This window comes from Leptospira sp. WS58.C1 (assembly GCF_040833995.1).
Lineage (GTDB): Bacteria > Spirochaetota > Leptospiria > Leptospirales > Leptospiraceae > Leptospira_B > Leptospira_B cinconiae.
In genome coordinates this window covers 3110686-3168356 of sequence record NZ_CP162137.1, presented here as the reverse complement: position 1 = coordinate 3168356, position 57671 = coordinate 3110686, and the positions used below count along the sequence as shown (strand labels likewise).

Annotated in this window: 50 protein-coding genes and 1 pseudogene (2 of these 51 only partly in view); 18 read left to right on the top strand and 33 right to left on the bottom strand. The window is 41.1% G+C overall.

The annotated features are described in order from the left end of the window. Positions 1-1943, top strand: the 3' portion of a protein-coding gene (locus AB3N61_RS14550; protein ID WP_367897930.1) for a SulP family inorganic anion transporter. It extends 289 nt beyond the left edge of the window; 1943 of the gene's 2232 nt are visible here — the last part of the coding sequence; the start codon falls outside the window, past its left edge; its stop codon occupies positions 1941-1943. On the opposite strand, the gene AB3N61_RS14545 is transcribed toward AB3N61_RS14550, so the two are convergent. Then, positions 1936-2343, bottom strand: coding sequence for a GreA/GreB family elongation factor (locus tag AB3N61_RS14545; protein ID WP_020770412.1), 408 nt, complete (start codon positions 2341-2343; stop codon positions 1936-1938). The two genes, AB3N61_RS14550 and AB3N61_RS14545, sit on opposite strands and share 8 nt — an antisense overlap. 182 nt (positions 2344-2525) lie before the next feature. Between AB3N61_RS14545 and AB3N61_RS14540 the strand changes: the two genes are divergently transcribed. Together AB3N61_RS14540 and AB3N61_RS14535 are read left to right on the top strand one after the other, a co-directional pair. After that, a complete protein-coding gene (locus AB3N61_RS14540) occupies positions 2526-3107 on the top strand; it encodes a hypothetical protein (protein ID WP_367897929.1) in 582 nt (193 codons plus the stop codon). A gap of 158 nt (positions 3108-3265) precedes the next feature. Continuing rightward, the gene (locus tag AB3N61_RS14535; RefSeq protein WP_020770497.1) at positions 3266-3796 is read left to right on the top strand and encodes an SET domain-containing protein; all 531 of its coding nucleotides are present in this window, start codon (positions 3266-3268) and stop codon (positions 3794-3796) included. 27 nt (positions 3797-3823) lie between these two features. Here the strand turns inward: AB3N61_RS14535 and AB3N61_RS14530 are convergent, their stop codons facing one another. From AB3N61_RS14530 to AB3N61_RS14490, 9 genes are all read right to left on the bottom strand, one after another. Next, positions 3824-4414, bottom strand: a complete 591-nt coding sequence (locus AB3N61_RS14530; RefSeq protein WP_367897928.1) for a DUF2179 domain-containing protein — start codon at positions 4412-4414, stop codon at positions 3824-3826. Between the two features lie 39 nt (positions 4415-4453). Further along, entirely contained in the window at positions 4454-4768 is a 315-nt protein-coding gene (locus AB3N61_RS14525; protein ID WP_367897927.1) for an LIC_10461 domain-containing protein, read from the bottom strand. Continuing rightward, the gene (locus AB3N61_RS14520; RefSeq protein WP_020770510.1) at positions 4756-5136 is read right to left on the bottom strand and encodes a Bor/Iss family lipoprotein; all 381 of its coding nucleotides are present in this window, start codon (positions 5134-5136) and stop codon (positions 4756-4758) included. Before AB3N61_RS14520 ends, AB3N61_RS14525 begins: the two co-directional genes overlap by 13 nt. Continuing rightward, complete coding sequence (locus AB3N61_RS14515) at positions 5123-5608, bottom strand: LIC_10463 family lipoprotein (protein WP_367897926.1); 486 nt, start codon at positions 5606-5608, stop codon at positions 5123-5125. The genes AB3N61_RS14520 and AB3N61_RS14515 overlap by 14 nt, the downstream gene beginning before the upstream one ends. Next, positions 5605-11394 carry a beta strand repeat-containing protein gene (locus AB3N61_RS14510; protein WP_367897925.1) on the bottom strand — a complete coding sequence of 1930 codons (5790 nt, stop codon included), beginning with the start codon at positions 11392-11394 and terminating at the stop codon, positions 5605-5607. Before AB3N61_RS14510 ends, AB3N61_RS14515 begins: the two co-directional genes overlap by 4 nt. A 476-nt stretch (positions 11395-11870) precedes the next feature. Further along, positions 11871-13361: an HTTM domain-containing protein gene (locus AB3N61_RS14505; RefSeq protein ID WP_020770436.1), complete on the bottom strand. Its 1491-nt coding sequence runs from the start codon at positions 13359-13361 to the stop codon at positions 11871-11873. A 19-nt stretch (positions 13362-13380) separates the two neighbouring features. Next, positions 13381-14337 (bottom strand): DNA-processing protein DprA, encoded by a 957-nt coding sequence (locus AB3N61_RS14500; protein WP_367897924.1) that lies wholly within the window; start codon positions 14335-14337, stop codon positions 13381-13383. A gap of 15 nt (positions 14338-14352) precedes the next feature. Next, entirely contained in the window at positions 14353-15213 is an 861-nt protein-coding gene (locus AB3N61_RS14495; RefSeq protein WP_020770509.1) for a tetratricopeptide repeat protein, read from the bottom strand. A gap of 157 nt (positions 15214-15370) precedes the next feature. After that, a complete protein-coding gene (locus tag AB3N61_RS14490; RefSeq protein WP_020770517.1) occupies positions 15371-15718 on the bottom strand; it encodes a hypothetical protein in 348 nt (115 codons plus the stop codon). A gap of 94 nt (positions 15719-15812) precedes the next feature. Here AB3N61_RS14490 and AB3N61_RS14485 point away from each other — a divergent pair, with 94 nt between their 5' ends. Further along, on the top strand, positions 15813-16244 hold the full coding sequence (locus AB3N61_RS14485) for a GNAT family N-acetyltransferase (protein ID WP_367897923.1): 432 nt from the start codon (positions 15813-15815) through the stop codon (positions 16242-16244). On the opposite strand, the gene AB3N61_RS14480 is transcribed toward AB3N61_RS14485, so the two are convergent. Genes AB3N61_RS14480 through nadA form a run of 3 tightly spaced genes read right to left on the bottom strand, consistent with a single transcriptional unit; the run spans position 16241 to position 18163 of the window. After that, on the bottom strand, positions 16241-16732 hold the full coding sequence (locus tag AB3N61_RS14480; RefSeq protein WP_367897922.1) for a hypothetical protein: 492 nt from the start codon (positions 16730-16732) through the stop codon (positions 16241-16243). The genes AB3N61_RS14485 and AB3N61_RS14480 overlap by 4 nt on opposite strands. After that, positions 16705-17187, bottom strand: coding sequence for a 2-C-methyl-D-erythritol 2,4-cyclodiphosphate synthase (gene ispF, locus AB3N61_RS14475; protein WP_020770496.1), 483 nt, complete (start codon positions 17185-17187; stop codon positions 16705-16707). Before ispF ends, AB3N61_RS14480 begins: the two co-directional genes overlap by 28 nt. A gap of 4 nt (positions 17188-17191) precedes the next feature. Next, positions 17192-18163 (bottom strand): quinolinate synthase NadA, encoded by a 972-nt coding sequence (nadA, locus tag AB3N61_RS14470; RefSeq protein ID WP_020770445.1) that lies wholly within the window; start codon positions 18161-18163, stop codon positions 17192-17194. A 276-nt stretch (positions 18164-18439) separates the two neighbouring features. Between nadA and AB3N61_RS14465 the strand changes: the two genes are divergently transcribed. Further along, positions 18440-19504, top strand: coding sequence for a lipoprotein LipL41 (locus AB3N61_RS14465; protein WP_020770427.1), 1065 nt, complete (start codon positions 18440-18442; stop codon positions 19502-19504). Then, positions 19488-19859, top strand: coding sequence for a LipL41-expression chaperone Lep (gene lep, locus AB3N61_RS14460; RefSeq protein ID WP_020770331.1), 372 nt, complete (start codon positions 19488-19490; stop codon positions 19857-19859). Before AB3N61_RS14465 ends, lep begins: the two co-directional genes overlap by 17 nt. Positions 19860-20265: 406 nt before the next feature. Here lep and AB3N61_RS14455 read toward each other — a convergent pair whose 3' ends face one another. Genes AB3N61_RS14455 through AB3N61_RS14435 form a run of 5 tightly spaced genes read right to left on the bottom strand, consistent with a single transcriptional unit; the run spans position 20266 to position 24772 of the window. After that, positions 20266-20892, bottom strand: a complete 627-nt coding sequence (locus AB3N61_RS14455) for a hypothetical protein (RefSeq protein WP_367897921.1) — start codon at positions 20890-20892, stop codon at positions 20266-20268. A 1-nt stretch (position 20893) separates the two neighbouring features. After that, positions 20894-21520 (bottom strand): tetratricopeptide repeat protein, encoded by a 627-nt coding sequence (locus AB3N61_RS14450; RefSeq protein ID WP_367897920.1) that lies wholly within the window; start codon positions 21518-21520, stop codon positions 20894-20896. A gap of 6 nt (positions 21521-21526) precedes the next feature. Further along, entirely contained in the window at positions 21527-22912 is a 1386-nt protein-coding gene (locus AB3N61_RS14445; RefSeq protein WP_367897919.1) for a kelch repeat-containing protein, read from the bottom strand. After that, positions 22909-23781 (bottom strand): LA_3334 family protein, encoded by an 873-nt coding sequence (locus AB3N61_RS14440; RefSeq protein ID WP_020770289.1) that lies wholly within the window; start codon positions 23779-23781, stop codon positions 22909-22911. The genes AB3N61_RS14445 and AB3N61_RS14440 overlap by 4 nt, the downstream gene beginning before the upstream one ends. A 13-nt stretch (positions 23782-23794) precedes the next feature. Then, complete coding sequence (locus AB3N61_RS14435) at positions 23795-24772, bottom strand: hypothetical protein (RefSeq protein WP_367897918.1); 978 nt, start codon at positions 24770-24772, stop codon at positions 23795-23797. A 129-nt stretch (positions 24773-24901) separates the two neighbouring features. On the opposite strand from AB3N61_RS14435, the gene AB3N61_RS14430 reads away from it, so the two are divergent. From AB3N61_RS14430 to AB3N61_RS14405, 6 genes and pseudogenes are all read left to right on the top strand, one after another. Continuing rightward, positions 24902-31507, top strand: coding sequence for an RHS repeat-associated core domain-containing protein (locus AB3N61_RS14430; RefSeq protein ID WP_367897917.1), 6606 nt, complete (start codon positions 24902-24904; stop codon positions 31505-31507). 38 nt (positions 31508-31545) lie between these two features. Then, complete coding sequence (locus tag AB3N61_RS14425) at positions 31546-32226, top strand: hypothetical protein (RefSeq protein WP_367897916.1); 681 nt, start codon at positions 31546-31548, stop codon at positions 32224-32226. Between the two features lie 342 nt (positions 32227-32568). Then, the gene (locus AB3N61_RS14420; RefSeq protein ID WP_367897915.1) at positions 32569-34482 is read left to right on the top strand and encodes a B12-binding domain-containing radical SAM protein; all 1914 of its coding nucleotides are present in this window, start codon (positions 32569-32571) and stop codon (positions 34480-34482) included. Between the two features lie 134 nt (positions 34483-34616). Then, entirely contained in the window at positions 34617-35192 is a 576-nt protein-coding gene (locus AB3N61_RS14415; RefSeq protein ID WP_367897914.1) for a hemerythrin domain-containing protein, read from the top strand. Positions 35193-35264: 72 nt separating this feature from the next. Next, positions 35265-35399 (top strand): annotated as a pseudogene (locus AB3N61_RS14410) (helix-hairpin-helix domain-containing protein); the annotation flags it as partial. Between the two features lie 28 nt (positions 35400-35427). Next, the gene (locus AB3N61_RS14405; RefSeq protein ID WP_367897912.1) at positions 35428-36186 is read left to right on the top strand and encodes a helix-turn-helix domain-containing protein; all 759 of its coding nucleotides are present in this window, start codon (positions 35428-35430) and stop codon (positions 36184-36186) included. On the opposite strand, the gene AB3N61_RS14400 is transcribed toward AB3N61_RS14405, so the two are convergent. The 3 genes from AB3N61_RS14400 to galK form a co-directional block, all read right to left on the bottom strand. Continuing rightward, positions 36158-36796, bottom strand: coding sequence for a uracil-DNA glycosylase family protein (locus tag AB3N61_RS14400; RefSeq protein WP_020770292.1), 639 nt, complete (start codon positions 36794-36796; stop codon positions 36158-36160). The two genes, AB3N61_RS14405 and AB3N61_RS14400, sit on opposite strands and share 29 nt — an antisense overlap. A gap of 10 nt (positions 36797-36806) precedes the next feature. Then, a complete protein-coding gene (locus AB3N61_RS14395; RefSeq protein ID WP_367897911.1) occupies positions 36807-37226 on the bottom strand; it encodes an STAS domain-containing protein in 420 nt (139 codons plus the stop codon). Positions 37227-37428: 202 nt separating this feature from the next. Next, entirely contained in the window at positions 37429-38607 is a 1179-nt protein-coding gene (gene galK, locus AB3N61_RS14390) for a galactokinase (protein ID WP_367897910.1), read from the bottom strand. Positions 38608-38742: 135 nt separating this feature from the next. On the opposite strand from galK, the gene AB3N61_RS14385 reads away from it, so the two are divergent. Beyond that, positions 38743-40083: a glucose-6-phosphate isomerase gene (locus AB3N61_RS14385; protein WP_367897909.1), complete on the top strand. Its 1341-nt coding sequence runs from the start codon at positions 38743-38745 to the stop codon at positions 40081-40083. Positions 40084-40752: 669 nt separating this feature from the next. Further along, the gene (locus tag AB3N61_RS14380) at positions 40753-41652 is read left to right on the top strand and encodes a hypothetical protein (RefSeq protein ID WP_367897908.1); all 900 of its coding nucleotides are present in this window, start codon (positions 40753-40755) and stop codon (positions 41650-41652) included. A gap of 3 nt (positions 41653-41655) precedes the next feature. On the opposite strand, the gene AB3N61_RS14375 is transcribed toward AB3N61_RS14380, so the two are convergent. The 6 genes from AB3N61_RS14375 to AB3N61_RS14350 all read right to left on the bottom strand — a co-directional run bounded on the left by AB3N61_RS14375 (position 41656) and on the right by AB3N61_RS14350 (position 48818). Beyond that, the gene (locus tag AB3N61_RS14375; RefSeq protein ID WP_020770366.1) at positions 41656-42234 is read right to left on the bottom strand and encodes a ClpP family protease; all 579 of its coding nucleotides are present in this window, start codon (positions 42232-42234) and stop codon (positions 41656-41658) included. Between the two features lie 12 nt (positions 42235-42246). Next, the gene (locus tag AB3N61_RS14370) at positions 42247-42813 is read right to left on the bottom strand and encodes an RNA polymerase sigma factor (protein ID WP_020770498.1); all 567 of its coding nucleotides are present in this window, start codon (positions 42811-42813) and stop codon (positions 42247-42249) included. 393 nt (positions 42814-43206) lie between these two features. Further along, on the bottom strand, positions 43207-43932 hold the full coding sequence (locus AB3N61_RS14365; protein WP_367897907.1) for an NTP transferase domain-containing protein: 726 nt from the start codon (positions 43930-43932) through the stop codon (positions 43207-43209). A gap of 1 nt (position 43933) precedes the next feature. After that, positions 43934-44923: a phosphotransferase gene (locus AB3N61_RS14360; RefSeq protein ID WP_367897906.1), complete on the bottom strand. Its 990-nt coding sequence runs from the start codon at positions 44921-44923 to the stop codon at positions 43934-43936. Between the two features lie 18 nt (positions 44924-44941). Next, a complete protein-coding gene (locus AB3N61_RS14355; protein WP_367897905.1) occupies positions 44942-46453 on the bottom strand; it encodes a response regulator in 1512 nt (503 codons plus the stop codon). A 22-nt stretch (positions 46454-46475) separates the two neighbouring features. Then, complete coding sequence (locus AB3N61_RS14350) at positions 46476-48818, bottom strand: ATP-binding protein (RefSeq protein WP_367897904.1); 2343 nt, start codon at positions 48816-48818, stop codon at positions 46476-46478. Between the two features lie 90 nt (positions 48819-48908). Here AB3N61_RS14350 and AB3N61_RS14345 point away from each other — a divergent pair, with 90 nt between their 5' ends. From AB3N61_RS14345 to AB3N61_RS14335, 3 genes are all read left to right on the top strand, one after another. Continuing rightward, on the top strand, positions 48909-49781 hold the full coding sequence (locus AB3N61_RS14345) for an alpha/beta fold hydrolase (RefSeq protein WP_036090099.1): 873 nt from the start codon (positions 48909-48911) through the stop codon (positions 49779-49781). Between the two features lie 342 nt (positions 49782-50123). Beyond that, entirely contained in the window at positions 50124-50741 is a 618-nt protein-coding gene (locus AB3N61_RS14340; protein ID WP_020770395.1) for a response regulator, read from the top strand. Between the two features lie 164 nt (positions 50742-50905). Beyond that, complete coding sequence (locus AB3N61_RS14335; protein WP_036090161.1) at positions 50906-51538, top strand: hypothetical protein; 633 nt, start codon at positions 50906-50908, stop codon at positions 51536-51538. 16 nt (positions 51539-51554) lie between these two features. Here AB3N61_RS14335 and AB3N61_RS14330 read toward each other — a convergent pair whose 3' ends face one another. The 6 genes from AB3N61_RS14330 to AB3N61_RS14305 form a co-directional block, all read right to left on the bottom strand. Beyond that, complete coding sequence (locus AB3N61_RS14330; protein WP_367897903.1) at positions 51555-52265, bottom strand: lysophospholipid acyltransferase family protein; 711 nt, start codon at positions 52263-52265, stop codon at positions 51555-51557. Then, a complete protein-coding gene (locus AB3N61_RS14325) occupies positions 52262-52618 on the bottom strand; it encodes a hypothetical protein (protein ID WP_020770322.1) in 357 nt (118 codons plus the stop codon). The genes AB3N61_RS14330 and AB3N61_RS14325 overlap by 4 nt, the downstream gene beginning before the upstream one ends. Before the next feature lie 5 nt (positions 52619-52623). Beyond that, positions 52624-54042: an FAD-binding oxidoreductase gene (locus tag AB3N61_RS14320; RefSeq protein ID WP_020770454.1), complete on the bottom strand. Its 1419-nt coding sequence runs from the start codon at positions 54040-54042 to the stop codon at positions 52624-52626. 2 nt (positions 54043-54044) lie between these two features. Then, a complete protein-coding gene (ppk1, locus tag AB3N61_RS14315) occupies positions 54045-56162 on the bottom strand; it encodes a polyphosphate kinase 1 (protein ID WP_232421024.1) in 2118 nt (705 codons plus the stop codon). A 126-nt stretch (positions 56163-56288) separates the two neighbouring features. Further along, entirely contained in the window at positions 56289-56726 is a 438-nt protein-coding gene (locus AB3N61_RS14310; RefSeq protein ID WP_367897902.1) for an LIC13259/LIC11441 family protein, read from the bottom strand. Between the two features lie 45 nt (positions 56727-56771). After that, positions 56772-57092 carry a hypothetical protein gene (locus tag AB3N61_RS14305; protein ID WP_020770384.1) on the bottom strand — a complete coding sequence of 107 codons (321 nt, stop codon included), beginning with the start codon at positions 57090-57092 and terminating at the stop codon, positions 56772-56774. 116 nt (positions 57093-57208) lie between these two features. Between AB3N61_RS14305 and AB3N61_RS14300 the strand changes: the two genes are divergently transcribed. After that, positions 57209-57671, top strand: partial view of a DinB family protein gene (locus AB3N61_RS14300; RefSeq protein WP_020770470.1) — the 5' portion only. 47 nt of this gene lie beyond the right edge of the window; only the first 463 of its 510 coding nucleotides appear in the window; the start codon lies at positions 57209-57211; its stop codon lies beyond the right edge, outside the window.

Here is a 57671-nt window from a genome sequence, read left to right as displayed (position 1 = left end):
GAATGATCCAAGCTTTGCTTGGGTTCTTAAAAAGTGGAGCATTAGCCGCTTATCTCCCTTCGGCTACCGTTGTAGGAATGTCGGTCGCGATCGGTTTACTTCTGATCATCAAACAATTGCCTCACTTGATCGGTTACGACGTAGAAGAGTTCGGAGTAGAGGAATTCGATATCACTAAAGAGGATATCAACGAAACCTACCACGATCCTCATGAATCAAAGGAAACAAACTCTTTGACGCTGCTCATGCATGCTTTTCGGAATTTACAAACCAATGTCTTGGTGATCGGAGTGATATCCCTCTTATCTTTCTGGATTTGGGATAGATACTTCGCTAAAAAATTCAAATATGTGCCTGCTTCGTTGGTCGCGATCATAATCGGAACGAGCATGAATTTATTTTTAGGGCATCTGCTTCCTGGCGGAGCTCTTAGCCAGGACCATTTGGTCACTCTTCCTATTTTTAAGAATTCTTCCGAACTGTTTGCTCATTTGGATTTTCCGAACTTCTCCTATTGGGACCAGAGCCCCGTATGGATCTTAGCATTAACCATCGCGTTTGCTTCTTCTTTAGAGTCCTTACTTTCCGTGGAAGTGGTGGATAAACTGGACGAGGAGAATCGAAAAACTCCCATGTCCCGGGAGTTGATTGCCCAAGGGTTGGGAAATATGGCCTGTGGACTCGCAGGTGGTATTCCTATTACTAGTGTGGTGGTCAGAGGTACCGTAAACGCTTCTTCCGGTGCAAAGACCAAGTTTTCGGCAATATTCCATGGAGTTTGGATAGGGATAAGTGTATTACTTTTTCCTAAATTTATGAATAACATTCCGTTAGCATCTCTTGCTGCGATATTGACTTTTACAGGTCTCAAACTCGCAAAACCGGAGATTGTCCGCCTAATGTTCCAAAAGGGATATTCCCAGTTCTTACCTTTTTTGGTGACCGTAGTCGTTACGTTCTTCACGAACGTTCTGATCGGGACATTCTGCGGGATCTTGGTGGCTTTGGGCTTTGCTTTATATAGGGATAACCAAGGTGCTATCATCATGGTCGAAAACCATGGCAGATTTCGAAGGATCATGCTAGGGGAAATTCTCGGATTTTTGCATAAGGCCCGTATTAAAGCCGTCTTAGAGGAGCAACCTTCCGGGATCACCTTGGAGATAGACGGAACTAGAACACTTCATATGGATCAGGATATTCGAGAACTGATCCACGACTTTAGAAAAAATGCCCACCGTAAAGGAATAACGGTGATTTTAGGAGGGATACCGAATATGGAAAATGATATCGAATCCTTGAAAAAAGAGATGAGCGAGTCTTATCAAAAATTATTGAGAAATAACCAAGAATGGGTTGAGGAGAAGACTGCGGAAGACCCCGAGTTTTTCTCCAGGCATGCGGAAGGACAAAGGCCTCAAACATTGTTTATCGGCTGTAGCGACTCACGTGTACCGGTAAATGTGATCACTAAGACGAATCCCGGAGAAATTTTCGTAACCAGAAATATCGCCAATGTGGTTTCGGTCGACGATATGTCCCTATTCAGCGTGGTCCAGTACGCGATCGATGCATTGAACGTAAAACATATCATTGTTTGCGGTCATATCGGTTGTGGTGGGGTTAGGGCAGCTCTTCAAGGAAAGTCCACCGGTCTTATAGATAATTGGATCACTCATATTAAGGATGTGTATCTTAAACACAGGGACGAATTGGATGCTCTTCCGGAAGATAAAAGAGAAGAAAGGCTGATTCATCTGAATGTTGCGGAACAGGTAGTAAACTTATATAAGACAGGAATGATCCAGACGGCTTTGGCTAAGTATGGTTTTCCGGAAATACACGGTTGGGTGTACGATATCCGTAACGGGCAGATCAGCGAGGTGGATTATAAGGATATTCTACACAAGGAGCTGAGCGGACTGTACGGTTATCCTAAATAGCCGCCGGTTGGTAGAGTAGTTCTTGGACTCTGAGATATTTGTCCATTCCGTTTATCTCCCAACGGACTACTTCTCCCACTCTTGCACCGAGTACTGCGGAACCATGAGCGGAAAAAACGGAAAGTTTTCCGTGAGAAGCGGCATTCTCAGTATATTCGTCAGGATATACTAAGGTAAATTGGAATGCCTCCGCGTTACCCAAATCTTTGAGCACGAATTTGGAATTCATAGTGATCAGGTCTTGGGGAACTTGGTTCTGATCGATCTTTTTGGCTTTAGATAAAGTCTTACGTATAATTTCTAAGATGCTCGGTTGGACTACTTTGGATTGGGCGGAAACCTCAAGAGTGGAGAGAATCTTTTGATGATCAATCTTAGAAAGAAATCTTTTACCACTCATAACGGACGGTGCCTCCCTTATAAAACAAATCCGAAACTTACATATCCGCAAAATGTACTCAAGCCTTTTTCCTTTTCTTGAATTTTACGAAAATTGCATTCGTTTATGCGACATAGAATTCCATTCTTTAGAATAAATTATACTAAACGAAAGATAAGTTTTGTTCGACATAAGAAGAAGACATGTTCCTGACTTTGTTCCAGCCGACTAGAAATAAATCCTTCGCTTTAGTTAAATACCTGTTTCGTCTGGTCCGGAAAGACGTTAGACCCATACTAATCCTTCCCAAAGGAAGTTTGGGTCTCGAAGACGGACTCAGTTTCGGAAGAATGATCTCCAGAATTTCCAATAACCACTCTTCGGCCGTGTTGGGCTTCGCGGAAAATTTTTCCCAAGCAGTTCACTTCTGCAAAGAGATCCGATCCGGTACTCTCGGTCATGCGGGGAGAGAAATTCCTATCTTTGTGGATGTTACTAGACTAACTCTAGGTTCGGGGTCCGATGATCTAGAAAAGGCCATCCTAGGTTTGGGGGAAAATTGGAGCAGGATTTTTCCTCTGACTTGTTTTCTAGAAATTGGGAGGGATAGTTCTAGACTAGAAGAGGCAAGTGGGCGTACTTCTCTCTTCAGAATTTCTTCTTTAGTCATGGAAAGAAAGGGAAAGGACTGGAGGTCTCTCAAGAGTGAGAAGAGGGAAGAAGATCCGTACGGGGATTGGACTTACGAACTGATTTCTGATCTTCTTCCTGACAGAGGCGTTTGAAATTTTTTTCCAAGTATGAATCGGGACCGGTTGGGACGGGTCTTTTTTTTTGGGGGCCCAGCTAGGGGGTATTTCATATTTTTAATTGAAGTTTTTTCGATCTCGGTCTTGACTGATAAAAATTTTGCCCCTAATGGGGAAGAGCAGGTTTATCTTGCATGATCGAAAGACGCACGAACAAGTTCGGGGAAAACGGAATCTTCGCCTCTCAACCAATCGCTAAGGGAACATTATTGTTCAGCTACAGTGAATGGATCGAAGATGAGGAATTCGGATGGAAAGTACTCTCCGTCTCGGAAGCCGATGAACTTCCGGAAGAGGAGAAGGAAATCTTCATGAAATACGGCTATGATGTAGACTTTGGCCTAGTCACCGGCCCCTCCGGACCTGAATTTGTTATCAATCACTCCAACTTTATGAACCATTCCTGCGATCCGAATATGTGGTACGATCAAACGGATAATATTATAGCCAAAAGGGATATAGAAGTTGGGGAAGAACTTACCATAGACTACGGTAACTTTGTAGTGAACTTTGACCAGACTTTCGAATGTGCTTGTGGTGCGACCAACTGCCGCAAATTCATCCGTAAGGATGATTGGAGACTATTACTACCTCAGTATAATCTCAATTTTCCTACCTTCATGCATAAGGAAATTAAGAAGATCTTGGTAAAAGTCCCTGCTTAAGGGACTTTCTTGTTTCTAGATCCGGGATCATTTTCTGATCCTGGATTGCCTTCTCCATAGGATGCGGGCAAAACTTTCTCCTTCCTGCCCGGACGTTTTCCACAGCTCCGGATCGCTTGTCTTACGGGCATTTTCTATCGTATAAAAGGCTCCAGGAGCCGTTTCTTTCAGTATTCCAAGCACTACGGGTATATCCTTTCTCCTTAATAAGGATAGAATGACTTTAACAGGTCCTCTCACTCCTTGGGCTTCCACGGTTGTTGTGCGGTAACCTGCTTGGGCCAGGTTCTGGACGATCTCTTCTCCTTTTTCCGGAACGATGATACGGATGAGTGAATGTCCTAGGGCTAGTTTTTCTTCGACTACCATTCCTAAAAAAGTGCCGGTAGCAAATCCACCCGCATAAGCTATATAGCAGAATACATTGCTTAGGTTTCTCATGATCTGCGTGATTACGATCAACCAGAGAAGCACTTCTACAAAACCAAGAAGGGCCGCCAGGATCTTTCTTTCCCTGGAGATGAGTATGATGCGGACAGTACCGATGCTTACATCCGTCATTCTGGCAAAATAAATTCCGAGGGGTAAAATTAGATAATCGAAGACCCAGTCAGGCATTCGATTATACTGGAGGAACCTTAGCGCTTGACCAGCAATTTACGGTTTGCAGTACACCTCGACGGTTTTGGTTGTATAGAAGGGGCCGATCAGTGTATGAATGACTAGGTCCACAAATCCTGTCTTGATGATCACTTCAGGATGGTTCCTGTCGCAGTTCGCTTCCATCGGTGCAGTAGTGGAATAGATCCCGAAAACGGTACTTCCTTGTTTAGCTTTTTTATCCGGACCCGGGGTTTCTTTTGCCAATGCGTATGGAGTATCTTCTCCCTTATGTACCACTGTGGTTGTGTGGCAGGTTACGGAAAATCCAAGGGCCAAAAGTAATATTAGAATTTTGGTTATCTGTAACATTCTATCTCCAATGTCTGCGGGGAATAGATCGCGAGAGTCAATTGCTCCCAAAACCCGTTCCAAAAACTGGTGTACTGATGAACAGATCTAGGTCCTTCTGCGCAGTATTTAGAAGTGTCTAAGACCAGGTTTCCCGGATACAGTCCGAAGAAGTAGTAAGTATGTTGGACCTTATGGACTTCTCCCCCTTGTTCCGCCTGGGCCGACCTTAGATCCAAAGCACGTTTACATTCTCTGGAAGTAGGATAGATCCTACATGCTTCCGGAGGACTTTGAGGATAACGGACCATTGCATGTCTGCAAGATTCTCCGAATCCCAAACTTAAGAGTACGATCCCGAGTATTGGTAGAATTTTATCTGCGCGCAACTTCTTCCTCCCAAATTACCGAGGCATACCCTGGGCCATGCACGGCGGCGAATATTCTATAAGAAAGAACTTCCGATGGATCGGTAGAAAGGTGGTTTAATACCAAGGAATAATCTCCTTTTTCGGGATTATTTATTTCGAGTTTGCAAGGAGAAAGTTGGCTGATCTTATCCCCACATTGTATCTTAGAATCGAATAAGATCCCTTTTCTGGACAAGGACACTCCCAGGTCCGGTTTATCCGTTAATACTTCAATGGTTAAGGAAACCCGATCCGCTTGTTTGATCCTAAATCTATATTCCCAAGAGCCGGATAGAATCGTCCCGTCCACCTGAGCTTGGAAAGCGGAAGTTTCCGCTTTGGCGACTTTTTCAAAACGTAACGGCTCGTATCTTTGGTCTTCCCTACAATTATTGAGAAGTACCAAAGAGAATAAGCCGCATACGAAACTGATGCCTAATATCTTTTTCATAAGTTTTGCTGTCTATATACTCTGACGGGTGTATTGTTCTTTCCAACACTCACATAGAGATAATAGACTCCGCCGGTGTATACGGAAACAGCCGAAAATATCTGCTGCACATTGGTAGCATCCGTAAGTCCGCCATTTGCCACCTGAGTCCATACGTTAGAAGCGGATCCAGGGTTGGCCGTATTCGTGCGATAGATACGGATACCGTTCGGGTTATCGAATCCTACATAAAGATAAGATCCGTTTTTAGCCACCATTGTGATCGTCTTGTTCGTGGAATCTCCGAAGTTGGTGATACCGTTTCCGTCATCTCCCACTACCGTCCAGTCCCCGGCATCACATTCAGTGCTGCCCCCGGTGGCGGTAGGATCACATTTCCAAAGTTGAGCTCTTCGGTTCGTATCCGTTCCGTCGGTACATCCTGCTACGGTTCCGGCAGATGTGCGGATCCCGGTTGCCTGCGTTCCTTGGATACAGATGGTTCGAGTAACATACAGTCTATCGTTGTATTCCGCAAATTGAGCGAATGCTCTATCTGCTGGGATCAGATCGTAGAATTTTGCAAGTTCCAAAGAGAACCAATTATTCGTGGTGCTGTTATGCCATTTTTGGTTGGATCTTGGTCCTACTTCTGTCCAATCCGCACAAGTGTTCTTAGTGGAACAAGCGGTTGTCGGGTTTGCCGAATTGGAACGAATGATCGAACCGTTGTGGCCAACCGCATGAAGGCCGCCATTTGCAGCATAGATCCTATTCTTAAAGACTATGGAAGAATCTACTCCGATATAATATCCCCAGTTCGGACTGCTGTTTACGTTACCGTTTCCTCCGTTGGAAGGGCCCCCGAAATACGGCATATAATCGATACGTATTCTTCTACCGTTACTACCATCATACGCATCGCAGTTGGAGCCCGCAGTACAGTTTCCTGTTCCTGTGTCTGCCGTATTAAAGGTGATAAATCCGAAGTCAGGGGCATTCAATCCCCCGCCGGTTCCACTTCCATCATTACTTGGTTTAGCAAAACCGGGGAATACTCGATCGTTCAGAACGCTGATAGAAGAAGTACCTGCAGTTACAGTTCCGGTGATAGAGCCCATATCTATGTATTTGTAATTTAGGTTCGTGGAAGTATCGTTCGAATAGTAGATATAATCGAAGTTGTAATTCGACCCACTCGGAACAGTTCTTGCTGCCGCGATGAAGATATAAGGGTTACTTGCCAAAGAACCGGTGGTAAAAATTCCTCTTCCACTTTCATTGTCCGGACCACAACCGTTTGCCAAAGTTGCATCATTTTGGGTACAGCCTGAGTGTCCTAAGGTCACATAAGGTGGAACTGCGATACTATTCTCGCGAGTGGTCGCGGAGTTGGAACTAACGTTGGAAGAATCGGAATTCTGACCATTCGTATCTTTTACAAAGGAGAATTGGACCGATTCTGGGTTGGAACCGTCGTAAGCAAAACGTAATGCTCCGTTTCCTGCGTTGTTTGGTCCCGTATAGATCTTACTATTGAAGTCCGCCAGATATCCGAATGTAGAACCGTTCGGGTCGATAGAGATCGGACCGTCCTCAAAGTTTACAGGAGAAGTTCCACAACCTAAGAAGGAAGCCCGGTCTCTCGGAGAAGATTGGATGTTTTCAGAATCTCCGGAATCACGGATAGATCCCCAAGAAGTATTGTCGAACCCATCACCGTTTACGTTATTCGCGGCTATGATCGTATATTGTGCGCCGGTCTGCAATAGGCTATGAGTCACACAAACTTTTGCGGAATCCGCTGCCGCTCCACCGCAAACTATACCATCTAGTATCTTAGCGGAACTGATGGTGCCTAGATCCGTGGTTCCGACAAAAGCGTAACGGTTCGAACATTCCGAAGTACTGCTACATTCTGCGGAGCCGTTCACATTGTTTCCGGATTTGATCGGTTTGGAGAAGTTGATGATCACGGTTCCAGTGCTTGCGCAAGAAGCGGAGCTGACTTTCAACTGCTCCTGTCCCACGAAGTCTCCGTAGTTCGCACAACCTAAATTGTTCGGACTTGCGGAAAGGTCTTGGATGCCGCTCTTATTCACGATTACGGTATAGTTGGTTCCGGAATTTTGTGAAGAAGCCAAAGTCAAAGTATAGATCGCGCCGCTTCCGCTTACGGAAGAAACCGAAATATTGGAAGTCGAGGAGAAGTTACTATTATCCGAACATGAACCGCTTACCGCAGAGGTCAGGGCCAATTTATAATTCGAAGCGGTGGTTGCTTGAGTGGAGTCCACCGACTCGGAGAATGTTACCCTCACGGTCGTCGGGCTCAAAGAAACCACATTAGACACTATTGGAGCTGTGGTATCCAAGAATACCACGGTCAATTGAGTATTTCCACTGACTGAACCGCTGGTCGCAGAAATAGTGATCGTTCCTGCCGCCACACCAGTAGCTCTACCTTCCGTTCCGGAAGCATTGCTGATGGTAGCCTTACTCGTATCGGAAGAAGCCCAGGTAACGGATGTTGTCAAATTCTGGGTTGTGGAATCCGAGTAAGTTCCGGTCGCAGTGTAATCCTTGGTTTGAGTCGTATATACGTTACTATTCGTAGGAGACACCGCAATAGATACTAATACCGCAGCAGTCACAGTAAAGTTGGTAGAAGAAGATACGGAACCTAAAGTCGCAGAGATCGTACTTGTCCCAACCGCAACCGCAGTGGCCACACCTTCGTTGCCGTTCGAATTGCTGATCGTAGAAGAAGAAGTATTGGAAGAAGCCCAGGTAACCTGAGTGGTAATATCCAATGTGGTCGCATCGGAATAAACACCATTTGCCGTAAACGGAGTCGTATATCCTTTCGCCAAACTAGAGTTAGTTGGTGTAATGGTGATACTATCCAGGACTGCAGCAGTCACTGTAACTGCCGTATCCGTACTAGTCACGGAGTTATAAGTTGCGGAAATTTGGGTGCTTCCTTCCTGTAGAGCGGTTAATCTACCGTTTGACCCCGAAGTATTGCTAACGGTTGCCTTAGTTTGGTCGAAAGAACTCCAGGTCACCTGAGTAGTCAGATCCGAAGTAGTACTATCGGTATAATGACCGGTAGCAGTGAAATCTTGAGTGCGTCCTTTCGCGATGTTTAACGTCGGAGAAGGAGCTATCGTAATACTCGTAAGCGCGGCAGCAGTTACCGTCAACACACTTGCAGGAGAAGTGACCGATCCCAAAGTAGCAGTGATATTAGTGGTTCCTGTCGAGAGTGTTGTAGCAAGACCTTGACTTCCTCCCGCGTTGCTAATAGTAGCCCTGCTTGTATTGGAAGAAGCCCAGGTGACGGAAGTAGTCAGATCCTGAGTACTTGTATCCGTGTAAGTACCGGTAGCAGTAAAGTTTTGAGTGAGTCCTTTGGCAACGTTTGGATTTGTAGGATCCACTTGGATAGAGACTAAAGTGGCCGCAGTCACGGTCAAATTTGTATTACCGCTAATACTTCCCAAGGTTGCGGAAATATTGGATGTTCCTAAAGAACCATTATTAGGAGAAGTTAATGTCTTTTTAGGAGCGGCTGTCAAAACTCCCAATTGGATGATGGATGTCTGAGAACTTCCCCAGACTACCTGGTCGGTGATATCCGCAGTAGTCCCATCCGAATAAGTGCCCGTAGCTTCCGCAAGGGTAGAAGTTCCTTTCGCGATGGAAGAATCGGTTATATGCACTTCGATGGAATCCAGCACCGCAGAAGTTACCGTAAACGTGATCGAATTGGAGACGGAACCTAAGGTTGCAGTGACTGTCGCAGATCCGACGGAAACGCCTGTACCCCTTCCTTCCGTTCCGATTGCGTTACTAACTCCAACAGTCGAATTGCTGGAACTAGACCAGGTCACCTGAGTGGTCAGATCCTGAGTAGTGCTATCCGAGTAAGTTCCTGTAGCGCTTAAATTTTCGGATCTACCTTTTGCAACGCTCGGATTGGAAGGAGTGATCGTAATCGACTGTAAAACCGCAGCGGTTACCGTCAGAGTGGTAGAAGGGGAAGTGATCGATCCCAAAGTTGCCGTGATATTCGACGATCCAACCGCCACACCAGTAGCTCTACCTTCCGTTCCGGAAGCATTACTGATAGTCGCCTTACTCGTATCGGAAGAAGCCCATGTAACGGATGTTGTCAAGTTCTGCGTGGAACTATCTGTGTATGTTCCGGTTGCCGTAAAGTCCCTGGTCAGCCCTTTTGCCACACTTGGATTCGTGGGGGTCACCGCTATGGAGACCAAGCTTGCAGCAGTAACGGTGATATTCACAGTTCCACTGATACTTCCTGAAGTTGCGGTGATGGTTGATGTTCCTAAGGATCCATTATTAGGAGAATGTACCTGCTTTTTAGGGGTAGCCGTTAAACTTCCCAATTGCAGAACGGAAGTCTGAGAGCTGCTCCAAGAAACGGAACCGGTGATATTTTGAGAAGTTCCGTCAGAGTAAACTCCTGTTGCTAAGATTGTGGTGCTTGTTCCTTTTGCGATGGAAGAATCATCTGCAGTCAGTTGGATAGAATCTAGAACTGCTGCTGTTACGGAGAAGGAAACGGTTTCCGAAATCCCACCTATTTCCGCGGTGATATCCACTGTTCCTACATTAATACCGGAAGCCCTACCTTCAAATCCGGAACCGTTATCCACGGTTGCGATAGAAGTATCATCGCTGGACCAAGTAACTTGATCTGTGATGGTTTCATTATGACCATCCGAGAAAATACCTGTAGCAACAAGATTTAAGTTTCTCCCCTTAGGAGCGCTCGGGTTTGAAGGGGTAATAGAAATACTTTCCAAAACCGCGGCGGTGACGGTTACATTCGTGCTTCCAGTTATGGAATTTAAGGTAGCATTGATGGTAGAAGTTCCCGTATCTTCCGTAGATAAAAAGCCTCTTGATCCTGCAGTGTTACTGATAGTGGCAACAGTGATATCGGAAGAACTCCAAGTTACGGAATTCGTTATATCTTGATTGGAACTATCCGAATAAGTTCCGGTTGCTGTATACTGTTGGGTTTTTCCTAAAGCTAAAGAATTGTTAGTAGGTGTTACTGCAATAGAAACCAAAGCAGCCGAACTAACCGTCAATGATAAATTAGTTGCATTTAATGAATTATAAGAAGCCTGGATCGTAGTAGTTCCTGGATCCATTGCAGTCACAAGTCCTGAAGAATCAATGGTAGCGACAGTAGAACTTCCCGTGCTCCATGTAGTATTCGGATCGTTAGTCAGGTCTTGGTTAGAACCGTCCGCAAAATTACCGGTTAAAGTACACTGCCTAGTAATACCTTTGGGCAGACTATCCGTTTGGTTTAAGCAGGAAATGGAAATTGTACTTAAGGGCGCCGAAGTAACCGAAAGAGAAATTTGTGCCGTTTTATTTTCGTAAGTGATGCCGATATCCGCGGTACCTACATTCATACCTGTGGCTTGTCCACCCGCTGCCATAGAAATAATGTTGGAATCGCTAGTGCTCCAAAGAGCGTCTGCAGTGATATCTTTATGAGTTCCGTTGGAATAAGCAGCAGTCGCAACCAATGACATACTTGTAGTCTTGGCAAAACTGGAACTAGGAGAAGAGATCTCAACTCTGCTTAAAGTAGGAGTTCCTCCACCCGGAAGGAAGAATAATCCACCTCCACCTTTTTTTCCCGCCGCGAGCCCGACAGCTCCGGTAAGTAAAGGCCAGGCAACACATCCTTGGAAAAGAAAGAATGAACACGCTAGCGCGGCGTAGAATTTTTTGGTGGGGTTGATTCCGGAGTTCATATATATCTCTTTGGAAGATAGTTGCTATTCTTCTACTATCGACCTAATTCTATCGGACGATACATATCTAACGACTATTTCAAGAAAAAATAAATAATAAGGGCTAGTTTTGTAAGTAAATACTTACATGCTCCGAGGGAGTTGCCCGGGAGAAGTTAAAATGCGCAGAACTTGTTTTAATTACTAAAAACTATCACTTGAGTGGGTAGAAACTATCCGGGAGTGTTGTTCTGCCGTTTGCATCCAAGATTGGTTACTCGTAAATATTATAAAATTCGACTATAGGATCGAAAATATAATTTAAAAATAAGTAAGTAAATGAATAATTACATTCTGCGGCTTGTGTGAAGGCATATCTGTACCTTTTCCAAGTTAATTTACTTAGACCTTTGACTCGGATTTTCCACAGATACGAGTATTCTTTTTGTGTACGATTTTCGTAATATGATTTTAGAGACAGAATATCGGGTTCGATCTCACCTAACGTCCGGAAGGATCCAGTCCTTATGCGAAAAATCGTCCTTTACCTTCATTAAATCGCGATTCGGATCTATGAATGGAAGGCTTTTTTTACCGTTTAAGGAAACTCTCACCTCGGCAAAAACCGCAATCTCGTCCCCCGTCCTTTTTTTTTCCTTTTCTCCCAAAAAATGAGCGAATTGCAGGATCAGATCCGGTTGGGTGCTCATCATCGTTTTCTGGACTTCGTTCAAATAAGACTCGGGTAAAACGTATTGGATCTCTCCAGTCCGTAAATTGACCAATTGGAAACTAGCGAATCCATTCTTTTGGATCAACATAATATGCCATGCGAATCTAAAACCCTGCTCCGTCCAAAGATGGTTTCCCGGATATAAAAAATGTCTGAGAGGAAAAAACACCTGGATCAAAACATACAGGGAAACGGTCCAAGTTCCGAATTTAGAGGAAAAACGGGAGGTAAAGTCAGCGAGCTTGGTCTCCATACGTTTTCCCCATATATTCGGTTTTTCTAAAGCACCTAAAAGGATAAGTAAAATTTTTGCGGAAAGGAACCGAAAGGTGACGGGAAGTTTATTCCAAACGGTTTTGAATAAGTTCCTTAATTCACCGTAGGGAAAAATCCCTCTTTTTTTAAAAAAACCTCTGACTTTAATCGGCCAATCCGGAGGAAAAAAGAGCAAAGCGGAGAAGATCATGATCCAAGGGAACATCCCGATTGGAAAAAGTCTCCATGTGAGAATATGAAAGATCAGGACAAAACTATAGGCCCAGGGCCTTAGATTTTTTTTTAGAAGACAGAATGGAACGAACAGATCGAAAAATAATCCAGCGTAACTGAAAACATAACCCGCGATCGGATAAGAAAAAAAACCTCCGATCACCGGGAAGTCCGTGTTTCGTACCAACCAAATCCTGAGAGGTTGCGCGGAGAACAACCAATCCGGAACTAACTTCGCTAAACCTCCGAAAAAATAAACACAAGCTATTTGGAATCTTAAGATCCATAAAGACCAATTCGGGACCCTGGGAATACTCCATCTGCCGTTGCGATACGCTTCTAAAAAATGAGATATTGAAAAACAACGATCCGCCGGGATCCAAAACAAAAGGAATAGTAATAAAAAGACCAGATAATAATGGTTCAGATAGGTGGAAACATCCAGAAGATTAAAATAGGAAAATCCCAACCAATAAACGAAAATCGAGGTCCTATACAATACTCCCAGGGAAATAAACGCGGAAGAAATACATAATATTATAAAAATAAAATATAATATGGGCCCGGGAGCGACTCCCACCCAGGAAAATCCGAAATGTTTGAAATGAAAACCGGGTTCTATAAAGTATTTTTGCACCCAACCGTAATGAAGATAACGGGCCGAGATAAAAAATAATAGAATGCCGAACCCGAATCTGAAAAATCCCAAGGACCATGCGGGGGATTGTTCGAACAGTTCGGACTTGTATCGATTCCAAAGAGACAAGTTGGATTCCTTTTTCTATTTATTGAACGGATCGAATAAAACCGTTTCCTAGATCGATCCAATTACCATTCAATTTGTTTTTTCCCAATCGAGCAAGCATTCCGGGAACTTCTTTGAAGTTAGAAGGAAGAATTTCTTCTAAATGAAAAATATACTCTCCTTCACTTTGATAATTATCAAAACAAACGGAACTGGCGCCTTCTGAAAGTAATTTTTTCCCTCCTTGGTTTTGGGTTTGTAGAGGATGATCAAAAATGTAAACGTCACGATCCTGAGAAATTGCATTGGATGCGGAAGATAGGGCTCCGCTTTTTGAAGGAGCTTCCATTACCAAAAGAGAAGGGGAGATCCCTGTGATGATCCTATTTCTTTTCGGGAATGCATACTTTCTAACTTCGAAACCGGGAGGACATTCGGTGATCACCAAAGCATTGCCGGAAGATTTCATTCTTTTATACAAATTCCTATTTTCGTGAGGATATTCCTTTTCCGGACCGGTTCCCATTACTCCCATTACGGGCATTCCTTGGTCTAAGGCTAAAAACATTGCGGCTGCGTCCACTCCTAATGCCAAACCGGAAACGATACCTTCCAGTCCGATTGAATGTACAAAATCAGGAATAAATTTAGAATAATGTAATGTGATTGGGGAAACCTTTCTTGTTCCTACAACCGCCAAATAGGAAAGTTTTAACAGTTTTGTATTGCCGAAACAGAATAAATTCGGAGGAGGATCGTAGATTTCCTTTAGGAGAGGGGGATATTCCGGGTCAAAATAAGAAACGATTTCCGCTCCTAATTTTTTTAAGGAAGAGAAATAATTTTTAGAATCGGATCTTACTTTTTCCTTTAGATCTTTGGGCAGTAATTCTTCCATTTTCCGGAGAACCTCCGACTCGGAGAGACTCTGGGATAAATACCTGGACCTACTTAAGATCTTATGAAGATTCGGAGAAGAAAGAGAAAGAAAATCCATAGTGGATCCTCCGTGCTAATTCTCGGAAGATTCCATTTTTTTGAGATTGTTTATTACGTTTTTATAAGATTCATTCTCTAATAGATCTTCTTTGATAAAACCGTCTTTTTTAAGTCCTTCTATCGTATTTTTCAAATGTAAATAGATCTCTTTTGCTTCTTGCGCCTTGCCGGATCTGTATAAAAAATTCCCCTTTGCGAATAAGACAGGGACATTGCGAGGTTCTTTTTTTAAGATAGAATCCAAAAGTGTGAACGCCTTCTCCTGGTCTTGGAAACCCGCATTGATCCCTTCCCAAGAAGAATCCGCCATGGAAGAATCGAAAAAGATCAGAGCCAATTGGTAAGGAAATCTGGAATCTCTGGTATCCTGTCTGGAAAGTGATTGGAAAATTTCGATAGCTATTTGCCTTCTTTTAGGTTCCCAGCCTCTATCCTTGGAGGCGTTTGCATAGGAGAGTGCGGTTTCAAAAAGAAGCTGTTGGTCCACAGGCATAAGAAGTAGCGCCTTATCGAAATACGGTAGGGAAGATTCGAAAAAATGAACATCGGCGCCGATAACTTCGGTTTTTCCGGAACCTTCTTCTTGGATTGCTTTATTATAATATTTGGATGCTAGATCGTAATCCCCGATCTTCATATATCCTTGCGCGATCTTCCAACTGAGTGCGCCTGCGGATCTGGTCTTAGCCGCCATTTCCCGGATCTTCTTTTCTAACTCGATGATCTCGGATTCGTCCATATTCAGACGGCGTTTCCACGCTTCCAGATCCTCTACCGTGGGAGGTTTTGTATTCTTACCGGAAAATTTACTTAGGTTCTTACAATCGGAAATCAGAAATACAAAAAGAAGAATGAGAAGGAAAGTGGTCCTCATTTGATACTACCTCGGGAAGAAATCGTATTTGAAATACCATGTCCGAGAAGTGTACGGATGGTCCACGGAAAATCCTGAAAAAGGGATTTTTTTGAAAGGAAAAACGATAAAATCTCAGATTGGAAGGGAGAAGGTTTGATCCTTCTCCCTTATTCATTTAAGCGTTGTCTTTAGAAATTCCTGCGATTACCAAAGCCCCACCCAAAAGACCCAGGTCCTTTAACGTATTAATGGTGGAGGATATATCTCCTTTAATTGCTCCCGGCAAGTGTAAAAGAGCGATATAAATTCCTAAAAGAACCGCCAATAAGATCATCGCGAGTTTGGTTTTTTTATTTATAAAAATGCTGATCGAGGCTGCGATCATCGCGGCTCCGGTTACATAAATCCAAATGACTCCTCCTGGGACGGGAACCATACCGGCCATTTGGCTACCGGCTACAAAATGATTGATCCCAAAAAGCAGGAACGGGACTGCGTATACATATTTCCCGATTGTTTGCATAAAAATTTTCTCCTCAACTTTGATCGAAAATTGCTTTCGAAAAGCGACCGTTAATTAGTATGTATGATTCCGCCTCACGCAAGGAGAAAATGGATTGGGTCCTGGAAAAAAGAACGATCTTCCCCAAGGTTGGAGAATCGTACAGCCCGAAGATTTGCAAACTTTGATCCAGATGGAAAAAACAGTATTTGGAAAATCCTCCTGGTCCAATTATTCCATCCAGAGCCATATTGAAAGCCATCCGGCTTGGATCAAAGAGGAAGTCGGCTACGTTTTTTATATGGACCTAAACGATTTTTCGGAGTTATTACGGATCGGTATTCTTCCGGGAAAACGTAAAAAAGGAGAAGCGAAAAATATTCTGCATACTCTTTGTAATTTGTTCCCGAAGGTTATTTTAGAAGTTTCTAATTCGAACTATTCCGCTATTTCTTTATATTCTAAATTAGGGTTTTTGGAATCCGGGCGAAGGAAATCTTATTACGGACCGGGTGAGGACGCGATCTTAATGGAGAAGGTCCGCTAAAAGGGAAACGATCTTTTGATCACTCTGATCTGCGCTAATTGTTGGTTCGAAAATAAAAAGTATAATCTCACTCGGACCGGAAAAGGTTTTTTCCAAAATCTGAATTCCTTTAAATTTATATACATACCCAAATTAACTTCGGTATAATTATTCTCAGTTGGGACCCAATGGAACGCGTTGGATTGGACTGTTCCTTTTTTGGTGAATACCATAATATCAGAAACGTATTCCGGATCGTCCGGAAATTTACCCTGGTGAAAACCTACCAGGTCCAGTTTTTTTCTTTTTATATAATCCATTACCTTTCTTTTGGAGCTGCCAAGCGGCAATTCATCCAAAACTTCTCTTCTTAATAGGTAAGAAGAATTTTCCAAGTACGGATCTTTGACGATATATAAGAATATCGTAATAAATACCGATAAAATTGCGGCCGATTTGATCGCGATTTTATGAGAAGGTCTTAATTTTTCCGCAAAAGTACCACGCAACTTGCGCCCAATCCTTCGGTTCTGCCTAAGGCTCCCATTTTTTCTGTAGTAGTCGCTTTAACGGAAATACAATCCTCCGGAAGTCCCAACAAATTGGAAAGTGAGGATTGGATCTTAATTCTATGAGGAGAAATTTTAGGCCTTTCTCCGATCAAAGTGCAGTCGATATTGACCAAACTGAAACTTCTCTCTTTTGCCAAATCCAACGTTTTTTCTAAGATCAGTTTGGAATCCATATTTTTGAGAGAAGGATCCGTATCCGGAAAATATTGTCCAATATCTCCCAGTCCCATGGCTCCTAAAATCGCGTCCGCTAAGGCATGTATTACGATATCCGCATCCGAGTGACCGATGAGTGCATATTCCGAATCGATCACTGCTCCACCCAGGATTAGCGGGCGAGCCTCGTTTGTTTCTAACCTGTGGAAATCTAATCCTTGTCCGATCCTGTACATTAAGCTATTTGTAACTCACTTCCAGCATTCTTTGGACAGCCATTCTTCCTTTTTCCACGATTTCAGGATCCAACTTGATCTCGAATTGTTCGTACAAAAGTGCATCTTTAATTTTTTCTAATGTAATTCGTTTCATATGAGGACAGGTCCTGCAAGAGGAAACGAATTGTCTGTCGGGGAACTCGGATCTAAGATTGTCACCCATGGAACATTCCGTAACTAAGAACACATCCTTAGCTCCTGAATCACGGATAAATTTGGACATCTGAGAAGTGGATCCTGCGAAATCGGAAACTTCTACCACGTCTGTGTTACATTCCGGGTGGGAAATGACTGTTACACCTGGCCATTGTCTTCGGACGGAGAGTATATCCTCCGCCGTGTACATTTCGTGCACCATGCAGCGCCCAGGAAAGGAAATGATCTTTTTGTCGGTTTGTTTTTGCACATTCCCCGCCAGATATTCGTCGGGTAGAAAGATCACCGTATCGGAATCCAAAGAATTTACGATCTGGACGGCGTTTGCGGAAGTGCAGCAAATATCGGTCTCCGCCTTCACTTCTGCAGTGCAGTTTACATAGGTGACCACCGGAACTCCCGGATATTGGCTTTTAAGTTTTTTGACATCTTCTCGAGTGATACTTTCCGCAAGAGAACAACCCGCTTTTAGATCTGCAATGAGTACCTTCTTATCGGGAGACATAAGTTTGGCAGTCTCCGCCATAAAATGGACTCCATTAAAAAGAATAATGTCCGCATCTGTTTCGGCCGCTGCTTTACTCAGATAAAGGGAATCCCCCAGGATGTCCGAAACTCCGTGAAAAACGTCCGGAGTCATATAATTATGTCCTAAAAGTACTGCGTTTTTTTCTTTTTTGAGACGGTTGATCTCCTGGATCAAAGGGAGTTTTTCCTCTATCTCATGCTCCATGTAAGTGGATTCCAGGGATTTTCGAATTTCCTCTATGGTTTTCATTAGGCCCTCAGCCGGTTTTTGGCGGTTCTATCTCTTTTTAATTTCGACTCCTGGATTTCAGAGTCCGGCAATCTAAATGGTAAATTGCCGAAAGAACTAGGTTTTGCAAGTGTTTATAATCGGTTCGATGCCCAAAACAAGTCGTTGATCCCTGCCGATTCCCAGATTTTTGCCTCTAACAGACGGTATTCTAAAATAAATTGACAGAAAAAGAAATACAAGGATCAATACGAAGTTACTCCTAAAAATCATCCATAAAGGATTGGTATTAACCCAATGAAAAAAATTTCTGCTCTGCTCCTCACAGGAGCATTGGCATTTTCGGTTTCCAACTGCGGCGAAAAAGTGGAAGTCGAATACCCTGTTTTTCCTAAATCAAAAGAGGGACGCCAGCTTCAAAAATTCCTCGGCTCTATCCGCAACGTAGGTTTAGCAGTCGAAAAACCCCAAAAAAGTCTTTGGGAAACCGTTTTCGGAGCAGGTTCCAGCTTTATCGATCAAATGCCTTCTAAAGTTTTCGAAGCTTTCGACAAGGAAACTTACTACAAACTGATCGACCTGAGTAAAAGAGCTGACTCTATCAACGAAGCATCTTTAACTCTTACAGGAATTACCAAAAGTCGTGTTAAACTCGGAAACCAATTAGGTGCCGAGGCGATTCTTCATATCGGTTATCAAAAACCATATACCGAGTGCGGAAGCGAGATGATGGTGGATTACGGCGCAGCTGCGTTGAAAGTTGGTGGAGCGCTTGCTTCTATCGCAACTGGAAAACAAGTTGATACCGGAAACCAACCGATCAGCAAACAAACCGGTATCCGTTATATGCTCATTCCTTTGGACGCTACTTTGATCAAAGTAGAAACTGGAGAAGTTAAAAAGGCTGTAGTTTCCAATCCTGCAAAAGTAGACGCAGGAGTAGGTAACTTGGATTGCCCTTCCGTTCTCGACTCTTTCGGAAAAGCTTTAGACGAAGCTGCTCTTTACATCAAAGACAGACTTTCTCCAAAAGTTAAAACTGAGAAGATCGAAGTATTCACTAAAGACGAAGATCCAGAAGTGGCATCTTATCTGGAAGACGGATACCATGAGATCACCGGAGAAACTCCTAGCTTCAAAAAAGCGAAAGAGAACTGGGATAAGGCCGATAAAAAAGCCGGCGGAAAGTCTTGGGGAGCGAAAGCAAACCTCGGAACTTATTACTTCCAGGCCGGAGACTTTGAAAAGGCTATCAAATACTACGAAGATGCGATGAAACTCAGCGGAGCTGACAAGAACTACGTGAGAGAACTTCGTAAACGTGTAGAAGCGGCAGCTGCCGTTGATGACACTGAAAAGTAAGAAAGTAAAACTTTCTTTCGGTTTCGAGAAAAGCGGGCGGATAACGTCCGCTTTTCTTTTATGTAGCGTATTCTTCTTGTCCGATTGCAAAAGAACGAAACCGAATTTGGAAGAATGTTCGGATGCTCAGATCCATATATCCAAACTGATCGCGAACGACGAAACAATGGAAAAAGGTGTACAAGCATTGATGTTAAGATCCGTGCTAAAACCGGAGACCAGCGAAGCGATCATTAGAAGTTGTGTGGAAAACAAAAGTTTACTCCAAGTGCAATGCGAACTCTCTAAGGAAAAGTTTGTAGATCTACAGGATTGTAAACAACTGGCTCCTAAAAGAGCGGAGAGTGAAGGTTAGGGGTTTTTACTTCGAGACGAAAGTTTTCAGATGTAATCTTAATCCATATTATACATCCGTTAGATGCGATAATAAATGAGATAAAATAGAGCCCCGATATCATCGGGGCCAAATCGGATCTTAAAATCTAGGCATTAAATTCACAGAAGGTTTCTGAAAAACTCCACCTGAAGGTGCAGTGTACGCGGTAGATTGCAATTGTGTTCCGTTTTGCAAATTATATCTTTTCAGATACGCAGTGCTTGTGGAACTGGGATCAATGTAGGTAAGAAATACATCTGTGTTAGTTCCGGTTGTTACAATGTCAATTCTATTTCCAGAAGCTCTATTGAAATTTCTCATCTTTAATCCTTTGGAAGGAAAGTGTTTCTTGGGATTTGGTGCGAAGCTTTTAGAATACGAACAACTATAATATTTCTTTAACAATTAAATTCCGGTTGTATCCCCAAAATCCGAATAGAGGTATGGGTAAGCCGAACTTAAATGTAGTATAAACGGGAAAGATAAGGATAGCAGAAGATATAAAAAATGAAAATTCATCCCTTTGTAAATCTTCTACTAAGAACTTAAAAGAATTTCCCGATAGCACCAGGTCTCGGCAGATTAATTTTGAGAATTCCTTTTCTATACAGGGGCCGCCAAATTTTCCTCCTGATTCTTTATGTGCTTTCGAATCAAACAGGATAAATGCTTCTCCTTCGACAGCATATTGGAAAAAGCGATTCTCCCTTCCAATTACAATAATCTCTCCACTATAGATTCCATTTTCAAGTTCTACATTTGCTGACTGTCTTCGAAGAGTATCGTAATGACGAAAGTCTATAATTCCGTGTATTTGTTTTTCAATAGCGGAGCCGGTCCTATCTAATTTTTTTAATTTTACCCTACCTGTGTAATGACCGCTAACGACTATAGCTTCTATGTTGATGATGGAGGTATATAGATTTGGGGTAGTGGATTCGGTTTTTATTGATCCGTATCTGGTAACACAATTGATTACTAAAAAAATGAGAAATAGGAAAGAGTATTTCATTCTATCTCTTTCTAAATGATAGAACCGATAATAGTAAATTGGTCAATAGCGAGATGCCTAATAAAGAAAGGACCCATTTTTGAGAACCATTTAAGAATTCTGTCTTAGTATTAAATCCTACTGTGTTTTGTTCTAACTCGGTAATCCTGGATCTCAGACTGTTTTTAAGTTGATTTGTTAATTCAATAATTTCTGGATCTGCTAAAACAATTAGGGTATTTTTATTTTGAACTTCCGGGAAGGACTGTCCAACTCTTTTCTTTGATGTATTTGTAGGTCGATCTACAAGCTTCTTTCCTTGTAGCTCAGCTATTCTACTTCTGACAGTAGGATGACTTGCCCATGTAGCTTGGGCCTTTGTAAAGTATTCATATGCAGTTTTTAAATTTCCGGTATGGTAGTTTTCTTCACCCTGAATGATCCAGATCTCAGTTTGATAAAGGTTAAGTGTAGGATTATCTGGATCTGTCTCTATTAAGGGCTTCAAAGCTTCTTGGGCTTCTGTTATCTTGTTTCGATTGATTAGTTCTCGTATCTGAAAGTAATTTGTTTCTCCCGATTCTGAATAAATATTAACAAATGATAAAAAATACAGGCTTAAAAGAATTATTCTGAATACTTCTCGCATACTTTTTTACCTACTTATAATTACTGCTGAATGACCATATCTTGCGACTGGCATTTCCGATGTAATACTTGTCCAAGGTCCTGCAACAGGGCTTCCCAAATCTATCGAGTAGACCGATTTACTAGGGATATTTAAGGCGGTAGCTCCGCCGAAAACAAAAGCCATTCGGAGATCATAAGAAATTTCGGCAGCAGGAAAGTATGTAGCTACCGGTAATACTGGACCCGCTTGAAAGTTTGCAGAACTTGTTCCCAATCTATAAAAATCATAAAGATTCGTTGGAGTAACTTGTGTAACAGGTTGGAATAAATTACCAGCAGTAGAACCTCCTACAACCAAAACTCCAGGACCATCTCCAGGATTTGGATCGCTAGGAATAGGGCGATAACAAGCAGTTCCCATTCCATGTCGTGCAGAGGTATTGATAGATGGTTCTCCGATAGAAGTGGTTGAGTTAGAGGCAGGAATATAAGCATCCGAATTAAAGGACGATGCAGATCCATCAGAGGCTAATCTCCCTCCTGTGTAGAAAATACTTCCGTTGATTCCACAACCTCCCATATCCACTCTGGGAAGAATTTGAGTTAAGGAGGTAAAGAGTGGCGACCAAGTTCCTTGTGTCCCAATTTCTGGAAAGAGTTTATATACTCGGCTTGTTGGGTATCCTACCGTTACATTCGTATCTAGTGCATTAGCGATAATGTAAATTTCATTTCCGACAGTAGCTGAGATTCCACTATGAATCGCATCCGGAGCAGAACTGTAAGTTGTCCAAATTCCCGTAAATGGATCGTATGCTTCTACCGCGGATGAAACAGAAAAAGTAGATCCGGATTTAGTTAATCCTCCGATTACAAAAATCTTTCCCTTAAAATTTACCACTGAAGCAAATGCTCTGGGCGTTGGAACTCTTGTAATAGAAGGATACCAGTGGTTATCTACTGGGTCATATAAATCTATTTGAGCAACCGGATTGTTATCCGCTCCGACACCTCCTACCAACCAAATACCTCTCGTTTTAATTGGATCATCACTAATCCAAGTTTTAAAGGGAACCATCATAACTCTTCTGTCTTCTGGTTTTCCGCATCCCAAATACGCAGTGTATTCTGAATTTGGTGTGAGGTTAGTTAACGGGAGTAAATGAGTCTTTCCTTCTTTTGGGCTGATTAGAATATTTTGGGAGCCATTTCCATTAGAATAGAAGATATACCCTTCAGCCGATTCGGAGCAGGTCCAAGTGAACTGAACTTGTTTTGAGCCGTTCGATAGATAGAAAGATTTTACTGATACATCCTCTAAACCCCCTCCTTCATTCAAAGGAGAGTTATCGCAATAAGCTAAAGAGGTTAATATGAGTAAAAAGAAGAAACTTCGGTATAAACTTTTCATATTCTATATCCTAAGGAAATTTCTAATCCACCCATGCAGACAGTTCCTCTTGACTCAAAATAGCAGTTAGCTCTAAGTCCAGATCGAAGGACCATGTTTCCAAGTTTCCATCCTTGGTATCCGAACTCAACGTAACCGATTGGATCCAATCCTGAAACTTGTGTTTCTCCTCTTTGATATCTAACGGAACCAAACCCGGCTCCTAAGATACCATACCAGTTCTTTGAATCTCCTATACCGAAATCTCTTTTAAGATAGGAATATGCGTTGAGAAAAGAATAATTGGAAGTACCTGGTGAAACAAGATATTCAGCTTTAAAACCAACTTGGTATTTTTCCGATAAAAATAAGAAAGCTGGTTCTACGAAAAATCCTGCACCCCCTGTTATGCTGTGGGCAGGTGCGATCGGAGAAGTATTTGCTAAAAAACTAAGACTTCCACCAAAGATAGTCTCAGGCTGTTTTGATGATTCAGTTAAGTATTCATTAGGCAGATCGGGGGAAGAACTTCCTCCATTGTCCATATCTTGGATCTGGGATTTATCTATTTCTAAAAAGCCGACATCGGTTCTGATTGTATATCCCTTGTCTCTTTCTTCCGCAATAACCCCGCGAATTTTACTTCCATCTTTCAATGTAAATGTGGAGTAACGATGGGAAGATTGAGTTCCTTTCTTAGAATAATCTAATTTCTGGACTTCCTTCTTCGGAATTGTATAAACTCTTCCCTTCCAATTTACTTGAACATTTCGATCATCTTCATGGACTACATCTAATAAGAACGAGTTTCCATTTTTTAGAAGTAATTCTGCGGCTGTAATTTGATAAGAACAGACAATGAATAAGAACAGATAAAAAGTTATTCGCATCAAGTATTAGCCTTTAGGGGAATCCTATATCACCAAGTTGGATCGTTTTTGCTTGTTCTAATTTACAAGCGTTGCCAAGCATTATGTTTCTATCGATAGTAATAGTTTCTTTGCCACACTGAGATGCCTGACGTTTTGCTTCTGCATTGTATATTGTAATAATAGGTCCTTTCTTCTTTATCTCAGAAAGACAAGAGTCTACGGATTCTTCTGTATATGTTTTAGCAGAATCTATGTGAGCTATACTGAAGAAGATATAACTAGATAGAAAAGTATTATCAGATAAGTTTGAAGGATCTGTAATACCAGGTGTAGTTGGGGTTACTGGAGTTTGGTCTGTAAATTCAAATGAGTAAGTCTGCCCTGTTGTTCCTGTACATCGAATGAAAATTTCATCACTATCACTCGAAGAAGGACCAGAACTTAATGTAGCAGATCCAAGTGCAACTGGAGAACCAAATCCGGCATCTTCAGTTGTGTTATTATTATGATAAACTAAACCATAAAATCTACCGCAAGAAGCTGCTCCAGTCGTTTTAGAAACATCGAATAGAGAATACTGATTACTATATACATAAATAAAATCGTATTCATTATCTGAATCAATGGTTCCAGAATAAGTAATCGTCGATCCGTTAATTCCAGGAACTAATACTTTATTGTTACTAGATTGATATGCATCCTGAAAGGTGTCGTTACCATTAGATTCATTCTCTGATAGATTTTGATTAGTTGCCCCACTCCCACACGTTCCACTGTTACTTATTCCAGTAAGATTCAGAAAGGTTGCAATCGACGCTTGCGAAGATATTGCTGCTTCTAATTTTCTTTTTGCTTCCGCACCTGTGACAGTTCCCCAACCCGAGACAGGAATAAACGTACAAGAAAGAATTTCGAAGACGAAGATTCCGTACGTTAGATAAAATTTTAAGTTATTTTTAAAGCATGAAAAAGGCGAAGCAAAGAGTATATGATTGGGATAAATTTTCATTTTAACAAATTCACTTGACACAATATTGGAAATACTTCGTTTTTAAACCAACAAATAAACAAAGTTTGGAATTACTCTACAATGCAATGTTTTTTTAGGGAATTTTAGAAGTAGAAAGGGTGTTTTGGAATGATTAAAAGAAAGAAATCTATCCAATTTGGGATAATTTTACTTTTTGTAGCAGGTACTACGTTAGGCTTCTCCTTTGCACCACTTTCTAGATATTTCTCTTCTGCGCTACGAAGCCTAACGCAGGAATCCGAGATTCCGATTGATTTACCCACTTTAGATGTCGATTTTCGAGGAAAAATCGGAGCAAGTATTCCTATCGAATTACCTCCTGCTCGAAAAGATTGGGGACCAAGCATAAACATTTCTTATTCAGTAGAATCTGGAGAAGGATTACTAGGAGAGGGCTGGTCTCTCTCAGGAATTTCAGGAATATATAGAGAAACATCTTCCGGAATGACTTACGGTTCAAATGACTTTTTTACAAGCGACTTAGCTGGTCGCCTAGTTGATGTTAGCGGAAATGGGACAGAATACAGATCAAAGCCGGAAAGCTTCTTCCAATTTCAAAAACAGTCTACCTGTAATGATTCATCTTGTGTTTGGATCGTAAAAGATCCTTCTGGAAATACTTACACCTTCGGAGGCTCATCTGATTCCGTTATAACTAATGCAACTGGGATTCCAGTAATCTGGGGATTAAGGAAAGCTGAAGATCGATTCGGAAATTCTTATACTTTTACTTATCTTCCAAATGTTAAAAGACTCTATCCCCAAACCATAAGTTATCAAAATAAAACTATTTCATTCGTGTATGAAAGTTCCGGATCAAGCATAATATCCTATTCTGGCGGACTTCAAACGGTAGGTAGTCAATTGCTTTCTGAAATTCAAATCTCGATTGATGGCTCCCAGGTGCGTAGTTATTCTTTTGAATATGAAACAGGTGAACAAGGGAGAAAAAGACTAACTTCTATTGATAGAGAAGAATCCCATCCCCAATTTGGATCAGGGGCCTTTATTCCCGTCAGTTTTCAGTATTCCGCATCTGGAAATTATTCTTTAGATCGAAATACAAGCTGGGATATTTCCAATAAACAATTAAAGTTTTGGTCCCGTACTCCCATGTATGATAAAACACGTTGTGTAGAAGGAGCATATGCGTGTACAGTCTTCGGAACGACAGATTGTTCGTATTTAGCAGCTGAGCCTGCATCATACACTGCCTGTATGAACACTAAGGCGACCTGGGGATTAGCATGCCAGTTATATGTCGAAGCATATTATGAATCTTGTAATTATGGAATAAAATCCCCCCGATCTATTGGAGCTTGGGGAGATGTAAGTGGAGATGGTTATCCAGATTATATTCGCTTATATGGCGACCAAGATAATAATGTACAACTCGGATCATTTATAAACCAAAAAACTGGAAGTTTTACTCCCAGCAATTCCGTGTTTGATGAAATTCTTGCTGGTGTTAGCTTTAATACATTAAGGAGTCTAAATTTTGGAGACATTGATGGAAATGCCAAATCTGATTTAAGCATTTCTAACGGTACTAATCTTAGAAATTATTTTTCAGATGGTGTAAAAATAATCTCACCGGGAAATGATTTTACATATTCGGTAAGTTCTCCAGTCTATTTAACGGAAGTTCCGCAATTTTACACATTAAGTTGGCTTTATGATATTAATCGAGATGGTAGATCAGATCATATTCGCATAACAGGACCCGATGAAGTTAGAGTCCGCTTTTCTAATGGGACCGGCTTTACAAATGAAAAAATATACACTGTTCCTGGCGTAGTCTCCAATCCTGGAGAGTTCTTTGATATTGACTCTAGCGGTATTCCGGAGCTTGTCCGATATTCTTCTTCAAATGGAATTGAAGTTTATAGATTTAGTTCTGATTTAGATAGTCTGGTTCTAAATACTTATACAATAGGAAACAACGGCCAGGCTGCTAATTTCAATCCAGATTCGGGCAGTTTAGCTACAAGATTTTGGGGAGATCCAAATGGAGACGGACTTTTAGATCTGTTAGTTTATAATAACGATTCTTTTGAAATTTACTGGAACCAATTTGACTCTTTCTCCACTGTCCCTACTATCGTAAGCATTCCTGGTTTAACATTTAACAATGAACCGAACAAATTTAAGTCGTATAGATTAGGAGATATGGACGGAGATGGCTTCGATGACTTAATCGCCGGAGACGGAACAAATATCAGAATTTTCTTATCAGATGGGACAACGATACTTTCAAGTCCTGTTAAAACTATAGCGGCTTCAGATGAGTTTGATCTGGTCGATTTAAACTCAGATGGTCGCTTAGATCTGGTAGTTTATAATGTTCCAAATAACAGCATAACGGGAGGTTGGGAAGCCTACATTTCTAAAACCGGACTACCTGGTAACATTCTCACTAAAATCAAGGGAGCCTATGGATTAGAAAGTAGTATTTCATATATCCGTAGAAATGATCCAAGTGTAACTAATCTAATATTACCTTCGAGCAATTCCTATCCGATCATCGCAGACAACGGAGGTGATTTAATCGTTTCATCTATAACTAATATATTAAGTGATACAGTTTCTGAAACAATCTCTTACGTTTATGAAAACGGTAAAATAGCGATCGGAGATCCATATACAAGCGGATATTTAGGATTTTCGAAAGTTACAACTTCTAATTCAAGAACGAACATAAAGACTATTGAAACTTATAATCAATCTTCATATTTATTTTCAGGAAAAAAGATCTCGGAAGAGATGCGATACGTTAATGGAGTTCAAGAAAGTATAGTTACACAAAAGACTTATACATACGAGTCCGCTAGCTTCAATTCTATTCCTTATAGTCGTATGAGTGCTTCATCGGAGACAACATACATGGGTGGAGTCCAAGTAGCATCCTCTTCTTCGACTTTTACGTATGATTCATGTGGAAACCCTAAAGTAAGTAGTGAGATTGGAACTTCAGGCACAATTACTCGTACTCAGACTTATGCTTGTGATACGGCTAATTGGGTGCTGAACCAACCTTCAACGGATAAAACAGAGCGCAATGGAGTTCTTACAGACAGTAAGGTGTATACATATGATGATAAGGAACTTCGAATAGTAACCGAATTTCCAAGTACATCGGTAACAAGGACTCGAACTTTTTCCTATGATACTTACGGTAATCCTATAACAGTAACAGACTCTAAGGGGAAAGAAACAAATGTTGAATACGACTCAGCTACTTCTACATTTGTTACTAAAACTACTAATCCTTTAGGTCATACTACTTCTATGGAATATGATTCTGTATACGGATTAGAAACAAAAGTAACTAATGCAAACGGAGGGACTGAGACCCGAGCGTTTGATGCGTATGGGAGAATCTTACGGAGGATAAAACCTGGGGAATCCGATTGGTCGGAAGAATTTGAATACGGAAACACTGGAAAGCCGAACGAGGAATATTCTCAAAAATCAGTAAGAGATGATTCCTTTGGCGAGCTTCGTTATAAAGAATACATCGATATATTCGGTAATGTAAGCAGGAAGGAAAGCACTTCCATCCAAGGGTCACTTTTAGTTGAGGAAGCAGAATATAGAGCCGACGGAAAACTTCTAAGGCGATCGACCCCGTATATCCAGAATTTAACTCCAAGTGACTGGGTAAATTATGAATATGCAGGTCCAGAAGGAAGAGTCAGTTTAATTTCTTCTCCAGATGGAAAAACTGTAAGTGTAACTTACAGCGGCCTAACTACTACTTCGGTTATTAAAAAAGGATCAGAAACTCTAAGCACAGAAATCGAGACCAAGGATACCTTCGGAAATACAATTTCTAAAAGTTCTAACGGAGCTATCATTTCCTACGAATATGATGAGGCAAATCGTCTTACAAAGATCGTCGATCCCGCTCAAGGGGAAACGAACTTTACTTACGATTTATTTGGAAATAAGAAAACGGTTTCTGATACTTCCTCAGGAACTTCCTCACATGATTATGATACTGAAGGTAATTTAACTCGAACAGTAGATGCAAGAGGAAGATCAATTCGAAACGAGTATGATGAAATTAATAGAATCACTCGGACATATACAGACGGAAGTGAAACTCAGATTTTATATACTTACGATTCTGCTCCGAATGGAATAGGAAAACCGGCTTCTATTAGTGACGGATCAGGAACTACAAATTTGGAATATAATATTAATGGGAATATCGTCCGTAAAGTTAGAACGATTGATGATTTAACTTTTGTATTCCGATATACCTACGACAATCAAGACAGATTACAAGATTTTACTTATCCTGATGGAAGTGTAAGTCATTATTTCTATTCCGAGATGGGTATAATGACCGGCATCACGATGGATATACCTGACTTAGGAAGTTATAACCATCCGGTCGTAAAATATGAAGGTCCATTCCCTGGAACTTCCGGAACCTTTAGAGTATTGAGAACTTTAGGAAATGGAGTCCAATCAGATATCGCATTTGATCCTATCCTAAAACGTCCTACTGGGCTTAAGACTACTTTGAAGAATGGATCAATCGCGCAAAATCTTGCCTATGAATATGATTCTAATGATAATATTCAAAAAATAACAGATCTTCTCAGACCTGACAGAACTCAAAATTTCCAATTTGATTCCTTAAATCGTTTGGTATCTGCTACAGGAAAATACGGTGCAGAAAGTTATACTTATGATTCAAGAGGTAACTTAAAACATAAAGGTGATACTACCTTAGGTTATTCCGATTCTTCAAGACCTTACAGAATAACTTCAGCGACTTCCGATCTTGCGGGAACTACCTTATACAGCTACGACGGTTCCGGAAACATAGTAAATAGAGGAGGAGATGCTTTCACTTATGATGCTTTTGGTAAGTTGGTGGATATCCAACCTTATGGAGGCGGAGATCGCATTCGTATGAACTATGGTTTTGATGGAGCTAGAATTAAAAAAGTAAGAGATGCAGATGCATCTATAGAATTTTATCCGGACCCAAGTTATGAAGTCGTTCGTAAGCCTGGTCAGCCAGACACTCATACTCTATACATAAGAGGACTTTCTGGAGATTTAGTTTCTCAGTTAGCCAGACAAGATGCTAATTTAATTTCTGCAACGGAAGTATCTGATTCGAATATTTTAGCAAAAGCATATTGGAAACCAGGAATCGATAAATTAGCGGGAATAAGCAAATCTAGCTTTCATTCTTTCTTATATGATTATAGCGGAAAGCTATCTCTTCGTTATGATCTGCTAGTCTGGACCTTAGTACACATCACGGCATATTATTGGTTCTGGAAAAACAAAGAAAGGATACAGGAATTCTCAAGTCCTCGTCTGTCTTCTATCACACCTATTGTATTAACTGTGATGATTTTTTCTACCGTTAATAATTGCGGAATATTTATCCCGAACCAAGGTGAAGAAGGTGTTCCTCCATGGGCGTTAATTCCAGTCGGAAATACTGATGGAACTCCTTCGATAGATTCCCCAGGCGATGGATCTGGTGGAGGTTCAGGATCCGTAGGTGGAACTCCGATACCTGGAATGATATTCTTCCATCCTGATCATTTAGGTTCTATTTCAATGGTTTCTAATGGGGAAGGAAGTGCTCTAACCGGGGGAGATCTTGGTGGAGCTAGTTTAATTTCATACAAACCTTACGGTGAAATAGATCGAACAAACTCTTCCGGACCTGACATTTTCCGTTACAAATATACAGGACAACAAGAAGATAGAGAGTCGTCTTTATATTACTATAAAGCAAGATTCTTTGATCCGAAGATTGGAAGATTTTTACAGCCGGATTCCGTTATTGCTTCGGCAAAAACGCAAGGGATGAACCGCTATATGTATGTGAGTGGAAATCCTGTAAACTTCAGAGATCCAGGTGGGCATAATGAATATGTTCACATGTTTAATGAAATACTGAAGAAAATGTTTCATCACGCAAATGGAGTTATGAATACCGTAGGTCACAGCGTTGACCATACTTGGAAAGATCATTTCCGAAGGGTAGACCATACTTATAGAAAATATTTACGTAGGATAGATCATGCAGTTCGGAGTCCATTAAGAGCTATTGATCATAGTTTAAGGGGTTATGCACGAGGAATAGATCATAGGGTCAAAAGTTATTTATCTGCTTTAGATCGTGGAGTTAGAGCACACTTTCGTAGGGTTGATGATGGAGTTAGGGCACATTTCCGTAGAGTAGATCATGGATTTAAAGGAGCCATGGCAAGCATTGAACGGGGGTTCCGAGCAGCTGCTAGAGGAGTAGATCAAACTGCAAGAAGAATCGGAGAAGCCTTTGAGCAAGAAGTTCTTGGTAAGAGGCATACAAATGGAGATAGTTGGTCAAGACTAAGAGATCGGGTATTAGGAACTTTTGCTTCGGGTGGAATGAATTTGTTAATAGGTAATCTTGGAGAAGATTGGTTTTTCAGCGGCTTTAACATATATACCTTTGGCCTAAGTGTAGGTTTGGATATCGGCATTTGGGCTAGTTACGAATCAAGAGGGTTTGGGATTTATGAAAAGCTGAGCCCAATTGGTTTGATTGGGTTATTGGTCGTTTACAACCAATGGGGATATGACGAAAATCCTATTTTCCGAAATATTATGACAATGTATATGTATAAAAAATATGGGCTTGCTCCGGGAGCTTGTATTGTCGGAGGTCAGGAGTTCTATGACTGTAATTAATGCTTACTTATTGAGTACTATTTGGGTTCTTATATAATATGAATTTCATTTTTTCTATAAATAGAAAAGCTTCGATCAGTTTTCATCGAGAAAGATTTCTAATACGTAAAATCATTTTAATAATACTTTATCTTTTCCAAAGTTCGTGTAGAAAAGAGGCATATATAAAAACAATGCCGCCCATTTCTCCAGGTAAGGAAGTTATACTTGAAATAAGTTTTGATAACTCAGTGTTACCTGTATATCAGGATGTAAAACTTACTCATTTTTGTTTAGGAAGCAATCAGCAAAATCTAGAGCAAAACTGCGAAATAGATCCAATTATTTCTTATTATCCAATCAAAGCAGGCGAATTTTTACGTCTCCAAATTCCTGAAGGAATATACTCTTATGGTAAAATAATATTTTGGTCGAATGGAGGTATTGGAGCAAAGGCAGCAACGGCAGTTGCTTATTTTACAAGAAATTTTGACAAATCTTCTGATCAGAATGGCTGCTTTCCAAAGGGTGTATCTCTGGAAGGAAGCCTCAGTCGGTTAAAGTACAATTGTAAAATGTTAATGTTCAGAAGCGGAGAAAAGCATCGGATAATTTTTCGGATTTTGGATGATTCTTATTCTGATGGAATCTCGATATATACGGCTCTTTCTACTTTTCCTATCGGTGGTGATTTACGAGCAGCTCAAATTATATATACAGTAAGCAGGATGAAGCCTTAAGTGAATATGGTCAGACATAGATTAAATGTATCGAAAATTTGGAAATGCAGCTGATGCTTGTATGGTTGGAGGTCAGTAGTTTTATGACTGTGATTAAGACATGTGTCTTAATTCTGAATATTTTTTTATGCGACTTTCATTAATGATGATTATATAAAGTCGTTTCCAAATCAGAGTGGAGAAGATGACATATTTCTTGAATTTGCTATTTCAAATTAGCTAGCCTAGTCACGTAAACCCGGACACCTTTTTCGCTCAAAAAGAGGAAAAGGTTCATATGTGTGTAGATTTCCGGATTGTAGAAACCGGAGAAGTCTAAAGTTTTGTACTCAAAGACTTCCTATGGCAAAGTTAAAATTAGTACAATTGCCTGTTCCTCCTCCTACGGCCTTTGCCGCTACAGGAAACGTTCCTTTGGCTGCGGGCTGTTTGGCTGTTTCTGCTCGGGAGAATGGCCTAGAAAAAAAAGGCCTGGAGCTGGAAGTGTTGGATCCGGATATCACCGACAAGGAAGGGGATAGCCAGCTTGCGGATAGGATCGCAAAAGACGAGCCTGAGTTCTTGGGCTTCTCACTTTATCTTTGGAATACCGAAAGAAGTCTTCATCTCGCAAAAGAAGTAAAACGTAGATCACCATCCACTAAAATCCTGATCGGTGGGCCTGAAGTAAATCCGGACAATCCGTTCGTTCTTTCGGAAACAGGATACGATATCGCAGTCTCGGGAGAAGCGGAGCATACATTCTTCGCCCTAATGGAGACTCTTCTCAAAAAAGAAGATCCTAGAAAATTACCGAATATCGCCGTTAGAGAGTTAAACGGAAAGATGGGAATGTTTTCCAAAGAAGAGAATGCTTCCTTTCCTCTTACGAGTTATCCTTCTCCCTATCTGCAAGGGTTCGTGCCTGTGGATCCTGCAAGATCTACGTACTTAGAAACGGTAAGAGGGTGCAGATCCCAATGCACCTATTGTTTTTATCCGAAGAGCAGCAATGTATTACGGACTTTGGATATACCTGAAACGATCAAACTTCTTTCCAGCTTGAAGAACAAGGGAGCCAAAGAGTTGGTATTCTTAGATCCGACCTTCAATCATAGGCCTGGCTTTGAGGATTTTTTAGACGCGATCATAGATGTGAATTCCGACAGATCTATGACAATGTTCGGAGAATTGAGATCCGAAGGTATTACCGAAAAGATTGCCGACAAACTCGCATTAGCCGGTTTTAATCGGATAGAACTCGGCATGCAATCCATCAATAAGGAAACCTTAAAACGTGTAAAACGTTTCGGGAGTCCTGAAAAGGTAGCGGAAGCCGCTAGAATGTTGGCCGATCGAGGGATCGAACTTTTACTAGATCTGATCATCGGACTTCCGGGAGATACTCCTGACGATGTGATGGAAGGAATCGAATTCTTTTACGGACATGGACTGGGAGAATGGGTCCAGGTATTTCCATTGTCCATTCTACCCGGAACTGCGATGAGAAAAGATGCCGAGTCCGAAGGATTGATATATCTTCCTAAACCTCCTTACAGAGTGATCCGAACTCCCAATTTTACTCCGGAAGCGCTTAGCTCCACTTTGTTCCGCTCGGAGGAGAGATTGGATAGAAGGTTGGATGAAACTCCCCGCAGTTTATTATCCGATCCTGACCCCGCTGCTCCCGATATATTTTCCTTTTCTCCGGGGTTATCCGAAAAATTCGGATTAGAGGATTTTTCCGTTTCCGGAGCCAGACATGTTTCGATTTGGTGGAGAGGAAACAATTTAGAAAAATCTAAAAAAGAATTCTTTGATAGACTAAATTTCAGATTAAACAAAGATCCTTTTGCAGTCACGGACCTGGTATTATATCCTAGATCTACTTTCGATCCCGAACTGGTCACCGAGATAATGGAACAATTTTCCAAGATCCCTGCGTCTTATCTTTCTCGCACACTCGCCCATAGAGGGGAGAATATGTTGCATAGGATCGTTCTTGTTCTCCCTTATGGAGTTTCTTTTCCTTTAGAATGGGTTTCGGAGATCAGAGAATATATCCCCGTCTTCCAGGAGATGGAATGGGAAGAGGCAGTGAATAAGTCCGAGGAACTCGGAGGAGAATTTCCTGGAGCAAGGATCATTTCTAAAAACGAGAACTATGCCGCTTGGAAAATCCTAAAAGAAAACTCCGACCCTGAATCGGTAACGTTTTCAGACAGAACGTTAGAAAAACGTTGGTGTTGGGAAGTTTTAGGATATTCGGAGAAATAAACCTGCTCGGAAAATAAGGTCGAATTTTCTTTTAAAAAAAATCGGATGATGCTGAGAAAAATCCGATCCTGACGATTTTATACAATTTTTCCCTTCGAATTGTGTTTAGTATCTCTTCATTACCGGAGAGTAAAATGCAAACCAACCGTAAAAAAGTATACGATTTCCCTCATAAAGCCATCCGCTATGGGATCTCAAAATTAGTACAAGAATCGGGAAGGACCGATTATTCCGATCCAAAAGATGTACTCCAGCTTATCGAATTAGGAAAAGAAGTTTTTCAAATGTTAAAAATACACGCAAGAGACGAAGAAGGAGTCAGTCTCAGACATTTGGAAAAAAAGGATCCTCAAACTTCTCTCAAAGATAAAGAAGAGCATAGATATCTGGAAGAAAAGATAGAAGAACTGGAATCTCTTTTAGATCGCTTCCTAGCGGAAATAGAACAGGTTCAGTTCCACTCGGAGGAATTTTACATAAAACTAATTCGGTTCCAAACGGATTATTTTTCTCATATGACTAGGGAAGAAGAGGAAACTCAAGTAAGATTACATTTGTACTTTTCAGATCCGGAATTGGAGGATCACCAAAAAGAGATCATGAATTCTTTACAAGGAGAGGAGTTAAAAATTTGGGCCAAATATTTGATCCCGAACGTGCCAACACCGATCAAAAATAGGTTCGAAGAAATGTTAAAGACCTATTCTTGAACTGCGGGATTGGTTTCTTTTAAACCGAGTAAGTCGCTTGATTTTTGGGCCGACTTCCTATAAGCTCTTTGTATGAAGTCGGATAAATCCGAGGTATTAAAGGAATTTCGCACTCTTCCCGGGGTGGGCAAGGTAATTGCGGAGGATCTTTGGAATTTGGGAGTTCGTAGCAAAGCGGAACTTGCAAAATTAGAACCGGAAAAAATGAAATGGCGGTTCTGGAAGGACAAAGAGCTTGTCTGATCTGATCCGAATTTTTTGGAGCAATAAAGAATCTCCCGAAACCTATACGGTTCTGCCAGGGGAAGAATGTGTAATTGGTGTCCAGACAAAGGGGAGGATTTTTTTACATTCAGGAAAGCAGTCTAAGAAGCTTTCGAAGGCGGGGATCACAGGGATCTTAAGAGGCCCAAGGACATTCTTCTCCGAAAAAAATACAAAATCACTTTTAGTTTATATTTCTCCTTTATTACTTTCAAGAATGATCACTGTGCCGATGGACCAGATTAGTGATTCAAGTTTGTCTTTAGAAGATCTGTTTCCCAAAGAGGTAATCTCTAGATTGATGGCGGACTGCGAAGAAGCGGATTACAAAGGGCTGGATGTTTCCCGCACCTTGGAAAAATTTCGGCATCTTCTTCCTGTAAAAGAAGAAAAGGAAAAATTCATAAGGGAGGCGGTTCTTAGGATCAAATCCTCGCTGGGAGAGATCGGGATCAAAGGTTTAGCGGAAGATTTGGGAATAAGTCAAAGCAGTTTAGAACGAGGTTTCAGGTCCAGGGTCGGTTTAAGTCCCAAGGAATATACCGGACTTATACGTTTTAGGAATATATTCAAATTTTATAATTCTTCTTCCAGCTTGACTGAACTTGCGTTAGAGGCCGGATATTACGATCAGGCCCATTTTATCCGTGAATTTAAGAAGAAGACAGGATTCAGTCCAAAACAATGGTTTCGCCGAAACGCTAATTCGGGCTTAGATCTTTCTTTTTAGAAAAAAATTCCCTTTTGATTGCGGGGTGTTTTCGGATCAAATCCAAGGATTTTGCGATCAGTATCTTTGCTTCCGCGGAATGATTCCAAACATTTAATCCGGAAGGATGAGGCAAAGGGATCCAATCTAATTCCACTCCATAAAAGTTTTTCTTAAACTTTTTACCGATGACATCGTCGAGTTTGTATTTTTGATCCTCCATTAATTGATCGATCGCTAATTTGCCTATCGGGATAATCAATTCAGGTCGATTAAATTCCACTTCGAAACGAATATATCTGGAACAATTTTTCACTTCGAATGGATTCGGTTTTCTATCTCCACTTTTTGCTTTGCCAGGAAAACATCTACAAACCGCAGCCATATTCACTTTAGATCTGTATATCTCTTCTTCTATTCCTATGGAAGAAAACCATTTGAATAAGGTTTTTCCGGCCGTGTAAGCGAATGGTCTTCCGAATTTTTCTTCATGGATGCCCGGAGCCTGGCCTATGCTCATAATTTTTGCCCCGGGAATACCGCCATGCACCGGTTTGCCCACCATGTCAGGACAGAGTCTGCAATGAATTAATGTATCTAAATGGTTTTTGAATTTTTTGGAATCGTTCATCGCCAATGGTTCAAGGCGCTAAAAGTTTCCATGCTTCGTTGGAAGTACTGCCGACTCGGATCAGACTTTTTAATTTGGTAAGTTCTAAAATTTTATTCACTTGGGAAGAAGGGGAGAACACCGCAATTCCACCCTTGCCGCTTTTGACTAGTCTGGAATGTGTTGCCATAAAAACTCCCAGTCCGGAAGAATCTATGTACTTCACACTTTCCATATTCACTAAAAGATAAATGAATCCACGATCGAGTAGATGAAAGAATCTTTCTTTCATGATCTGGGCTGAATATAAATTGATCTCACCCGAAATTTTTACCACCACTGCTTCTTTGGGAAGACCGTCCGGAATATTGTCCTTGTCTAGAAATACACCTAACTCAGGTGCGTCATGATCGAAATCTTTACTGTCCAGGTTCCAAGGAGTATCTGCCATAGTGTGGTCGCTTATTTTTACCGAATGCGAAGACTATCGAAGTACTAGCGGTTTCTGCAAGGATTTTATCCCGTTTTTTGCACGCTCTCGCGAGATGAATGCATTATCCCGGTTTCTAACACCAAAGAATATATCTCTTAAGAGCCTGTCCCCAAAGGCCTATACTCTTGAGGCCCCGACTAAATATTTTAATGAGGTCTAATTATTGGAGCGGACCGTAAGTGTCTTCTCTTACACCTTCCGAGATAGAGAATTTATAGAGCTTAGCATTTAGTCCGAATTTTTGGAAATATTCCTTTTCGAATTTAGAGAATAAGGAAGAAGATCTGCCTTCTTTGTCCAAAACTAGGACACAACCTCCGAAACCTCCCCCTATCATTCTGGCTCCTAATACGTTTTCAGAACGGAACCATTCTACGATAAAATCCGTTTCTTCGCAGGAGACTTGGAAGTTTTTGGAAAGTGATTCATGGCAAGAGAACAATTCTTTTCCGACCTTCTCTGCATCTTTATCCTTTAAGGAGCGGATAACGTTTTGAGCCCTGGATCTTTCGCCCAGTATATGAGTTGCTCTTTTGTATTCGTTGGGAGTCAGTCCTGCTTTTTCTATAAGGGAGAAGTCCGCCTGGCTTAAAGTCCGCACCTCGGGAGAGAGTTTATTACATTTCGAAGTCGCGGATTCTACTTCTTTTCTTCTGTCATTGTACGCACTTTCCTTTAGACTGTGCGGGACCTGAGAATCGATCAGATAGAATTCGTAACCGGGAAGATCCAAACTGTGATAAGAATATTCCAAACTTTCCGTATTCAGAGAAATACAAGAAGAAGGTTTCGCCACAGCGATCACAAACTGATCCATGATCCCGCAGTTAACACCTACAAAATGATTTTCCGCGGCTTGCGAAAGTAATGCGATCTTTTCTAGGGTGATGTCCCAGTGAAAAATTTTAGAAAGTGCAAATGCCACCCCAACTTCTAACGCTGCAGAAGAGGAAAGTCCCGCACCTTGGGGAATATTTCCCGTAAAGGTAAGATCGAAACCTTCTACATTTAAACCTAATTTACGTGCCTCTGAAACAACTCCTAGGATATAATTTGCCCAAGGTCTTTCTTCGGAATAGGTTACATCTTTTGTTACAAATTCGGATTGGAAATCCAAAGAATACAATCTGAAAAGTCCGAGTTGATTCGTTCGGATCGCGAAGTGGGTTCTGAAATCGATTGCCGCAGGAAAGACCAGACCTCCCGCATAGTCCACATGTTCTCCTATGATATTCACCCTACCCGGGGCGGAGAAAAAACGAATGGAACCAAGGTCAGGGGTATCGGTAAAAGTACGGGAAAGAGAAGAAGAAAGATTCTCTCGGATAGAAAGAGTCATTCTGGAAAATAAAATCTAAGACTAAATACTTACAAGGGATTTTGGAAAATTAGAAGGTTGAATTATTTCGTTTTTCCTTGCTATTCCAATTAACATAAGTAATTTGTCTCGGATGTCCGATTTTGAGGAATACCGATGGCCTTTTCTTTAGAAATAAACGATAGATTTGCCTCGGAGTTTGCGGATCCCCAATCTTTCGAACTCTTATTAAAAGAGTCGGGTTCTGCGTTACAAAATCTTTTGTCCGGCAAATCTCCAGGTTCCGAATTTTTAGGCTGGGTGCGACTTCCCCAACAGATCCAAAAATCAGAATTAGAACGAATTCATTCCGAGGCACAAAGATTCAGAAAACAATCCGAAACGATCGTAGTGATCGGGATCGGAGGTTCTTATCTGGGAACCAAGGCAGTGATAGAGGCTTCCAAACCGTATTTCAAATCTCCTAGTTTGGGATCACCCGAGATCGTTTATGCGGGACATCATTTAGATGCACGTTATCATTTTGAACTTTTAGAATATCTAGAGAAAAGGGAATTTTCCATCAATGTGGTTTCCAAGTCCGGGACCACTACCGAACCTGCTTTGGCATTTCGTTTACTTTGGGATCTTGCTAAAAAAAAATACGGTGCAAAGGCGAAAGATAGAATCGTAGCAACAACCGACAGTTCTAAAGGTGCATTACGTAAAATGTCCGATGAGTTGGGGTTTACCACCTTCTCAATTCCGGATAATGTAGGCGGACGATATTCCGTTTTAACTCCTGTCGGACTTTTTCCGATCGCAGCCGCCGGAGTGGACATATTCGCTTTTTGGGAAGGGTTTTCGGAAGCTGCCGACTTTTTGATCTCGGAAACTTCTCCTCATAAAAATACCGCCTGCATTTATTCAGCTTACAGAAATCTATTTTATAATTCCGGAAAGAAGATAGAAGTGATCGCAAATTATAATCCTTCTATCCGTACTCTAACAGAATGGTGGAAACAATTATTCGGAGAAAGCGAAGGTAAAGAAGGTAAGGGAATTTTTCCCGCTTCCGTAGAACTGACTACGGATCTACATTCTCTTGGCCAATATCTGCAAGAAGGAGAACGAAATATTTTCGAGACGGTACTGTATTCCAAAAACACCGCAGCAAAAGTTTTAATTCCTAAAGACGGCGACGATCTGGATGGTCTGAATTTTTTAGCTTCCAAAAATTTGGAAGAAGTGAACTTACAGGCATTTCTTGGTACTCTTGTGGCGCACTCGGAAGGGGGAATACCTTGTTTGGAGATCTTATTTTCAGACACAGGCCCGAATAGTTTAGGCCAAATGATGTATTTTTTCGAATTAGCATGCGGAGTTTCAGGAAATGTATTGGGTGTAAATCCATTCGATCAACCTGGAGTGGAAGCGTATAAAAAAAATATGTTCGCATTACTCGGAAAACCAGGGTTTGAAAATTTAAGGGAATCTCTTCGCAAAAAAGGGGTCTAAGAAAAAGGATCTCTAAACGCTTGACAGAGATTCGTTTAGGTTTCGGATTAGATCAGTATGGTCCTAAGAGGAAAAAAACTAAGGTTCGTTTCGGCTTCCTTAGCCCTATTTACTCTATTATTTTTTCTGCATTCCGGATCATCCAACAGCCCTTATCCCGGGAAGAAGTCCGAACAATCACAGACAATCATCGGACAAGAGACCGATATAGAAGAATTAAGCGATCTCGTTGAAACCACCGATCCTTCGGAAATGGTTTGGGGAGATTTTTTAACTTCTGAAATAAACACCCCAGGTCTCTCTAACTCAGATATTTCCCGACAGGATAGGTTTCAATTCCAACACAATAAATTATTATCTCAGCATTTGCTGAATATTCCTCCACCTTCAAACTCCTAATCTAAGGTTCGAAAGCCGAGAAATGGCTCTAGCCGTACTTTGCTTTCAACCAAGCGTTGCTTGAGTTTCACGCTCAAAATAGAATTTTCGGAGATCAGTTTTCGCAATATTTTCCCATCCAATATAGCACCAATTTAACCGGTCCCAGGTTTTGGGCCCTAGGCCCTTCCTGGGATCGGTTCCTTTTTCAGGTATAGATCGATAAAAAAAGGCAGACAGAGGCCCCAATCTCCCGATACTTTTTGCGGGGAGCTAAAACTCCGTAAGCGGATGGAAATAGAATTAGCCAAAAAGGAACGTTTGATCCGAGGAATGGAACTCGGAAAAAAGATCGTCCTTCATGGAGTTGTACTTTCGCAATATTATAAATCCAATGTGGAGAATTATCTACGGTTCTGCTTGGAATATTACCGAAAGACGGACATTCTTCCTCCTTCTCTTTCCCTTATTTATTCACTCCTGGAAATGGCCTTCAAAGAGAATTGTAGGAATTCTTACTATTTGGAAAAAGGCTGGGATCCTCTCAGTTCGGAATCCTTAACCGAAAGAGAGGCTGAATTCGAGACCAATTGGGACTTCTCCAATCCGTTAAAATTAAGGGATCGGTTAAAAGAAGAAGGTTCCATACTTAGGACTACGATCTACCATTCCGGTTCAGGAGTTTCTTTAGAGATCGCAAATCTGGCTCCTATTACGTCGGAAGCGGAAGAAGCTCTAACGGAATATCTTTCCAGAGCAAAATCCTACCGAGATCTTTCCGAATATTATGAAGATTATCCTTTCGACGAAGAAGGGCGAGAGATAGGGATCGCATTAGCTATATTACAATTTAAGGAAATAGGATTGGATCCGAACCTTCTGAGATTCGATACGGCGGAAGGAGAACATGTCTTCCGATTAGAGATCGGATTCGATGGAGAATATCTTTCTCTTAGAACTAAGTTGGAAAACGACGAGGATATAAGACCTTTTCGATTCCATTCCCAAGCGGAGAAGGACGGGGAAACTATCTCCCCTTGGAAAATTTCGGTTTGTAAGATCTGCGGAAGGTCGGTCGACGATCGGATCTTCTTCCATACGGTCCCACCCGACGTAGTAGCAAAGGCAAAAGACCTTCCATTTACGGAAGATGTCTGTGCTTGGTGTTTGTCAGGCTATTTAAAATTATAATGCCTATTTCCAGTTCTCCAATACCCCGTCGATCACACCGTATATTTTTGCTTCCGAAGGTGTGAGCCACAAATCCCGATCGGTATCCCTTTCCACAACTTCCAAGGGTTGACCTGTTCTTTCGGAAACGATACGATTGATCTCCTTTTTATCTCTTTCAATCATGGAAGCAAAGATCCCGATATCGGTGGCCTTTGCTTGGTAGGTTCCCGGAACATGAGGTTGGTGTAGCATGATCCTGCTATGTGGGAACGCGAACCTTTTTCCTTTTGTCCCGGAAAGAAGAAGTAATGCACCGAAACTTGCAGCAAGTCCCATACAAACGGTACTCACATCATTCGGGATCAGATCCATAGTATCTAGAATGGACATACCGGAAGTGTTTGCACCTCCCGGACTGTTGATTACAAGAGTAATATCCTTTTCCGGATCTTGATTAGAAAGATATAATAGACGCTCCACCACATGTTTTGCGGAAAGATCGTCCACTTGTCCCCAAAGAAAAATTTTCCTCTCTTTGAGCTGGTTGTCCTCCAGGCGAAGTCCCGGAAATTGGATCGGTTCAACTAAAGTGTCTGTCATTCTACTCTCCAATCAAGAAGCGATTGCCATAGGTCCATGTAGGACTTCCAACCAATCTTTTCTATCCGATTTATTCAAAAGTTGTCTGCGTAATAATTCCCTACTTCTTCTCAAACGGTTTTTCAAATTGCCGATCGGGATCCCTGTTTTTTCGGTGATCTCTTCGTAGCTCAACTCGCCGAAATATCTCAGGTTCAAAAGTTGTTTCTCTTCGTTAGGAAGTTCTTCTAATGCATCTAACACTTCCGTTCTCCAGCTATCTCCGGAACGAGGTGCGGCCTTGGTGATTTCCGGATTTAATTCGGTCCCAAGCAGATCTTTTTTTCTTAAGATACGATCCGAATGTTTCAGTACCAACCTTCTGAGTAAGAACGGAAACGCTTCCGGCTGCCTCAGCGTTGGGAGGACTTTCCAAGCTTCTAAAAATACTTCTTGGCTTAGATCCTCCGCTTTGGATTGGTCCCGGATTCTTTTGACGGCTTGGCTACTTACGTATTTTTCGAAACGGGTCATTAACTCCGTCCAAGCCGGTTCTTCTCCTTTGGAAGCTTCTGTGACTAGTACTTTAAAATCGCGCATATCTGTTAGAGGGTCCCAGTTTCCATTTTGGGGTGTACGGATCTAAACTATTTTTGCATTTTCGGGACTCTTGACCTTGGTCTAGATAGGATGTTAATGTGGTGTTGAACGAGGTGTTGGAACTCCTACATGTGGCGGGGGAGGTCTCCCCCTCGCTTCAGCCGAGTTACACTCGTCTTTCGCTTCCCCCTCTCCGGGGAATATTTTTCCTGCGAACCCCCGGACCCGATTTGGTGCTTTATAAACTCACGCAGAGCCGCGAAGACGCAAAGGTTAAGTTCGCACAGAGGGCACTGAGATCACAGAGGATTAATAACGTATTAAAAACTCTGTGTGCTTTGTGTTCTCCGTGCGAAAATAATGAATAGGCTGAATTAGCGAGTTCGAAAAAGTTTAAGAAGAAATTCTCTTCCTAAACTCCTTCCATTCGCTGGAAAGCCTGTCCGAAAAATCGGTATCCTTGTATTTCTCGTAAAACTGCTTTTCTCCCAGATCCAAAAATGTTCCGGGGAAAATTTTTCCGCCTAGGCGATTTTCAGCGGAAAGTTGACGGAACGTATCCGCTAGGTCATAAGGTCGGTTCGGCTCCAGATCGGAAAGACATTCAGCTTTTATCCAACAAAGTCCCAGATAAAAATATCCTCCCGCTTCGAATCGGATCAGATCGTCCTTTAAACTCAGACCGGTATAATTCGAATTTTCGGGAATTTTAGCTAAATATAATATACAATCGAATGTTTTTTGTTCTTCCGGATTCGGCCAAGGATTAAATCCGGGTTCCGGGAAAAGAATGAAATCGGGATTTAAAACTAAAAAGTCATCTTGTAAGTTCCAAAATTTTTCGATTCCAGTGCGAATTCCGCCTCCTGTTCCTAATATTTCAGGAAATTCCGTGGAGAAGTGTAGTTGGAAGTCTTTAAAACCTATTAGCTCTTCTTTTACTTTTTCTCCCAAATAATGTATGTTAAGGATCGCGTCGTCTACTCCCCAAGATTTGGCGTGAAACAGAGAATAATAAATGAGAGGAATATTATTGATTTTTAATAGTGGTTTAGGCAGCGATTTGGTCCATTCTCCCATCCTGGTCCCGAAACCTGCGCATGGAAAAAATGCCTTCATCTTAGAGTTTTTCCAAGAATAGTGTATTGTTTGATAATTCTTTTTTTAAGAGATGAAAGAATAGGAAGAGTTGATCCGGAAATAGTCCCACTTGCACGATCTCCAGTAGATTATCCAAGCAATTGGATACACTCTTTCTATACTTGTCCTGTTTTTTCTCTGCCACCAACATGAAATAAGATCCAAGAGCCTTGTAGGATCTTTGTAAACATTGCAAATAATAACATTCTTTAGGTTTTTTGAATCTATTCTCGCTCAGTTTTAAAAAAAGAAGAAAGAGTCCCTGTCTCATGGCAAACGGGATCGGTCTATAAGCGTCGTATAACAGACTGGAAAGATCATAAAACGGGGTCCCCATTCTTGCGTCTTGGAAATCGATCAACGTCAATTCTCCGGATGGGGAAAGCATGATGTTTCTCGCGTGAAAATCCCGATGGCAGAAAACCTTCTCTTTATATTCCGCTAAAAATCCGGAAGATTCTTCCAGGAAAAAAACGACTTCCGGTCTGAGTTTGGTCTTCAGTCGGAACATCTCGGAAAAATTGGTATATGAAGAATACGTAAACTTATTCTCGAAATTTAACTTTTCATAGTCGAATTCACGGGTCGAAACGGGAGGTTCTGGCCTGGTTTTTTGGAGCGAAACCAGTAATTCCAAAGATTTTACTAAAAGATTCCTATATTCCGCATCGTCTTGTACGGAACTTAAGTCCAAATCTCCTTCGTCGGAAAGAAGCATGAGCTTGTTAAACACATCCGTCTTATATATTTTAGGGACCTTAAATCCGTGGTGTTCTAAAAAACGGCCCACTTCTTGAAAGTCATGTTGAAAGACTTGGTCCTTGCACAGGATCTTAGTGGTTCCGTCTGGATATGTTGCACGATAATATCTACGTGCAGAGGCTTCCGGAGTAAGTGAGTCGATTTTTTCCGGAAAGTTTCCATCGATCGAGAGGAAACGAAAATCTATCTCACTTAAAACTTCGTTCATAGCCGCGTATGGCTAGTTCTACAATTTGTCCGGAAAGACCAAGCGGAATTCGGTACCTTTTTCCGGCTCCGAATCGATTTCTATTCGGATGCCGAATACGTCGGCAATTTCTTTTGCCACGAACATTCCGAGGCCTGTTCCTTGGCCTGTTTTTTTAGTCGTAAAGTAAGGTTGGAAGATCTTATTCAAAATATCCTTGCTCATTCCGACTCCGTTATCCTTGATCTTGACCATTGGATGATGATTTTTTTCTCCCACGGAGATCTCTATTCTTCCTTTATTATCTGTCGCATCCGCAGAATTTAGAAAGATATTAGAGAATAAAAGGCTTAACTGGTCCGCGTTAGAATGAACCGGTGTTTTGTCGGGATTTCTGTTAAAGATTATTTCACAATATTTTAAACGAGTGGTCTTTCTAAAAACTTCAATTACGGATTCCACTACTTCATTCAGGTCTAAGGTTTCTTTGTCTCTGCCTGTATCTCCCGGTTTTCCGAGTTGAAGCAGGTTGAAAGTCAGGTTCTTTAATTTAGTGATCTGATTCCAGGTAACGGAGATCGCCTTATCTTTGATCGGTTCATCCGCGTCGGGTAGTCTTGCAACTTCTATAAAACCTTGGATAGCAGTAAGTGCGTTATTTATTTCATGTCCAATGCTTGAGGCGATCGTAGTTAAAAATGCTCTTCTCTCCGCATCGATCAATTTTTCGGAGATAATATTCTTTTGAGTGATATCTCTTGCTATCCCTGTGTAATAAGTTTTACCGTTTAGTTCGTATCTACATACGGAAATATCAAAATTGAATTTTTCTCCGCTTCTGCTCACCAATTCCGCGTTATGTAATCTGGCGATATTATGGTCGGATTTACGGCTCATTAAGTGAGCGATCCTTTCCAGATACGCATCCGTGTTTTCCTCGGAGATTAGAAGTGTGATCTTTTGTCCTACGATCTCATTTTCTTCATATCCGAAATTTCGGATTGTGGCTTCGTTTGCACCTCGGATGAGCAGATCCTCGTCCAGAGTGATCACACAATCTCCGGTAGTTTCTAAAATCAAACTATTACGATAATTTAAATCTTTAGATTGTTGTGCGAGATGGGTCTTCTCCCGAACTGCCTTTATGATCTTTTTGGATTTTCTATCTCTGTCTTCTTTTTCTTTGCGTGCATTCTCCAACGCCGCTAAGATATTTTGCCTACTTACCGGTTTGGAAATATAATCGAATACTTTATTTCTAAGAGCTTCTTCCGCAGTATGCAGTTGAGGATTGCCTGTGATAAGAATGACCGGAATATTGGAATTATACTTTTTTATCTCTCTTGCGACTTCGATCCCGTCTTTGCCGCCCATTAGGATATCGGAAATTACGATATCCACCGCATAATCCCTTACGATCCTCATTGCGGATTCGAAATCTTCGGCAAGAAAAACATGATATCCTTCTCTGGAGATCACACGTTCTAGAGCGGTCCTGATTTCCGCTTCGTCGTCAATGATCAGGACGTTGGGATTTTTTTCCCTTGTCATATATTTTTAATGAATAGGTTCATCATACCTTTCCTACGGGTACTCGGACGGTGACCTTGGTGCCTTGTCCAGGATTGGATTCCAAGTGAATGGTTCCGCCGTGATCGGTGATGATCCGTTGAGAGATAGTCAATCCGAGTCCCGTTCCCTGTTTGGTTCTCCTAGTCGTATACAAAGGTAAAAAAGCCTTTTCTGCGACTTCGGCGTTCATTCCGGGGCCGTTATCTTGAATGGTAAAACTCACCATCTCTCCGTTCAAATATAATTCTTTTCGTGCGGAAACTTGTATCAACGGAACTGCCGGTTTATGTTCCATTTCGGAAATCGCGTTAACTGCATTTACTAGACAGTTGATCAATACCTGTTCGATCTCTTGCCAAGCTACATGGATTTGAGGAAGTTCCGGATTAGTAACTCGTTTCAATTCGATTCCATTCTTTTTACAACTTACCTCGATGAGTTCGCATGCTCTCAGGAGAATAAAATAAGGAGAGACCAGTTCCTTTTTTCTCGGAGCCCTTCTTCCTAGATCCAAAAGTCCTTTGATCAGATCTCTGATCCGCAAGGCAGCACCTTCTATTCTTTTGTATACTTTTTTTCTTTCTATAGGATCCGGATCCTCATGTTCTAATAGATCTTCCAGATATAATAAACTGGATTGTAGAGGATTATTTACTTCGTGAGCGATTCCCGCAGCGATCTCGCCGATTGATGCGAATTTTGCGGTTTCGTACAATTGCCTATCCAAAATTTTGGTCTGTGTCACGTCGGAGAATATTAACATTGCGGCAACAGGGAAGTCCTGGTATTTTTTGAGCGGAAGGAACTTTATAGAAAAGTAATTTTCTTCCTCTCCTAATAATACCATGGAGAAGTCGAAATAGGCCGCTCTTTGAGTGCGGATACATTCCTCTAATTTTATCATGATCCCTTTTTGAGCCTCTTCCGGGAAAAGAGAGGGAAATTCGTCATCCACATCCACGTTCAAGAATTGAAATAAGAAAAATTTCAGAATCGGGGCTACTTCCAACACTTTGCCTTGTGGATCCAATATTACGATCCCATTATTCATGGAGGCGAATAAGTTCCTGAGTTTCATCTCGGAAGCTCGGATCAGTTCTTCGTTCTTCTTCTGCTCGGAAATATCCAAAAGAAGCAATATGGTTCCGATCCTATTCCCATAATCGTCTTTTAGGGAAGAAGAAGCTAATAAAAAAGGAACTTCATGTCTGCCTCGGATCGTGATCCTGGTCTCCGCTCTGGAACCTAAAAGGATCATATCCATCGCTTCCGGTTCCAATTTCAGAAGTTCTCTTACCTGGACACCTATGATTTCTTCTTTAGAAATACCTAATAAGGTACTGATGTTATTATTCACATAAGTGATAAATCCTTCGTCATCCGTCGACAAAAGAGGGACTTCCAGCGAATTTAATAGGGCCCCTTGGAATTGTAGGATTTTTGCCGTTTCTCTTCTTTGTTTTTCGATCCGCAAATATTGCAGAGAAGAAAGTAGATCTTCCACTATCTCGAAATACAAATAGTTCTCTCCGGAATCGAAAGCCATGTTCTCCCTTGAAATGATCTGGATCCCGCCTATAATTTTACCTTCTTCGCGAATAATCAAACTTAAGGACCTTCTGAAATCTTTGGCGACTAATGCTTCTTCCCATTCAGGATACAGATTAGAACCGAATTCATGAATATGAAATTGTTCCTTTCCGTCTAAAAGAGTTTCGAATGGAGATTTGGACTTTTTTTCTTCCCAAGCGATCTCTAAATTCTTTCTCCACTTAGAATCCAGATCGGATTGAATCAGTATTTGATCCGTTCCGTCTTCTCTTCTATAAAAACCCCAAACCAAACTATAATGAGGATTTTCTTTCAGAGTATCGCAGATTTTTTGAAATAATGTACTCTCGGAACTTAAGCGGAGAGATCGTAAATTCAGTTTTAAAAGTCGGAGACTTCGCAAGATACTCTGTAGATAATATAATCGAAGTTCTATCTCTCTGATCTCCGATCTTTGGTAGATATGAAAAATTAACGGTGAGTTAGGGGATTGGGAAAAAGCGTTGATCGTAAAATCGGCAAGAAGAAGTGTGCCGTCCCTTTTTCTTAAATTCCAGAGAAGAGAGATGCCTAATTCCTCGGCTCCGTTCCCGTAACTTCCGATACTATCCGGTCGAGCGAGTAAATTGCTAAGGCTTAGTTTTTTTAGTCCATCAGGATCGTAACCCAAGATGGAACAAGCCTTTGGATTGGAACCGAGTATACTGTAACTGCCGGGTTCTAAAATTAGAATCCCTTCCTGGGCGGGAAAGAAGGCCTTCTCTAACAGTAGAACTAATTCCCGATTCTTCATGAATTGTATATAATATCGGAATTCCAGATCATAAAATTGATTTGGATTCCTTGCTAGATTCGACTAGAGATGGAATCATTGGCCCAATCTATGGATTTTGTATACGAACTTTTTCTTCGAAATTATACCAGGCAAAAAATTCGATTTATGGAGAAGGAGCTGGGTTTTCAGCGCCTCCATGTAGACCTCGGCGGACACAAAATTTTCTTTTTGAAGAGGCCTTCTGCCCAAGGTTCCGATAAAACTCTTTTTTTCATCCACGGACTTCTAGATTCTGCCACAGGTTTTAGGAGACTGGCTCCATTTTTACGAAATGACTTCAATCTTTTGGTACCGGATATTCCAGGTTTCGGATTCAGCCCTCTTCCTAAAGTGAAATATTTGTACCAAGTGGACATATTCGCGGACCTTCTTTACAGTTCGATCCGCAAACTGGCGTTAAACGATCTGGTACTTTCCGGACATTCTATGGGATCTCTGATCGCGATGATGATCGCCATACGTGATTCTGAAAAAGAAAAAAGGGTGCAGAGACTTGTGCTACTTTCTCCCGGCGGTATCCCTCATCCGCAAAGAGACGAAATGAGGAAATTACTTTTCCCTTCTAAAACGGAAGAAATAGAAAGACTTCTTACCGCATTATATCAGGAGAATGTTCCGGAGTTGGGAGGTTTCGCAAAAAGAGCGCTCTTAAGTCAGTGGAATAATCTGGCTCACCGATATTTAACGGAGAATACTCTGGATAGGGAGAAGGAAATTTTTCTAGGTAAAAAACTTTCTGCAGTTTCCCAAAAGACCTTGATCATCTCCGGAACGGAAGACCCGATCACCGATCCTCCTATGATTAAAAAGTTACATTCATATTTAAAGAAAAGTAAATTGGTGTGGATCCCGCATTCGAAACACGCTCTCCATATGGAAAGACCTAAAGAAGTCGCGGAAAAGATCAATTCTTGGCTTTAAAAATTAATACTCCTAACCTTCATCTCTTTAAATAGGGGAGAAGGATTGTAGTGTCAAAAAGGGAGTTTGTTTAGAAATAAATTATTAACTAATGGGATCTATTGCTGTTTTAACGTTTGGAAAATTTATCTCTCAAATACAAAAGACAGACACTATAATTCGAAAAAATTTAAAAAAATTCCGGATAATATCGTTCCGGAAAATTAGGATCAACTCTTGCTCCTTATCACATTCTATAAAATTAAAAAAAAATCTACCTAACTTCGTCCGAGTTTTTTGAAAAACGAATATAGAAATTAGAATCAAAAAACCGTAATACAAGGGGCCGGTTGGCGGATAAAAATGGAAAAAGTAAAAATCGCTATAGTTGAAGACAATTCCGAGTTTGCTCTGAACTGCGCAAACACTCTCTCAGTGATGGAAGAGGTGGACAAAGTGGAAGTTTTTTCTTCTACCGAGGACTTATCACAAAGTCACCAAAAAAAATTTGATCTTGTATTTATGGATGTAATCCTTCCGGGTAAATCCGGGATCGATTATATTAAAGAGAGATCCGATTTTGACAACGATCCCAAATACATTATGCTTTCTACGTTAGATACGGACGATGCTTTGATACAGGCAATGAAAGCTGGCGCAGTAGGATTTGTTTTGAAAAAAGATCTGAAAGATATAAAAGAAGTAGCGAGAATGGTGATGAGAGAAGGCGGGATACTTTCTCCGGGTGCGGCAGCCAAAGTGATTTCTTTTTTCAGGAAATCTCCGACAAAGGAAACCCATTCGTTAACTCCGAGAGAAAAGGAGATCCTGAATCATATCATCAACGGTTATAGGACCAAGGAAATCGCGCGTAACTTTGGAACGAAAGAAGGAACTGTGAGGATACAGATCAAAAGTATTTTCAAAAAGTTACAAGTAAACTCAAGAGTGGACCTGGTACGTAAGTATTCGCGTTTCTAAAAAGATAACTAATCCGAATGGTCTAATTTTACTGCGACAATACGCATTAGTTTTTGTGACACGGAAAGTTTAGTTTTTTAAGAGCTTGGAATAAAAAGTTAGTTAATACGGAATAATAGGGAAACTTGCTTTCATCGGATTGTTACTAGTGTATGGTATACGGCATGATGGAGATCCGAGAAACGGAATGGTCCGAAGCTCTGGCTCGTCTCGCAGTAGTAGTATCCACTTATAAACATGTTGGAAGTACTACGGATCAAGTTTTTTTGGCTTGCGAGTCATTATGGGCGGATTGGGACGACTTCGAGCCTACTGGGCCTGATTGGCTACAGGGTTTCGAGGAATCTATGGACGAAGGAGAAATGAAATATGCTGCAAACTCCTTCTCACAAGTAAGATCCTTATTAAGAGCTAAACTGGACGAGGTCAATCATACGTTCGAGAACGGAGAGGATTCTGCGATCGGTGATTTGATTTTAGAATTATCGGACGGAATCTATTCATTATTGAATGGACCGGAAGAGCCGGACAAGACCGTAGAATCCATACTCATAGAGGCGGAAAAACTTTTAGAAATACTTTTAGAGTCGAACGACCTTAGATTTCCCGAAGATGAAAATTTATCTTCTATCGATTTGGCACAGGTTTCGGATTTAGGTGAAAGGGAAATTTTAAAGGAATTGATCTCCGCTTTCGAATCGGCAGTGGAATCCAAGCAAAACGGGAAGGCTTTATATTTATTAATGTCCAGGATCTTTATAGTTCATTGGAGTTTTTACAGATTAAGGGCTGCTTAATTAAGAATTTATAATTTTACTTTGCCCTTCTTTTATTTTCCGCAGCAAGTTTCACTTCTTCCCTTAAACTTTCCGCATATTGTCGGGAGATACCTATTTGATCCAACATGAACGTTTCGAGTTTTTTTCTCCAAACTTCCAGTTCTTTTTCTCCCTTTAATTTCGGAACATAAAACGGTTCCGATATAAAAAACTCCGCTTTTGAGAATAATTTTGGAACAGGCGTCCTGTCCCAACTTTGTACGATCCTATAATGATCGTATTTAGCGAAATAGGATAGTATTGGAAACCCTGTCATGGACGCCAATTGAACGATCCCTGGTTTAAGAGTATAAACCGGACCGGTAGGACCGTCGGGAGTGATTAGACTAATACTTCCTTTCCTTGCGTCTTGGACCAAAGCCTTTAATGCGGCGGCCCCTCCTTTTTTACTGGAACCTCTTTTTGGTTTCATCCCGAAATGAGCTATCACTCTGGTTATCAATTCTCCATCCTTGGATTGGGACGCCATAGGGATTACTTCCAAACCGTAACGTTTCACGTAAAATTTATACGTGAAATCTATAATGAATGGAATTTGATTGTGCCAAAGTGCGAGAACAAATCCTCTTTTTTGTAAAAGTAACTCTTCCGACTTCTTCGGAACATGGATCTTGGTCCATCGGACAGTCATATAAATAAATTTTAATATTAAAGTAGCGAGGAATGAGGAGATTGCGATCTTCATGCTCGATTTTTCCCCTGAAAAACAGGTAATAAAAAAAGCCAGATGGCTGATAACGCAAGTCCTATACTATTTTTGAAAGTTTCGGAATATAGGTCCGGCTTAGGATTGTCTAAAAAATTGTAGAATCCCCAGACAAAGTATCCAATGCCGACCGATTTTCCTAATCCGGCGATTAATATTCTCCTACCCTGATCGTGAAAAAAGGAATACCATTCCGTGGAATACAACAGACTGACTGTTAGATAAGTCGGGATCCAGACTTCGGGTTCCGATTTTATATAACTTAGACCCGCAAATACGATCCAGGTAATTACGGTTAGAAACCTAAAAAAACCGGAAAGTCTCTTTTTCATTGTTCTTAGGGGAGAATTTTCCCCGGATTTAAAAGATTTTTTGGGTCCAAGGCCTTTTTGATCATCCTCATTACTTCTATTTCGGCGGAAGAGCGGGAGAAATGTAAAAAGTCCTTTTTTAAAAGACCGATCCCGTGTTCGGCGCTAATGGATCCATGATGTTTTTGTAATAGTTCGAACATGGAAGGATCCACCTTCTTGCATTGGGAGAAAAACTCCACATCGGAAAGATCTTTCGGTTTTACGATATTTAAATGAAGGTTCCCGTCGCCTATATGACCGAAAAGTGCGATCTCGAAACCCGGATACTTGGAAGAAAGTAAGCCCTGCATATCTTCCAAAAATGCGTTCATGTTCCGAAGAGGAAGAGAGATATCGTTTTTGTGAACGGTATAATCGATGGAAATGGATTCGCTGATTCCTTCTCTGTATTTCCAAAAGGTTTCGGCTTGTCTGGAATTTTGGGCTAAGCTTCCATCTGTAACATAACCTTTTTCTAAAATGGTCTCCAAAAAGGAGAATAATTTTTCATCATCCGATTCTTCGGTTATCTCGAACTCCATTAAAACGTAATATGGACTTACCTCTGAAAAAGGATCCGGGACATGAAGGTGATCCATCACCTTATCCAAACAATATTTGGTCAAAAACTCGAAGGCCAAAATAGGCAGGGACATATTATGAGTTTCTTTAAATAATTCTAATATAGAAGGGAAATCGGGCACCGCGGTGAAAAGTATACGGTTGTCTGCGGGTTTTTTGGTGAGTTTTAAGGTACATTCCGTGATGATCCCTAATGTTCCTTCGGAACCGATGAAAAGATGTTTTAGATCGTAGCCGGTATTATTTTTAAGGATCTCACCGTTAAATTCCAGGATTTCTCCCGTTCCAGTGACCACTTTGAGACCTAAGACCCATTGGCGGATCAGTCCGTAATGAACGACTCTTACTCCACCTGCATTAGTCGCAATATTTCCGCCTATATGAGAAGAACCTGTGGCAGCAAAATCTACCGGGAAATAAAAACCTCTTTCTTCCGCTTCCTTGTGGAGATTTTTAGTGATCATACCCGCCTGAACGGTTAAGGAGCCGAAAAATGGATCGAAATCCAAAACTTGATCCATCTTGGAGAGAGAGATTACTATCTCTCCCGATTTAGCCACTGCTCCGCCTGCGTAACCTGTTCTTCCTCCGGAAGGCACGATCTTAATATCGTTCTCGAATGCGTATTTTACGATCTCCGAGACTTCTTTTGTGTTTTTGGGGAATGTTAGAATTTCGTAATCCGGAACATATACTTTTGTTCTATCCGTTCCGAAAGAAAGGAATGTAGCCTGATCCATCCGGGTTTCATCTTTGAAAAAAACCCTATCTTCTCCCAATAGGGATTTGAGTTTATTTTTATTTTCCTGGCTGATACTCATATTTATTCCGCGAAGTTCATTCTTTCGATCTGGCTATCCACCGGCTTTTCGCCTTCTACTCTTTCCCTTTTCCGATAGATCCCGTCCGAAGAAAGGAGTCTTGCCTTTACATTATCCCTGATCTGAACATCTAAGATCTTTTTGATCCTATCCTTATTTTTAGCGTCTAGTATCGGGAATAAGACCTCGATCCTTCTTTCAAAGTTTCTAGGCATACAATCCGCCGAAGCGAGGAAAATACTTTCTTCTCCGCCGGAAAGGAAATAATAGATACGTGTATGCTCTAAAAATCTGCCTACGATGGAGATCACTGTAATATTTTCCGAAATTCCGGGCAGTCCGGGTTTTAAACAGCAGATACCGCGGATGATCAGCTCTATGATCACTCCTGCTCGACTAGCATTATACATTGCTAATATAATATGGGGATCTACCAGACTGTTCATTTTGAAAATGATGCGCGCTGGTTTTCCCGCTTTCGCATTTTCCGTTTCTTTTTCGATCAGATTTAAAAATACCGTTTTTAAATTATGGGGAGAAGCCGCCAGTTTGTTTAAGAAAGGCATCTTTGCGTAACTAGTGATTGTGTTAAAAATTGTCGAAACGTCTTCCGTGATTTCCTTATTAACCGTAAAAAAACTAAGATCCGTATAATATTTACTGGTCGTGGAGTTGTAATTTCCGGTTCCAAGATGCACATAACGCACTAGATGATCGTCTTCTCTTCTTACGATCAAGAGCATCTTGCTGTGGATCTTGAGTCCCACCACACCGTATACCACATGAACCCCTCTTTCTTCCAACTTTTGGGCCCATTTGATATTACGTTCTTCGTCGAATCTTGCTTTTAGCTCCACAAGTACCGTTACCTGTTTTCCGTTTTCAGCAGCCTGACCTAAATATTGGATAATAGGAGAATCCCCGCTTGTGCGATATAAGGTCATTTTAATTCCTAGAACCTTAGGATCCTCGCTGGAGATCCTAAGTAGATCTTCGATAGCGCCGAAGGATTGATACGGGTGATGTAATAATCTGTCTTTCTTTTTGATTGCGTCGAAAATTTTCTCGGGAGATTCGAACTTTAAAGTGTTTTTCTGCTGAAAGAACGGATACTTGAATTTGGAGGTATGTTCCAGTCCGTAAAAATACATTGTATCACTAATATTTAATATAGAGGAAACATCGAAAATTTCATGGTCTTGTAGCTCCATGAGTTCCTTGAGAGTATTTCGTACGAAAGAAGAAGTTCCTTCGTAAATGTCCATCCTCACCGCGTCTCCCCAGATACGGTTTCGGATCTCCTTCTTCATGGTGATAAGTAGGTCTTTTACGGAAGCCTCTTCGTCGATGGAGATATCGGCATCCCTTAATATTCGGAAAGGATATACTTCTTTTACGGTCATTCCGTAGAAAAGATCATCCACATGCAGTTTGATGATCTCTTCCAGAGGAAAAAATCTTCTGGTCTTACCTTCTCCTTTAAGTTGTAGGAACCTCGGTAATACGGAAGGCACTTGGACCACCGCGAACAGATCTTTTTTTAGTCCGGTTTTCTCATCGTCTGTGGTGAGAACGATAGCTAGGTTTAAGGATTTATTAAGTATATGAGGGAATGGGTGAGAAGGATCTATTGAAAGAGGAGTTAAGATCGGAGAAACATCTTCTTTGTAATAATGTTTGATGTCTTCTATCTCATTTTTATTTAATTCATCCGGATTTAAGATGAGATGGATCCCGTTCTCTTTCATCTGGTCCAGAGTATGGTTCAATGTTTCGTATTGAACATTTACGAAACTTCTTACCTTATTGGATAATTCGGTAAGTATTTCGGAAGCTCTTTGACCGTTCAGACTTTTTTCGTCGTTACCTTCCGCTAATAGGTTTCTCAAACCGGCAACCCGGACCATATAGAATTCGTCCAAGTTTGACTCGGTGATACATAAAAATTTGAGACGTTCCAGAAGCGGATTTTCAGGATCATTCGCTTCTTCCAAAACCCGTTTGTTAAAATCCACCCAGGAAAGTTCTCGATCGAAAAAGATATCGGAGTTACCGATATGGATCGGTCCCTTGTTTCCGTTTCCTCCGCTTCCTAAGCTTTGGTTTTCGGGCGATTTTATCTTTTGGGCCACTGATTTTGTCCTACTTTCTTCTGGTTTAAAATGGACGGGTCGAGAGTCAAGTCTGCTTTTCGGACCAGAAAGAAGCGGAAAAGATGCCCAGAAAACCGCTTCTTTCCGATTATATTAACCTATCAGCTTTCCCGTTTTTCTTTCATCGATTAGATAAGGATTTTGGACTTCTTTTGTTTTTGAGATCCATACCTTTCCGGTCTTAGGACAGAAGAAAGAATAGAATTGGAACTTGGGAGCTAATTCCTTTAAAGAAGAACATAATTCCGAATATAAAAATTCCTGTTCTTCTCTCGAACCTGCCTTTTCCAATAATTCCGCAAAGGTCAACGACTTAGCATATTTTATCCTTCCTTCTGCCGAACTTTCTTTGGCTCTAAGAACCATTCCGGAGAGTCCCTTCGGATTTGTTCTTTTATCGTCACTGGAAAGTAATTGGTCATGAAAGACCGCTAGTCTTTGGAATAATCTCAACTCGGAAGATTCCGCCGCCACAGGGGCGGAAACTGAAACCACGGAAGCCGCGGCTATGTATGCGAATACGTTGCGCATAAAATTCTCCTATATTATAAAAAATAAATATATTGGGAGAATTTCCTATATGATAAGTCGGATCGTGTATAGATTGGAATCATAAGCGGAAATATGTAAGGGCGCCTCGGAATCCAAGGAAAAAATTACGGATTCCGAAAAAGAGAATAGACCTAAACTTTTCCAATATGTAGAGACAGTGTTCGTCTCTATTCTTTCGGATTCTTTTTCTAAAGTGACTAAGGCGGAAAGAACGGAATGAGAAAGTTCTAACTGTAAACTTTGTTTAGGATGTTTTGCTCCTGAAAAAGAAATCGCTGTTTCGTTAACAGAAATTGCGAATACAAAACAGAATGCGACTAATCCTATGAATGCCCGAGCAAACATTGAAAGTTGGACCCGGATCCGGTCATAAGGGTTTCCTTTTTCCTTCTAAGTAATGCTGGATGGTTTCAAATTTTTATATGTATTGACCTAATTAGATCACTGCTCAAAATTTCATCATGATAGATCCAGAATACTGTGTCGCTTTGGCAGAATACAATCGTTGGCAAAACGAATCCCTATTAACCGTTTCTGAAAAACTAAAGCCGGGCGAGTTGAACGAAGATAAAAAACTATTCTTTGGCTCTATGGCGAAAACTTGGAATCATATCGTCATGATGGATCTCTCTTGGTTGGATAGGTTCCATTCTAGACCGATCCAAAAACTGGATTTCCAGGAGATGCAATTTTCAGGTTTGGCGGAACTCAAAAAGCTCAGGACCGAATTAGATTCGACGATTTCGGAGTGGGTAAAAACCATTACCTCAGAGTGGCTTACACAAGATCTGAAGTTTTACAGCTACATGTACAAAAAGGAGATCACTTTACCGATTTGGCTTCTGATCACTCATTTTTTCAATCATCAGACTCATCATCGCAGCCAGATCTCCACAGCATTATTACAAAGCGGATTGGAATACG

Coding starts and splice junctions, on each gene's coding strand:
- AB3N61_RS14545 (WP_020770412.1), bottom strand. CDS start 2,343: ATGAGTGGTAAAAGATTTCTTTCTAAGATTGATCATCAAAAGATTCTC.
- AB3N61_RS14540 (WP_367897929.1), top strand. CDS start 2,526: ATGTTCCTGACTTTGTTCCAGCCGACTAGAAATAAATCCTTCGCTTTA.
- AB3N61_RS14535 (WP_020770497.1), top strand. CDS start 3,266: ATGATCGAAAGACGCACGAACAAGTTCGGGGAAAACGGAATCTTCGCC.
- AB3N61_RS14530 (WP_367897928.1), bottom strand. CDS start 4,414: ATGCCTGACTGGGTCTTCGATTATCTAATTTTACCCCTCGGAATTTAT.
- AB3N61_RS14525 (WP_367897927.1), bottom strand. CDS start 4,768: ATGTTACAGATAACCAAAATTCTAATATTACTTTTGGCCCTTGGATTT.
- AB3N61_RS14515 (WP_367897926.1), bottom strand. CDS start 5,608: ATGAAAAAGATATTAGGCATCAGTTTCGTATGCGGCTTATTCTCTTTG.
- AB3N61_RS14510 (WP_367897925.1), bottom strand. CDS start 11,394: ATGAACTCCGGAATCAACCCCACCAAAAAATTCTACGCCGCGCTAGCG.
- AB3N61_RS14500 (WP_367897924.1), bottom strand. CDS start 14,337: ATGGATTTTCTTTCTCTTTCTTCTCCGAATCTTCATAAGATCTTAAGT.
- AB3N61_RS14495 (WP_020770509.1), bottom strand. CDS start 15,213: ATGAGGACCACTTTCCTTCTCATTCTTCTTTTTGTATTTCTGATTTCC.
- AB3N61_RS14490 (WP_020770517.1), bottom strand. CDS start 15,718: ATGCAAACAATCGGGAAATATGTATACGCAGTCCCGTTCCTGCTTTTT.
- ispF (WP_020770496.1), bottom strand. CDS start 17,187: ATGTACAGGATCGGACAAGGATTAGATTTCCACAGGTTAGAAACAAAC.
- nadA (WP_020770445.1), bottom strand. CDS start 18,163: ATGAAAACCATAGAGGAAATTCGAAAATCCCTGGAATCCACTTACATG.
- AB3N61_RS14465 (WP_020770427.1), top strand. CDS start 18,440: ATGAAAAAAATTTCTGCTCTGCTCCTCACAGGAGCATTGGCATTTTCG.
- lep (WP_020770331.1), top strand. CDS start 19,488: ATGACACTGAAAAGTAAGAAAGTAAAACTTTCTTTCGGTTTCGAGAAA.
- AB3N61_RS14455 (WP_367897921.1), bottom strand. CDS start 20,892: ATGAAATACTCTTTCCTATTTCTCATTTTTTTAGTAATCAATTGTGTT.
- AB3N61_RS14450 (WP_367897920.1), bottom strand. CDS start 21,520: ATGCGAGAAGTATTCAGAATAATTCTTTTAAGCCTGTATTTTTTATCA.
- AB3N61_RS14445 (WP_367897919.1), bottom strand. CDS start 22,912: ATGAAAAGTTTATACCGAAGTTTCTTCTTTTTACTCATATTAACCTCT.
- AB3N61_RS14440 (WP_020770289.1), bottom strand. CDS start 23,781: ATGCGAATAACTTTTTATCTGTTCTTATTCATTGTCTGTTCTTATCAA.
- AB3N61_RS14435 (WP_367897918.1), bottom strand. CDS start 24,772: ATGAAAATTTATCCCAATCATATACTCTTTGCTTCGCCTTTTTCATGC.
- AB3N61_RS14430 (WP_367897917.1), top strand. CDS start 24,902: ATGATTAAAAGAAAGAAATCTATCCAATTTGGGATAATTTTACTTTTT.
- AB3N61_RS14425 (WP_367897916.1), top strand. CDS start 31,546: ATGAATTTCATTTTTTCTATAAATAGAAAAGCTTCGATCAGTTTTCAT.
- AB3N61_RS14420 (WP_367897915.1), top strand. CDS start 32,569: ATGGCAAAGTTAAAATTAGTACAATTGCCTGTTCCTCCTCCTACGGCC.
- AB3N61_RS14415 (WP_367897914.1), top strand. CDS start 34,617: ATGCAAACCAACCGTAAAAAAGTATACGATTTCCCTCATAAAGCCATC.
- AB3N61_RS14400 (WP_020770292.1), bottom strand. CDS start 36,796: ATGAACGATTCCAAAAAATTCAAAAACCATTTAGATACATTAATTCAT.
- AB3N61_RS14395 (WP_367897911.1), bottom strand. CDS start 37,226: ATGGCAGATACTCCTTGGAACCTGGACAGTAAAGATTTCGATCATGAC.
- galK (WP_367897910.1), bottom strand. CDS start 38,607: ATGACTCTTTCTATCCGAGAGAATCTTTCTTCTTCTCTTTCCCGTACT.
- AB3N61_RS14385 (WP_367897909.1), top strand. CDS start 38,743: ATGGCCTTTTCTTTAGAAATAAACGATAGATTTGCCTCGGAGTTTGCG.
- AB3N61_RS14380 (WP_367897908.1), top strand. CDS start 40,753: ATGGAAATAGAATTAGCCAAAAAGGAACGTTTGATCCGAGGAATGGAA.
- AB3N61_RS14375 (WP_020770366.1), bottom strand. CDS start 42,234: ATGACAGACACTTTAGTTGAACCGATCCAATTTCCGGGACTTCGCCTG.
- AB3N61_RS14370 (WP_020770498.1), bottom strand. CDS start 42,813: ATGCGCGATTTTAAAGTACTAGTCACAGAAGCTTCCAAAGGAGAAGAA.
- AB3N61_RS14365 (WP_367897907.1), bottom strand. CDS start 43,932: ATGAAGGCATTTTTTCCATGCGCAGGTTTCGGGACCAGGATGGGAGAA.
- AB3N61_RS14360 (WP_367897906.1), bottom strand. CDS start 44,923: ATGAACGAAGTTTTAAGTGAGATAGATTTTCGTTTCCTCTCGATCGAT.
- AB3N61_RS14355 (WP_367897905.1), bottom strand. CDS start 46,453: ATGACAAGGGAAAAAAATCCCAACGTCCTGATCATTGACGACGAAGCG.
- AB3N61_RS14350 (WP_367897904.1), bottom strand. CDS start 48,818: ATGAAGAATCGGGAATTAGTTCTACTGTTAGAGAAGGCCTTCTTTCCC.
- AB3N61_RS14345 (WP_036090099.1), top strand. CDS start 48,909: ATGGATTTTGTATACGAACTTTTTCTTCGAAATTATACCAGGCAAAAA.
- AB3N61_RS14340 (WP_020770395.1), top strand. CDS start 50,124: ATGGAAAAAGTAAAAATCGCTATAGTTGAAGACAATTCCGAGTTTGCT.
- AB3N61_RS14335 (WP_036090161.1), top strand. CDS start 50,906: ATGATGGAGATCCGAGAAACGGAATGGTCCGAAGCTCTGGCTCGTCTC.
- AB3N61_RS14330 (WP_367897903.1), bottom strand. CDS start 52,265: ATGAAGATCGCAATCTCCTCATTCCTCGCTACTTTAATATTAAAATTT.
- AB3N61_RS14325 (WP_020770322.1), bottom strand. CDS start 52,618: ATGAAAAAGAGACTTTCCGGTTTTTTTAGGTTTCTAACCGTAATTACC.
- AB3N61_RS14320 (WP_020770454.1), bottom strand. CDS start 54,042: ATGAGTATCAGCCAGGAAAATAAAAATAAACTCAAATCCCTATTGGGA.
- AB3N61_RS14310 (WP_367897902.1), bottom strand. CDS start 56,726: ATGCGCAACGTATTCGCATACATAGCCGCGGCTTCCGTGGTTTCAGTT.
- AB3N61_RS14305 (WP_020770384.1), bottom strand. CDS start 57,092: ATGTTTGCTCGGGCATTCATAGGATTAGTCGCATTCTGTTTTGTATTC.